Source organism: Serratia sp. 506_PEND (assembly GCF_001076875.1).
Classification (GTDB): domain Bacteria; phylum Pseudomonadota; class Gammaproteobacteria; order Enterobacterales; family Enterobacteriaceae; genus Serratia; species Serratia marcescens.
This window is the reverse complement of record NZ_JVEL01000457.1, coordinates 1-56,177: the sequence shown is the minus strand read 5'-3', so window position 1 is coordinate 56,177 and position 56,177 is coordinate 1. Positions and strand designations below refer to the sequence as shown.

The following is a 56,177-nucleotide window of genomic DNA, read 5'->3' as shown; positions in this document are numbered from 1 at the left end:
GGGTTTGATTTATGCGACCGGGTGCTGTGCAGCGACGGTGGGCAGATGCATCTTGCCGCTGCGTTGAATAAGGACATGGTGGTGTTCTTTGGCGATACCGATAAAACGTCCTGGCATCCATGGACCGGCCGTCATCATATTTTGCAGAGCGGGTCGGGGCACTGTGAAGATGTTTCTGTCGATGAGGTTTGGCAGAAAATGCAGGCGCTCAACTAACGAAGAAAATAAGGCAGGCATCCCCTGCCTTATTTATTTTTTTATTATTTTTCTTTCAGCTCAATATATTGATGGCAAATAGGCTCAAGCCCGTAGCTCAGCAATTGCTGTTGATTTATCTGTGGCGGGTTGGCGTAAATTTCCGCCATTTTTTCTGCCAGCGACGCTTCGTTTAATTCCGCCAACGCGTTAGCCATGCCGGCTTTTTCCAGAATTTCCGCAGGGCCGCCCGGACAGCGGGTGCTGACCACCGGCGTGTCGCACAACAGCGATTCTACCAGCACATTGCCAAACCCTTCGCTATCGGAGCTGAGCACCAACAGCGAGGCATGGCGGATAAACGGATAGGGATTGGTCTGGAAACCGAGGAACAGCACGCGCTCTGCGATGCCCAAGTCTGCCGCCAGACGCTTGACCTCGGCGAAGCGGGCGTCATCCCCGGTGCCGATCAAGGCCAGCGGCGCCTGAATGCCGGAGAGCGCATAGGCTTTCAGCAGGCGGTCATGCCGCTTGGTGGCGTGAAAGCGGCCGACGTGCACCAGATAGTCCTGGCCGGCCAGTTCGCAAGGCGCCGCCGCCTGTTGCCGGATGGCGTCGATGTCGAACGGATTGTTGATGACCGCCAGGCGGCGCGGGCGGATCGGCAAGTTCCGCTGCAGATCGTCGCCGACCGCCTGTGAAACGGCGACGATATTTCTCCCCTGGTAAACGTTGGCGATTTTGCGTTGCTTCAGCCAGCGATCCAGGCCTTTGCGGTGGCCGAGGTAGGAGGTGGAGAGAATGCCGTGAATGCAGAACCACAGGCGATCCGAAGCCAGCCGCTTGCTGCGGCTGACGATGCGATCGGTTTTGTGCAGGTTGGAGAACACCAGATCGAACGCGCCGCGTTGGCGCTCGTGTTCGGCTATCGCCCGATCCAGCGCGGCGGCGCGGCGCGGCAGCTCGGTCAGCTTGCGCCAGGGGGCACGGCTGCGATCGGCCACCACCTGATAATCAATGCCTGACGGGATAGGGTAATTGCAGACGTCACGCAGCGAGATCAGACTGACGTCATGCCCCTGTTGCTGCATGCCCTGACACAGGGTCAGCACCACTTTTTCCGCGCCGCCTCCCGGCAGGCCATCGATGATCATCAGAATACGCATAGCTAATCCAGTAACCGGTTATAGAGGGAAATGAGCTGTTCGGACAGATGCGCCGGCGTAGCCGTCATAATGCGCAATCTTGCCGCTTCGCCCATGGAGGATCCCAGCGCCTGGCGCGGCAGCGCCCGAATGGCTTCCGTGATGGCCGGCACGTCGAGCGCGTCGGTCACGAAGCCGTTCTGGCCCGGGGTGATAAACTCGGCGCCGCCGCAGGTGGTGCTGGTGATAACCGGCAGGCCGCAGGACATGGCTTCCAGAATCACATTCGGGAATGGATCGTACAGCGTCGGCAGCAGCAGCGCATCCGCGGCCTGATAGAACGGCAAGGTCTGTTTCTGCACGCCCATAAAGTGAATGCGATCGCCGCAGCCTAGTGACTGCGCCAGCGCCCGGTAGCGTTTTTCGGCCTTGTCTTTGCCGACCACCAGGAGGTGGCTGTCGGTCACCGCCACGGCGCGGATGGCGGCGGCCAGCCCTTTGCGCTCGAAACCGGAGCCGACGAAGACCAGGCAGTGCGCCTGTTGCGGGATCTGATATTGCTCGCGCAGACGTTGACGCTGGGCCTCGTCGGCGGGCGGGAATTTTTGATTGTCGATGGCGTTATAGATCACCGTGATCTTGTCGGCGGGCACGCCAAAGTCGGCGATGATTTCCTGCTTGATCATCTCGGCGTTGCAGATGACGGCTTTCAGCTCGGGCGCGGCGTACATGGCGCGTTCGGCGCACATCACATAGCGGTGATAGCGGTTGGAGAACAGCCACTTGCGGCGCCACTCCGGCAGCAGACGCGCGCGTTGCAGCAGCCAGCGGCGGTGTACGCCGTCGCCGGCGCGGTAGATGTCGCAGCCGGGAATGCGTTCGTGGCTTTGCACCAGATCGAAGCGCTCTTTCTGCCACAGCGCCCTGGCCGCCACGGCGAAGCCCCGTTCGCGGCTGATGCGGCCGAGCTTTAACGGATTGCACAGGTGAATGTGCCAGTTGGGATTGGCGTCACCTTGCCATTCGCGGGTGATGACGTTCAGATCGAGATCCTGTTGTTCCAGCGCTTCCAGGGCGCGGGAAACGAAACGTTCGGCTCCGCCGTCCGGGCGGTATTTTTGGCGAACGATCGCCAAACGAAATGCTTTCATGCCAGCGTGCTCCGCGCGGCTGCAATCACCGCGTCTGTAGGAATAAGGTCGAGATACCGTTCGTCGGTGCCGGTATCGATGGCGTCCGGATCGGGCAGTTCGCCGAAGTCGCCGGCCCAGATCACGGCGCCGGTAGCTTGCCACGGCCGCCAGAAAGTCAGCTTGGAAGGGCCGAACAGCGCCACGCACGGCGTTTGCAGCGCGGCGGCCATGTGCATAGGCACTGAATCCACGCCGATAAACAATTTGGCGTGGTCGATCAGGGCGGCCAGTTGGCGCAGCGTCAGCTGGCCGGCCAACGAGATTACGCCCTGCGGCGGGCAGAGCGCCAAAATGCGCTCGACCATGGCTTTTTCTCTGGCGTCGGGGCCGGAGGTGATCACCAACTGGTGTCCGTCGGCCTGCAAGGCGGTGAGGGTGGCGGCCATTTTCTCTTCGCTCCAGCATTTGAAGAACCAGCGCGAGGTGGGCTGCACCACAATATAACCGCCGGCGACGCCCTGTTTCTGCAACCGTTGCTCACAGGTTTGCCAATCCTGCGGATCGTAACTCATGGTCACATGTTCATTGAGCGCGGGCAGGTTCAGCGGCGCCAGCAGCGAAAGATTCTGTTCGACGGTATGCAGGTGGGCGTGATTGTCGACCGGCACCAGCTGCGTATGGCAATGGCGCCACAGGAAGCCGCGGCGTTTGGGGAAATCGAAGCCCAAACGGATGCGCGCGCCGGTCAGGCGCGTGATGATGGCGCTGCGCCACTGATCGGCCAGATTGACCACCAGATCGTAGCGCTGCGCCTTCAGGCGGCGTAGCAGCGCCAGTTCGTGCCCCAGATGCGCGCGGGCGCCCTGTTTTTTCCATTGGCGGTCGATGGCGAACAGCGTCGACAGTTCCGGATTACTGGCCAGCATCTCTTGTGTTTCCTGATACAGCAGCACATCAATCTGCGCCTGCGGGTAGTTTTGCCGCAGGCTGCTGATGACCGGCGTGACCAGCAGCATATCGCCGTGATGGCGCAGTTTTATGATCAAAATACGCTGTACGGATGGGGCGGAAGTTAGTGCTGGCGCGTCGTTCATCATGAGTCGCTTTCTGGGAAACCAATCTTTGATTCTAAATGACCCGATCGCATGTGGCTACTGTTGCACGGTTTTCTTGCCGGGCCGCAAAAAAATCGCCGAGCCGGGGACGAATGCGCTTCAACGTTGTCCAAACCAGGCAGCAAAGTCGTTTGCCCTGGCGAAACGGCCTGCGTAACATAGTGCATTCTGTTGATATCAGGCTCGATATTCATGACTAAACCGGCGTTTCTCATCACCATTGATACCGAAGGCGATAATCTGTGGCAAAACCACGATCGCATCGCGACCGAAAACACGCGTTTCTTGCCGCGCTTTCAGGCGCTGTGCGAGAAATACGCCTTCAAACCGGTTTATCTCACCAACTATGAAATGGCGATGGACCCGGCTTACGTCGAGTTCGCGCGCGACGTGATCGCCCGCGACGCCGGCGAGGTCGGCATGCACCTGCACGCCTGGAACAGCCCGCCGTTGACGCCGCTGACCGACGATGACTGGCGCCACAAGCCTTATTTGATCGAGTATCCCGCCGATCAGATCCGCGCCAAGGTCGATCACATGACCAAGCTGCTGGAAGATGCCTTCCAGACCAAAATGCTTAGCCATCGCGCCGGTCGTTGGGCGTTCAACGAATACTATGCCTCACTGCTGCTGGAATACGGCTATCAGGTGGACTGCTCGGTGACGCCGCGGGTCAACTGGCAGTTTTCGCCGGGTAACCCGCAGGGCAACGGCGGTACCGATTACAGCCGGTTCCCGTCGCAGGCCTATTTCATCGATCCGCAGAACATCGCCAAGCCGGGCGCTTCGGCGCTGCTGGAAGTGCCGATGAGCATCCAGTACAAGCATTCGGCGCTGATGAATGCGTTCAAGCAGGGCTATGATCGGCTGCGCGGCAAGCGGCGTTCGCCGTCCGTCAACTGGCTGCGGCCGAGTGGCGGCAACGTGGCTAAGATGCTCAGCGTGGCTGAGGCATCGCTGGCGCAGGGGCATGACTACGTTGAATTCATGCTGCACTCCTCCGAATTTATGCCGGGCGGCAGCCCGACGTTCAAAACCGAGCAGGATATCGAAGGGCTGTACCGCGATCTGGAGCAGCTGTTTGACTGGCTGCAGCAGCGCACGGTGGGCATGACGCTGGCCGAGTATTATCAACTTAAAGCGAACTAAGCACGCACATGTCGAAGAAATGGAAAATCAAGGTTGCCGACTGGTTCTTGCGGCGCTATACGGCGAAATACGGCCGTTTTCAGGACAAGGCGACGTTCGACGGCGCCCAGCAGTTTGACAATATCGTCATCTATTCCACCACGGCGTTGGGCGACTTCATGTTCAACACGCCGGCATTGAGGGCGATGCGGGAACGCTACCCCAACGCGCACATCACGCTGGTGGTGCACAAGAAAAACCGCGAGCTGGTGGAAAACGGCCGCTATTACGATCGCGTGGTGTATTGGGACAGCAAGATCAAGACGATACGCCCGTTGCTGAAATCGCTGCGCGAACATCAGCCGGATTTGGCGCTGATCCTGCACTCCCATCTGCCTTATGACATCATCAGCGCCGTACTGGCCGGGGCGAAGTACATTATCCGCGATAACTACAGCTCGGGCATTTGCGGGCTGGAGCCTTGGCTGACCAACTATGTCTTCCATTATTACGGCCACTTCGTGCGCCGCAAGCTGGAGCTGATTTCCATTTTAGGTTGCCGCAGCGACGATCCGACGATGGAAATTCCCGTGGATTATCAGCGCGGCGTCAAAAGCAGCGACCACCCCACCATCGGGTTTCAATTGGGGGCATCGACGGAGTCGCGTTGCTGGCCGGTTTCACACTATGCGCGGCTGGCCGATGAGCTGGTGGCGAAGCACCCCAATGTACGCATCGTGCTGATTGGCGCACCGTTTGATGACGGCAAGGCCAAACAGTTTATGAGCCTGATCGGCCCGCAAACGCAGGCCTGCGTGGATAACCAGATCGGCAAAACGGGGCTGCAAGGCTTGCTGACGTTGCTCGACAGTTTCCATGTTCTGGTCACCGGCGACACCGGGCCGCTGCATCTGGCGGTGGCGTTGAAGGTGAAAACCATCAGCCTGTTCGTGACCGCCGATTCACGCTCCACCGGGCCGATTCAGGATCCTGAACTGCACCGCATCATTCAGGTGTCGCGTACCGGCTATACGATGCCGCTGGAGGCAGAAAGCCCGATGGGGGTTATTCAACCGCAGCGGATTTATGACGAACTGGTCGCGCACGTGCCTTTAGCGCGCTAAAGGTGCGGCGACGCATCGGCCGCGAGGCCGATGCGGTTAGCGCGGCCTGCGCCCGCGCAGCTTAGAAAGCAAGGTATCCACTCGCGCATAGCGCATCTGACGGACTTTTTTGCCCGGCACGTCGCTGTTGCGGCAGACAGCGGCGGCGCGGCGCAGAATGTGCAGCGTTGCCGGCGCGTAATGATAATACCCGTACACCGCCTTCGACATGCTTTTCACCTCGGAAAAGCAGTTGGCCAGCATCAGGGCGGCCAACCGGCGCAGCGGCTCATCCCCAGGATGTTGCGCCACAAAGCGCAGCATTTTCTCCATAGCGAACAACAGATCGTCAATATCTTTGGGTTTGATATTGCGGGTGATGCCCTGGTTGTTATCCCGATAGAAGTAGAGTTCGCACTCAAGATGGGCGATACGGCGAGTTTTGAAATACTGAAAAGGCGTGAAAATCACGTCTTCATAGCGCCTGCCGTCTTCGAACGCTTCCCCTGCCAGCAGCGTGCGTTTATATACCCGGCTCCAGAGATGCCACATTGAGCGCGCGAACAGCGGTTGCAGGCAGCTCAGCCCCAACGATGAAAAGTCGTAGGCTACGGGCTGCGTCGCGCGGTTCTCGGATTTCGGCGGTTGTTCGGTGAACTTCTGATAATTAAAATCGATCAGGTCATACTCACCGGCGATCAGCAGGGGATGCAGGATCGCCAGATAGTCGTCGCTTAGCAGATCGTCGCCGTCGAGAAAGGTGACGTAGCGCCCGGTGGCTTGCTGCATGCCGACATTGCGGGCGTGCGCAATACCGCCGTTGGCCTGAGAAATAAAAGCCACCTGCGGATGCTGCCGCTGCGCCAGATACCGGCTGACCAGCGCCCCCGACGCATCGGTAGAGCCATCGTCGATGATCACCACCTCAATATCATCAGAAATCTGCGTAAATAACGAATCCAGCGCAGCGATGACGAACGCTTCGTTATTATAAAACGGCACGATAACGCTGAGCAGCGGTGGCTGAATGTTCACGCGGCCTGCTCCTGTGCGGAAGGCTGTCTCGCCACGGAGAGCACCCCAGCGATCAGCGCCAGACAGAACATGGCGGTGCCTTCCGTGCTGAAGAAGATGACGTCGCTCAGCCCGTAAACGAACAGGCTGGCGCTCACGCTCAGCAACAGCGCGTTGCGCTGCGGCCGGAACGAAGAGAAGAACAGGCAGACATAGAGCGCCAGCAGCAGCAGTACGCCCCAGACGCCCTTGAGCGAGTAGGTTTCCAGCAGCTCGTTGTGCAGGTGGACGTTGATATAGGGCATAACGCCAGACAGGCGAGGTTGCTGTGCGACCATCGCACGGATCTCTTCGCCGCGCTGTTCGGCGGATTGGCCCCAGGGGGCTTGTGAGCCGGTACGCCATGCCAGCGTTTGCATCGACAGCCGTGAAATGATCGAGTTTTCAGTCTGTGGCTGATCCATCAGACGCATATCGGTCTCAAAGGCCTGAATGCGTTCTTCTATCTGCGGTTTAAACACCAGGCCGCAGGCTACGAGCAGCAGCGGTACCGAGGCCATCAACGCGAGTTTGTGTTTTCTGGAAACCAGTTGCTTGGTGGCCAGCAGCGACAGACAAATCGCCACCGGGTAGACCAGCATCGCCGCGCGGGTGCCGGTGAGCACCAGCGCAGAGAAGGACAGCAGGAATGCCGCAATGTACAACAACAGACGGTAGCGGGTGCGCAGCATCAGGATGGCTTGCATCATGACCAGATCGATGGCGGTCATCAGGTAGGCGGCGACCGTGGCGCGATCGAAGTTGAGCTCTACGCGCGGGATATCCAGACGCAGCCCTTGATAGAGGGAATAACCGTTGATCGCCAGACCGGTGACGAGAGCCACAACGATCAACAGGCGCTGCACGCACAACCGCTCATTGAGCGCAATCAGCAAGATGAAAGCGGTCGCGAGCTGCAGTTTGCCGGTCGACATATAAGAGCGATAAATATTGATGTAGTCACCCGGCTGTTTGAAGTGATGCATCCAGAGGATGGTTCCCATGCCTACGCTGAACATCAACGCGGGCAGCAGCAGATTTCTAACGTTGCTGAAGTAGTAGCGCGGGTATAGGCAAACGGCGATAAAGGCGATGTAGCTGGAAACGTAAAACAGATTGCGTCCGGTCGCGGAACCGAAAGGGATGGTGCAAAAAGCGATGGCGCACCCCAGATAGATCAGATAGCTGAAGGCAGGGTGCGGCGTTCTGTATTTTAGCATCGGGCGTGTTTTCCGGCTCACGTTTCAATTAAGCGATAAAGGATCGCAGCGTGTCGTCGAATTCAACTTTGAACTGAGCATAGTTGAAATGTTCCGCAGGATAGCGCTGCGCATTTCGGCTCAGAGTCTGGTAGGCTTCGCGCTCCAGCAATTTCTCAACGGCATCCGCACAGTCGATATGCGACAGCAGCTTGGGCGCCACCAGGCTATCGGTCAACGGATCGTAGACCTCATGCGGGAAGTCGACCTCGATATCGGTGAGCTGCCGGTGCTGTTCGATGGTGACCGACGGCGTCAGGCCAATGCCGCAGACCTCGTCTTTCACCGCTTCCGGCTGGCCGTCGACCTGCGGGAAGATGACCGGCACGCCGAAATAGAGCGATTCCATGCAGGACAAGCCGAACGGCTCGGTGATCGGCGTGCTCATGTAGATGTGCGTGCGATTGAAGAAGCCGGCGACGTCATCCTGATAACCGCTGAAAGTGACGCGATCGCCGAGCTGAAGCCGATCCGCCAGCGCCTCGAACGCCGCGCGATCCGGCCCTTTGCCGGCCACTTCCAGCGTGACGTCATGCCCGCGCCGCAGCAGTTCCTGCATCATCAATAATGAAACGCTGATGCCTTTCAGGCTGACCAGGCGTGAGGCCGTGCCGATCCTGACCGGCTGCGACAGCGTTTTCGGCGCGGCGTCGATCCCCGCCGGCGTCTTGATGCGGTTGATCACCACGTGATTGGGGCAAGGCAGATTAAAGCGCAGCTCCATCACCCGCTTCGACGCGTGTGAGGCGGAAATGACGCCGTCCAGCATGGCGAAGAAACGCAGCGTCTTTTTATTCTTGGGGTAACGCCAAGAGCAGCCGTGATCGTAGTAAACCAGCTTGCCGCGCTTGGGTTTGGCCGCCAGCCCCGGCACCAGGTCCCAGACGATCACCACGTCGGCGTTGGCCCGCTCGATTTTCCACTTCAGCAAAAATTTGCGCAGGAACTGCGGGCAGCGCAGCGGCAGCGCATTGATCAGGCGGTTGGCGAAGGTGACGGGCTGATGCGCAGGCAACTGGCGGCGGATCTCTTCGCCAATGTCGCCGCTGATGCACAAGACCTGGTTGCTGCCGTCGGTGGTATCGTTGATGTACTGCAGAAACAGGCGCTCGACGCCGCCCATTTTACCCAGGTTGATAATATGCAGTTTTTTCATGCTATAACCTTTTGCAACGCCTGCCATGCCGTATCGGCGTCAATTGTCGCCATGCTTTTTTCCGGCGAAATCAGCGAGTGCTGATTTTGCCCGTAGCCGCCGATCAGACCGGGATCGGTCGGCCCGAACAGCGTGATGTTCGGTTTGTCGAGCGCGGCGGTCAAATGGCTGAGCCCGGTGTCGACCGAGACCACGCCCCTGGCGCCGGCCAGCACCTCGGCCACCTGCTGCAGGCTGAGCTTCGGCAGCACTTCGACATGTGAAAAACCTTCCGCCAAGCGCAGCGCGCGCTGATGTTCATGCTCTGCGCCCCACGGCAGTTTGATCTTCAGCCCGCTGTCCGCCGTCAGTGAGATCAGCTCACGCCAGTTTTGCTCCGGCCAATGCTTGTCGTCACGGGTTGTCGCGTGCAAAAACACCAAATACTGCCCGGCATCGGCCGGCGGGCGGCTGAGAAAGCGTGCGGCGATGGCGTAATCGCCGTAGCTGCCTGGCTTGTCGTAGCCAAGGCTTTTGGCGAACAGTTCGCGCGTGCGCTCCACCGCGTGCTGCTGCTTGTCTATCTCATGGCGCACATTGTAGAACCAGCTGGCGAACGGTTCGCGCGCGCTCTTGCAGTCCGGGCCATGTTTGTCGCCTTTGGCGATGCGCGTGATTAGCGCGGCGCTTTTGATCAGGCCCTGCGCGTCGATCACCACGTCGTAACGGCGTTCTTGCAGCGCGCGTTTGAAGTCGCAGCGCTGTTGCCGAGTGTCGTTGCCGAACCAATTTTTTCGCCAGCGGCGAATGGCCACCGAGATCACGCGATCTACCGCCGGGTGCCAGGTGGGGATTTGGCTGAAGCCTTCTTCCACCACCCAGTCGAAGCGAATATCGGGAATGGCCTGCAGCGCGTCGGTCAGGGCGGGCAGTGTATGCAGCACGTCCCCCATCGAGGAGGTTTTTACAATTAACACCTGCATGATTATTCCTCGCTGGCGACAAGTAACGGCGTCAGCGCGTCCAACACTTGCTGCGGCTGAATATCGATCAAACTTTGGTGGTATCCCTGCTCGGCATCGCCCTTACGCACCTTGTGGTAGCCGCTGATCAGACGAATGACCCGCGCCTTGTCGGAAAGCGGCGGCGTGAAGTCGGGGCTGCTTGGGCCGTACAAGGCTATCAGCGGTTTGTTCAACGCTGCGGCAACGTGCATTAAACCGGAGTCGTTGCTGACCACCGCCCGGCAGGCTGCGATCAGGATAACTGCTTGCTCCAGCTGGGTTTTTCCGGCCAGGTTAAGGCAGAAATCGCGGGCGTCTTCCTGCAGCGCGGCGCGGATCTGTTCGCCGGCCTCATGGTCTTTCGCCGAACCGAACAGCGCGATTTGATAGCCGCTCTCGATCAGCCGTTGTGCCAGCGCCGCGTAGTGATAGTGCGGCCAGCGCTTGGCGGGGCCGAATTCTGCGCCCGGGCAAAAGCCGACGATCGGGCGGCTGTCGGTCAGGTTGAAGGCCGCGGTGGTATCGGCGATCTCTTCGTCGCTCACCTGCAGCCGCGGCCACAGCAGCGGCTGCGGCAGATCGTCGGCGCGCTGAATGCGCCCTTTGTCATAGGCCAGCGCCACATAGCGTTGCACCATCAGCGGGAAGGCGGCCTTGTCGAGCACGCGGACATCGTTCAGCAGGCCGTAACGCATTTCGCCCCGCCAACCGGTGCGCTGCGGGATATCGGCGAAGAAGGGCACCAGCGCGGATTTGAACGAGTTGGGCAGAACGTAAGCGCGATCGTAACGGTTGGCGCGCAGAGCGCGCCCCAGGCGGCGGCGCTCGCCGAGCCCCAGCGCGCCGTGGCCCAGCGGCATCGCCAGCGCCTGATTGACTTCCGGCATGCGCGCCAGCAACGGGCGGCACCAGGCCGGCGCCATCACATCGATCTCCGCCGACGGGTATTCGGCCTTCAGGGTGCGATAGAGACTTTGCGACATCATCATGTCGCCAACCCAAGAAGGGCCGATAACCAGTATTTTCATACCCAGCGTTAATTCCTTCAGCTTATGCGGTGCGGTTCAACCAGGCCATGTACTCTTTCACGCCTTCGGCGACCGTTTTGAACGGTGCGTCGTAGCCGGCGGCGCGCAGCTTGGTCAGATCGGCCTGGGTGTACGCCTGATAGCGGCCTTTCAGCTTCTCCGGGAACTCGATGTATTCCACAGCGCCTTTCTGGTGGAAGTCCACCACCGCATCGGCTACCGCCTGGAAGGTTTCCGCTCGGCCGGTGCCGCAGTTGAAGATGCCGGATTTGCCGGTTTCCCAGAACCACAGGTTAACCGCCGCCACGTCGCCGACGTAGATGAAGTCACGCTTGAAGTTTTCGCTGCCGGCGAACAGTTTCGGGTTTTCGCCGCGGTTGATCTGGGTATTCAGGTGGAAGGCGACGCTGGCCATGCTGCCTTTGTGGCCTTCGCGCGGGCCATAAACGTTGAAGTAGCGGAAGCCGCAGATCTGCGAGTCCGCTTCCGGCAGGATCTCGCGCACGTACTGATCGAACAGGAATTTGGAGTAGCCGTACACGTTGAGCGGCGCTTCATACTCACGCTCTTCGATGAACTCTTCGCGGCCGCCGTAAGTGGCGGCGGAGGAGGCATACAAGAACGGGATTTCGCGATCCAGGCAGTAGTGCAGCAGATCTTTGGAGTACTGATAGTTATTGTCCATCATGTACTTGCCGTCCCACTCGGTGGTCGCGGAGCAGGCGCCTTCGTGGAACACCGCTTCGATATCGCCCAGATCGTCGCCGGCCACGATGCTGGCGATAAAGTCTTCTTTATCGATATAGTCGGCGATGTCCAGATCGACCAGGTTGACGAACTTGGTGCCGTCTTTCAGGTTATCCACCACCAGGATATCGCGATATCCCTTGTCGTTCAGTGCCTTAATGATGTTGCTGCCGATCATGCCGGCGCCGCCTGTGACGATAATCATTGGGTTACCCCTGCTAAGCTGCCTGGCGGGGCACAATGCCCCACGCTCAATGGCGGTTATAATAGCATTTCATGCCGCGGCAAACAGCGGAAGGGCTCCGAATATCCCGCATTGCCATTGAAGTCCGCCGTTTGCCGTGATATCTGCTGCAATTTTAATATTCTCTCCCGCGCATTCTCGTCAGTTTGGTTACAAATCAGTAAAATATGCCGCAAATAGCCCAATCCTGGAGATAACCGAATGTCAGCGTCTTTTTATCAGCAGTTGGAACAACAGCTTGCCGCCACGCGCAGTGAAGGGCTGTTCAAGGAAGAACGCATCATCACCTCCGCGCAACAGGCGGATATCGCCGTCGCCGACGGCAGCCATGTGATCAACTTCTGCGCCAATAACTACCTGGGCCTGGCCAACCACCCGGCGCTGATCGCCGCCGCCAAGTCTGGCATGGACAGCCACGGTTTCGGCATGGCGTCGGTGCGTTTCATCTGCGGCACCCAGGACAGCCACAAGCAGCTGGAACAGAAACTGGCGGCCTTTTTGGGCATGGAAGACGCGATCCTGTACTCCTCTTGCTTCGACGCCAACGGCGGGCTGTTCGAAACCCTGCTCGGCCCGGAAGACGCCATTATCTCCGATGCGCTGAACCACGCGTCGATCATCGACGGCGTGCGCCTGTGCAAGGCCAAGCGCTATCGCTATGCCAATAACGACATGACCGAGCTGGCCGCGCAGCTGAAGCAGGCCAAAGCCGACGGCGCGCGTCACATTCTGATCGCCACCGACGGCGTCTTCTCGATGGACGGCGTGATCGCCAACCTGAAAGGGGTTTGCGATCTGGCGGACGAATACCAGGCGCTGGTGATGGTGGATGACTCTCACGCGGTGGGCTTTGTCGGCGCCAACGGGCGCGGCACCCATGAATACTGCGAAGTGATGGGCCGCGTCGATATCATCACCGGTACGTTAGGCAAAGCGCTGGGCGGCGCGTCCGGCGGCTACACCGCCGCCAAGAAAGAAGTGGTGGAGTGGCTGCGCCAGCGTTCGCGCCCGTACCTGTTCTCCAACTCGCTGGCGCCGGCGATCGTCGCCGCGTCGATCAAAGTGCTGGAACTGCTGGAAGAGGGCGATGCCCTGCGCGATCGCCTGTGGGCCAACGCGCGTCTGTTCCGCGAAAAAATGACCGCCGCCGGCTTCACGTTGGCCGGCGCCGATCACGCCATCATCCCGGTGATGCTGGGTGAGGCGAAGCTGGCGCAGGAATTCGCCAATGCGTTGCTCAAGGAAGGCATCTATGTGACCGGTTTCTTCTATCCGGTGGTGCCGAAAGGCCAGGCGCGCATCCGTACCCAGATGTCCGCCGACCACACCCCGGAGCAAATCGAACGCGCAGTGGCGGCGTTTACACGTATCGGTAAGGATCTTGGCGTTATTGCATAAGGTAAAACCATGAAAGCACTGTCAAAACTGAAAGCGGAAGAAGGGATTTGGATGACCGACGTGCCTCAGCCGGAGCTGGGCCACAACGACATCATGATCAAAATCCGCAAAACCGCGATCTGCGGCACCGATGTGCATATCTACAACTGGGACGAGTGGTCGCAAAAAACCATTCCGGTTCCGATGGTGGTCGGCCATGAATATGTGGGCGAAGTGGTGGCGATCGGTCAGGAAGTCAAAGGCTTCAGCATCGGCGATCGCGTGTCCGGCGAAGGCCACATCACCTGCGGGCACTGCCGCAACTGCCGCGGCGGCCGCACGCACCTGTGCCGCAACACCGTCGGCGTGGGCGTGAACCGTCCGGGCAGCTTCGCGGAATACCTGGTGATCCCGGCGTTCAACGCCTTCAAGATCCCGGATAACATCTCCGACGAGCTGGCTTCGATCTTCGATCCGTTCGGTAACGCGGTGCACACCGCACTGTCGTTCGATCTGGTCGGGGAAGACGTGCTGGTGTCCGGCGCCGGCCCGATCGGCATCATGGCGGCGGCGGTGTGCAAACACGTCGGCGCTCGCCATGTGGTGATCACCGATGTTAACGAATACCGCCTGGAACTGGCGCGCAAGATGGGCGTGACCCGTGCGGTGAACGTCAGCAAGGAAAACCTCAGCGACGTGATGGCCGAGCTGGGCATGACCGAAGGGTTCGACGTCGGTTTGGAAATGTCCGGCGCGCCGCCGGCGTTCCGCACGCTGCTTAATGCGATGAACCACGGCGGGCGTATCGCCATGCTGGGCATTCCGCCTTCGGATATGTCGATCGACTGGAATCAGGTGATTTTCAAAGGGCTGTTTATCAAAGGGATTTACGGCCGTGAAATGTTCGAAACCTGGTACAAGATGGCGGCGCTGATCCAGTCCGGTCTGGATTTGACTCCGATCATCACCCACCGTTTCTCGATCGACGAGTTCCAGCAGGGCTTCGACGCCATGCGCTCCGGCAAGTCGGGCAAAGTGGTGCTGAGCTGGGATTAATCTCGGCAAATGTGAAAAGGGCCGGAATTCCGGCCCTTTTTTATGCTTGCGGTTTGGCTTGCGTCCAGTGTTGCCAATGACGCTTGATGAAGTTCACCGGCGGCGAGGTGGCAATGCTGTCGGCGATAACGCCCAGCGCGGTGCCGGCGTTGGTTTTTTCCTTCGGCGGTTTGACCTTGCACTGCTTGATGCCGCCGCTGAACGGATTCTTCGGCTGCGGTTTTTGCGGTTTGACCGGCGGCGGGACGTAGCTGCCACCGCCGTTGCCCTGCGGTTCGTTCAGCAGCGCGCTCGGTTTGACCAGCACGATATCGGCGGGCAGCGACGGCAGCATCTGCTGCAGCACCTTCACCGTCGCCGGGCGCGGGTGGCCGATGGCGATGGCGGATCCGTTGCGCCGCGCCAATTCGACCGCGCGGTTGAACTGGCGGCGGATGTCGGCTTCGTTCGCGGTATCGTCGAGGAACACCCTGCGTTTGATCACCTTCACGCCGGTGCCGGCCGCGGCGCGGGTCGCCTGGCTGCTGCCGATGGTCATGCTGTCGAGGAAGTACAGGCGGTAGCTTTCGAGCGCCTGCATCACTTTCTGCATGCCCGGCAGGCTGGAGGTCATGGCGCTGCCCATGTGGTTGTTCATGCCGACCGCGTAAGGCACGTTGTTCACCGCGTTGCGGATGATGCGCTGGATCTCGTCGCTGCTCATGGCGGGCTGTAGGGTATCGCGCTCCAGCGGCTGCTTGCTGAGCGGCGCCATCGGCATGTGGATCAAGACTTCGCGGCCCTGGCTGTGGGCGCGGGTGGCCATCAGGCGAGCATGCGGCGCGTTGGGCAAGACTGCGACCGAGATCGCCGTCGGCATTTGCAGCACCGCGTTTTCTTCGTGAGGGCGGTAGCCCACGTCATCGATGACGATGGAGAGTTTTCCTGCCTGCGCAGCGTAAGCCTGCAGCAGACAGCCGATTAACAAAGCTGTACGGGTTTTGACATAACGCAAATCTATCTTCCCAACCACGGCAGTGGGTTAACCGCCTGTCCCTGACGACGGATTTCGAAATAGAGCGACGGCGTTCCCTGGCCGCCGCTGGTGCCGACCAGTGCGATCGGCTGGCCGGCGCGCACCTGCGCCCCGACGTTGACCAACGCGCTTTGGTTGTAGCCGTACACGCTCATGTCGCCTTTACCGTGTTCGACCACCACCATCAGGCCATAGCCTTGCAGCCAGTCGGCCAGCAGCACGCGGCCATCGGCGACGGCTTTCACTTCGCTGCCTTCGCGGGCTTCGATCACCATGCCTTTCCAGCGTAGCTCGCCCTGCTGCTGCTCGCCAAAGCCGTGCAGCGTGCGGCCGCGCACCGGCCACATCAGCTGGCCGGCCGGACGGCCGAGGCCGCCGGTTCGCGCCATCAGCGAGCGATCGGCTTCGCTAGGTTTGTAGGTGGTGCCGGTTTTCTTCGCCTGCTGTTCCTTGATGCGCACCTGTTCGCGCACTTTGGCCGCTTCACGCGCTTCGCGTTCGGCGCGCGCACGGGCTTCGCGCTCCGCCCGAGCGATCTTGTCGCGCATGCGGGCTTCGTTTTGGCGCAGTTCCACCAGGCGTTGTTGGTCTTTTTCCAGCGAAGCTTCCAGCGCGGTCAGCGTTTTCTTGCGGGCGCCGCGCGCCTGCTCCAGCTTCTGCTGCTGTGTCTGTTGTTCGCTCAGTAAGGATTTTTGCTGGCCCTGTTTAGCCACCAGCGTGGTTTTTTGCTTCGCCAGCTCGGCGCGGGTCTGTTTCAACTCTTCGATGGTTTTCTGGCGCGCTTCATTCAGATAGCCGAAATAGGCCAGAATACGTTCGCTGCGCTGGCTTTCTTCACCGCTGAGGATCAGCTGCACGGCGCTGTGCTGCCCTTGTCGGAAGGCGGCGTCGAGCTGTTTGGCGAGGAGGTTTTGCTGGGTCGATTGCTGCTTTTGCAGTTTGGCTATCGAGGCGTTCAGGCCGGAAATGTCCTTGCCCAACTGGGTGAGCGTGCCCTGGGTGTCGCGCAACTGGCGGCTGGCTTGGGCGATGGTTTTTTCCTGTTGACGCAGCTGATCCTGCAGCGAGCTGCGTTGCTGTTGCTGCTGCTTCACCGCTTTTTCTTTCTCGGCGATGCTCTGCTGGATGTCTTTCAACTGGGATTTATTGTCTTCCGCCGCCTGGCCGGCGAGCGGCAACAGCAAGACGCCAGCGCAAAATACGCTGGCGCACATGGCGGTGAACGTCCTTGGCGCGGTGCGTTCAGGCAGCGGCCGGCTGCCTGCGTTTGCGCTTCGGGTTACCCTTGATAGTGCAAAAAACGCCTTCTCCCTCATGGAGAAGGATTATTCCACGATGAACAGCGGCTTACCAGTCATCTCTTGCGGGATTTCCATTCCCATCAGCGTTAACAGGGTTGGCGCGATGTCCGAAAGCTTGCCGCCTTCGACCGCGCGCGCCGGTTTGCCGACGTAAATCAGCGGCACCGGCAGGCTGGTGTGGGCGGTGTGCGCCTGGCCGGTGGCCGGATCGCGCATCTGCTCGGCGTTGCCGTGATCGGCGGTGATCAGCAGCTGACCGTCGACGTCGCGCACCGCGTCAACCACCTGAGCGATGCAGGCGTCCAGCGTTTCCACCGCTTTGACCGCCGCGTCATACACGCCGGTATGCCCCACCATGTCGCCGTTCGGGTAGTTGCAGATGATGGCGTCGTATTTGCCGCTGCGGATGGCGGTCAACAGTTTGTCGGTCAGTTCGGCGGCGCTCATCTCAGGCTGCAGATCGTAGGTGGCGACCTTCGGCGAATTGACCAGCACGCGGTCTTCCCCTTTGAACGGCGCTTCCACGCCGCCGTTATAGAAGAAGGTGACGTGGGCGTATTTTTCGGTTTCCGAGATGCGCAGCTGGGTTTTGTCGTGCTTCATCAGCCATTCGCCGAAGGTGTTGGCCAGCGACGCCGGCGGATAGGCGCAGGCGGTCGCGATGTCGGCGGCGTACTCGGTCAGCATCACGAAATCGCCGAACTGCACCTGTTTGGCGCGCGGGAAGCCGTCGAAATCCGCGTTCACGAAGGCGCGGGTGAGCTGGCGCGCGCGGTCAGCGCGGAAGTTCATGAAGATCAACGCATCGCCGTCCTGCATTGCGGCATCGGTCTCACCGGCGGCGCGGATCACGGTCGGTCTGACGAACTCGTCGTTTTCACCGCGCTGATAAGCGGCCTGCAGGCCGGCGACCGCATCGTCGGCCACGGAGTCGCCTTTGGCCGCGGTCAGCAGGTCATAGGCCAGCTGCACGCGATCCCAGCGGTTGTCGCGGTCCATCGCGTAGTAGCGGCCGATCAGCGAGGCGATGCGCCCGACGCCCAACGCGGCGAAGGCGTCGCGGCAGCGTTGCAGCGGGGCTTCGGCGCTGCGCGGCGGCGTGTCGCGCCCGTCGAGGAAGGCATGCAGATAAATAGCTTTGGCGCCGCGCTGAGCGGCCAGTTTAATCATGGCCAGGATGTGCTCGTCATGGCTGTGCACGCCGCCCGGCGACAGCAGGCCCATGATATGCACCGCCTTGCCGGCCGCCACGGCCTTATCCACGGCGGCGGTCAGCACCGGGTTGGTGAAGAAGTCGCCGTCGGCGATCGCTTTGTCCAACCGGGTCAGATCCTGGTACACGATGCGCCCGGCGCCCAGATTGACGTGGCCGACTTCGGAGTTGCCCATTTGCCCATCGGGCAGGCCGACATCCAGCCCGGAGGCGGCGATCAGCGTATGCGGCTGCTCCCGCCACAGACGATCCATCACCGGGGTGCCGGCGTTCAGGATCGCGTTGTCCTGCCGCTCTTCACGGTGGCCGTAACCGTCCAGGATCACCAGGACCATCGGTTTTTTGTTGTTCGACATTGCATTGACCTCTTATGAACTTTTTAAGCTGCGAATAGCCATGCGCCCGCCGCAAGCATGGCTATTCGCCCTCGAAAAACCGGCTGATTTTACATCGCCGCCGGCGAGAAATAGCCCAAAGAGATCAAGGTTGCGGCGAATCGCGCGGGCTTTTATGCTCTGACCTCGGGAATTTCTCAGCGCAGCCCGCAGTTTCTACAATCGCGCTTGCTTATTGGCTGTATTTGCCGCACTCGGCAGGTATACTCTGGAACCTTGACTTATTTATCCCTTAACTGACGGGAGTTGTTACACCCCATGCTGCAAGAAATTATGCCATTCGTAAGCAGACACCCGATTCTGAGCCTGGCTTGGATCGCTCTGCTGGTCGCCGTGATCGTCATGACTTTCAAAAGCCGTTTCTCCAAGGTCAAAGAGATCGCCCGCGGTGAAGCTATCCGCCTGATCAACAAAGAAGAAGCCGTGGTGGTCGACACCCGCAGCCGCGACGATTTCCGCCGTGGTCACCTGGCCAGCGCCATTAACCTGACCGCCAGCGAAATCAAAAGCGGCAGCCTGGGCGAGCTGGAAAAACACAAAGCGCAGCCGATCATCGTCGTATGCGCCAACGGCACCGCCTCCCGCGAGCCGGCGGAGAACCTGAGCAAGGCCGGTTTTGAAAAGGTGACGATGCTGAAAGACGGCATCGCCGGCTGGAGCGGAGAAAACCTGCCGCTGGTGCGCGGTAAGTAACCGTTTAACCTATTTGAGGTGGCAATCCATGGCTAACATTGATATCTACACCAAAGCGACCTGTCCGTTCTGCCATCGCGCCAAGGCGCTGTTGAACAGCAAGGGCGCGGCGTTTAACGAGATCGCCATCGACGGCGATAACGCCAAGCGCGAAGTGATGATCGAGCGCAGCGGGCGCACCACCGTGCCGCAGATTTTCATCGACGGCCGGCATATCGGCGGTTGTGATGATTTATATGAACTCGATGCTCGCGGCGGCCTGGATCCGCTGCTTTAAGCAGCTTGCCGGTTCACCGAGTGTCAATAAGGACGTTTAACCAAGGGTATTACTCACATGTCAGAACAAAACAGCACCGAAATGGCTTTCCAGATCCAACGTATCTATACCAAGGATATCTCCTTCGAAGCGCCGAACGCGCCGCAGGTTTTCCAGCAGGAATGGCAGCCGGAAGTTAAACTTGATCTGGATACCGCGTCCAGCCAGCTGGCTGACGAAGTGTATGAAGTGGTACTGCGCGTAACCGTGACGGCGACCCTGGGCGAAGAGACGGCGTTCCTGTGCGAAGTGCAACAGGCGGGCATCTTCTCGGTAGCAGGCATCGAAGGCACGCAGCTGGCGCATTGCCTGGGCGCATACTGCCCGAACATCCTGTTCCCGTATGCGCGCGAGTGCATCACCAGCCTGGTTTCCCGCGGCACCTTCCCGCAGCTGAACCTGGCACCGGTCAACTTTGACGCGCTGTTCATGAACTATCTGCAGCAGCAGGCGGAAGGCGAAGGTGCCGCACCACATCAGGATGCCTGATGAACACCGTCAATGCTTCAATGACTGTTATCGGTGCCGGCTCGTACGGCACCGCATTGGCCATTACGCTGGCGCGTAACGGCCATTCCGTGGTGCTGTGGGGGCATAACCCCGCGCAAATTCAAACGTTGCAGCACGATCGCTGCAATCAGGCGTTTCTGCCCGACGTTCCCTTCCCCGATACCCTGCTGCTTGAAGCCAATTTGGCGCGTGCGCTGGCCGCCAGCCGCGACGTGCTGGTGGTGGTGCCGAGCCACGTGTTCGGCGACGTGCTGCGCCAGCTGAAGCCGCATCTGCGCCCGGACGCCCGCATCGTGTGGGCCACCAAGGGATTGGAAGCGGAAACCGGTCGGTTGCTGCAGGACGTGGCGCGTGAGGCGCTGGGCGAGACGATCCCGCTGGCGGTGCTCTCCGGGCCGACGTTCGCCAAAGAGCTGGCCGCCGGCCTGCCGACGGCGATCGCGCTGGCGGCGACCGATGCGCAGTTCGCCGACGATCTGCAACAGCTGCTGCACTGCGGCAAGAGCTTCCGCGTCTACAGCAATCCCGACTTCATCGGCGTGCAGCTTGGCGGCGCGGTGAAGAACGTGATCGCCATCGGCGCCGGCATGTCCGACGGCATCGGTTTCGGCGCTAACGCCCGTACCGCGTTGATTACACGCGGGCTGGCGGAAATGAGCCGTCTGGGTTCTGCGCTGGGCGCCGATCCTTCGACGTTCATGGGCATGGCGGGGCTGGGGGATCTGGTGCTAACCTGCACGGACAACCAGTCGCGCAACCGTCGCTTCGGCATTATGCTGGGGCAGGGTAAAGGCGTGCAGGAAGCGCAGGACAGTATCGGTCAGGTGGTCGAGGGCTATCGCAATACCAAAGAGGTGTTGGCGTTGGCGCAGCGGCACGGTGTGGAAATGCCGATCACCGAACAGATTTATCAGGTGCTTTACTGCCACAAGGACGCCCGCGAAGCGGCGCTGAGCCTGCTGGGGCGAGCCCGAAAGGACGAAAAACCCAGCGCGTGACATAAAACGATATGTCGGGGCAGCTGAATGCTGACCCCGCAAATGACCTGGGCCGCTTCGCGCTACCGTGTGAAGCGGCCCGTTTGGCAAGGTAAAGGGGTATGTGATGTCGTCAGAAGAGTTGGAACAGGTCTGGAACAGCATTAAATCAGAAGCGCGAGCACTGGCTGATTGTGAACCGATGCTGGCCAGCTTTTTCCATGCGACGTTGCTCAAGCACGAGAATCTGGGCAGCGCGCTCAGCTATATGCTGGCCAACAAGCTGGCCACGCCGATCATGCCCGCCATCGCGGTGCGCGAGGTGGTGGAAGAGGCCTACAAGTCTGACAACCAGATGATCGTTTCGGCGGCGCGCGATATCCTCGCGGTGCGCCTGCGCGACCCGGCGGTCGATAAATACTCCACGCCGCTGCTTTACCTGAAGGGGTTCCATGCGCTGCAGGCTTACCGCATCGGTCACTGGCTGTGGCAGCAAGGGCGGCAGGCGCTGGCGATCTACCTGCAAAATCAAATTTCCGTCGCCTTCGGCGTGGACATCCACCCGGCGGCGACCATCGGTTGCGGCATCATGCTCGACCACGCCACCGGCATCGTGATCGGTGAAACGGCGGTGGTGGAGAACAACGTCTCTATCCTGCAGTCGGTCACCCTGGGCGGTACCGGTAAAACCAGCGGCGACCGTCATCCGAAAATCCGTGAAGGGGTGATGATTGGCGCAGGCGCCAAAATTCTCGGCAATATCGAAGTGGGCAAGGGCGCGAAGATCGGCGCGGGCTCGGTGGTCTTGCAGGCGATACCGCCGCACACCACCGCCGCCGGCGTGCCGGCGCGCATCGTCGGGCGGCCGGAGAGCGATACGCCGTCGATGGATATGGACCAATACTTCAACGGCACCAATCACGGCTTCGAGTACGGCGACGGCATTTGAACGCCGTTTGCGTATCCATTCAGGGGGAGCTTCGGCTCCCCCTGTGTTTTTCAGGCGGCGGTCAGCCCTGCTTAGGGAAGTTGGTGATATCGGTAACGATGTCGTCGATCGCCGCCTTGACGTCATCCGCCGTGACCGGCGTGCTGTCGTTGTTGACGGTTTTACCGTAGGCCTTGCGTACCACTTCCAGCACCGTTTTACCGGTATCCTGGTCGATCAACTCGCCTTCGATATACAGCGCGGTATTTTGCGTCCGGTGCCCGGTAGCCGCCATAGTGCTGGCAACCACCGCCGCGACAGGCACCACCTCATAGAACTTCATGTCTTCGTTTTCGGCCGAAACGGCGGTGATGGCGAGTTTGGCCACCAGAACGCGCGAGCCCGTCGGGCTTGGCAGAATGGTAAAGCGGTTCTGCAGCGCGGTTTTGATTCGCTGGGTCGCGTAGGCCTTAATCTTGTTCAGCGTGTCCTGGCTGACGCGCGCCGTGGGTTTCTCCGACGGGAAATAGACCACCGGTTGGAAATAGATGCCGCGATAGTTGGATTCCTTGTAGCTTGGATCTACCCAGCGCAGCGTTTTATGACCGCTTGGTGAGGTGGTTTCCTGCAGTTTGCTGTAATCGGACAAGAAGCCCGAATATTGCGACGTTTGGGTGACTTTGGACGAACAGCCCGCCAGCAACAGGCCCGCTGCCAGAACGGCCATGGCAACGCTCAAGCGTTGTTTTTTCATGTGGTTTCCTATGATGAGTGGTGATTACCCTTACAAAACATAGCGCATTATCTGCGCCTCATCGGGCATTTTCGGGGCCGGGCGTGCCCTGCTGCGGCCTTTTTTCAGGATCGTGATGCGCCGCCGGTTTTCGCCGCCAGTGCCGGTGATAAGGCGGCGAGCAAGGCGTCCGCTCTGACCAGCGCCTGGCGTTGCTCAGCTTGCCACCGGGGCAACAAGGGCCAGAGAGCCGCCTGATGTTCTGCCTGCAGGCACCAGATCTCCCGATCGTGCCAGTCACCGAGGGCGTTTTGCGCCGCTTTCAGGCTCGCCATCGCGGCGGGAGAGAGGGGAAGGCGCTGCGGATAGGCTTCAGCCGCGTAACGCAGGCGTTTTATCAGCAGCCGCAGGCGATGGCGATCGTAGCCGGTATCGGCCAATGCCCGGCGCAATTGCCGCTGCTGGCGCTGCAGGCGTCTATTCAGGCGGTGTTTGGCGCCGCGCCGCGCGGTGCGGCGAAAGCGGCGCGGCCAGGCGTGCAAAAGCGAGGGAAAGCCGATGAGCTGCGGATGAGCGAGCAGTTGACGGCAGCGGGCCTGAAGTTCGCTCTGGCGCGCGTTGGCCTGCCAATTGAGGCGATGACGCGCCAGCTCGGCGATCAGCACCTCGAGATCGCGCAGCGGCGTCGTGAGCTTGCCTAATTCGGCGGCGGCCCGATCGAGCCGGGTTGCGCCGGGGCAGCCGCGCAACGGACGCAGCAGGCTGCGAATGCGGCGCAGGCAGACGCGCAAGTCGTGCAGCGCTTCGCTGTCTTGCGCCTGTTGCAGCCGCAACAGCGCCTCGTTCAGCGCCGGTTCGAGCCGGCGAAACTGGGTGACAATCTCTGCGACGAAAGCCATGTGCCGTGCCTGGAAGGGGTTAACCTTTCCAGTATGGCGCGACGTTGCGAATTACGCCTTGATCAGCGCACCGGCATAGTCCAGCTGCCGCCAGGCTTCATACACCACTACCGATACGGCATTCGACAGGTTCATGCTGCGGCTTTGCGCCTGCATCGGGATGCGGATTTTTTGCTGCGCAGGCAGCGCATCGAGGATGTCGGCAGGCAACCCGCGCGTTTCCGGGCCGAACAGCAGGTAGTCGCCGGCCTGGTAGCTGACGGCGCTGTGCGCCGGCGTGCCCTTGGTGGTGAGGGCAAACAGCCGCTGCGGGTTTTCGGCGGCGAGAAAGGCGGCGTAATCGGCATGACGGCTAACGCGGGTGAACTCATGATAGTCCAGCCCGGCGCGGCGCAGGCGCTTGTCGTCCCACGGGAAACCCAGCGGTTCGATCAGGTGCAGATTAAAGCCGGTATTGGCGCACAGGCGGATGATATTGCCGGTATTGGGTGGAATTTCGGGTTCAAATAAAACGATGTTCAGCATGTTGCAGGCCCCTCGTGAACGAGGGGCGCAGGATAGCAAACTCTTACTGTTCTGTCTTAGACGATAGGCGTTGATGATGCAGCGGCAGCCACAGCACCAGCCGCAGACCGCCAAGCGGGCTGTCTTCGGCCTTCACCCAGCCGCGATGCTGATTGACCGCCGCCTCGACGATAGCCAGGCCAAGGCCGGTGCCGCCGGACTCACGGTCGCGCGCCTCATCGGTGCGGTAGAACGGACGGAAGATCTGCTCGCGGTCTTCGGCGCTGACGCCGGGGCCGTCGTCGTCAACCTGGATGGTCACGCCCTGATTGTCGGCGCTGAACGCCACGGCGATGCGGGTGTGTGAATACCGCAGGGCGTTGCGCACGATGTTTTCCAACGCGCTGTCCAGCGCGCTCGCGTTGCCGAACAGCGTCCACGGGCCGGGCGGCGCAGCGATCTCCAACTGCTTGCCCATCTGTTCGGCTTCGAAACGGGCGTTATCCAGCACGTCGGCCCACAGTTCGTTGGCCTTCAACTGCTCGCGCGCCAGCTCGCCCTTTTGCTGCCCGCGCGACAGCGCCAGCAGATCGTTGATCATCGAATCCAGCCGTTGCGCTTCGGTTTCGATGCGCGCCAGCTCGTGGCCTTCGCCGTGGCGGCGGCGCATCAGCGCGGTGGCCAACTGCAGGCGAGTCAGCGGCGTGCGCAGCTCGTGCGAGATGTCCGAGATCAACCGTTGCTGGGCGTTCATCATGCGTTCCAGCGCGCTGACCATCTGGTTGAAGCTGGCGCCGGTGGCCAGAAACTCCTGCGGGCCGGCCTCCAGTTCCGGATGCTGCTTCAGGTTGCCGCGCGCCACGTCATCGGCGGCGTTCTTCAGCTTGCGGGCCGGTTTCGCCAGGCTCCAGGCCAGCCACAGCAGCAGCGGGGCGCTGATCAGCATGGTGACGATCAGCAGCAGCAGCGGCCGGTCGAACATCAGGTTGATGAAATCGGATTGCGGGCTGTTGGCGGGACGGATCAGGTACAGCTGGTAGTTGTCTTCGCCGTCGCGCACCGCGAACGGCCCGACCAGCTCGACGCGGCCGTACTTTTTCTTCTTGGGATGATCCGAGTTGTCGGATTGGCCGATGAAGTTGCGGACGATCTGCATTTCGTTGCGCTGCGCGCCGATCACCCGGCCTTCGCTGGTGACCAGCAGCAGGCGCTGGCCCGGCGGCGCCCATTTGTCGATGGCGCGGAACAGGCGGCGCCACCACATCAGATCGTTGGCCGGATCGTTTTGCAACTCGGCCTCGACGTGCTGTTCCAGCATCAACCCCTGCCGCTGCTCGCTGTCGAGCAATGAGGTCATCTGGCGGGAGTCGAGCTTGGGCACCATCAGCACCAGCATTAGCACCAAGGCTAACGTGAACCAGAAAATGGCGAAGATGCGTGCCGTCAAACTGTTGATCATGTTGCAGATACCATCAAATAACCACGCCCGCGCAGGGTTTTGAACCACGGATGCCCGTCTTTGCGATCCGGCAGCTTACGCCGCAGGTTGGAGATATGCATGTCGATGGCGCGATCGAACGGGGTCAGGCGTTTGCCCAGCACTTCCTGGCTCAGCAGTTCGCGTGACACCACCTGGCCGAGATGCTGCGCCAGCAGATACAGCAGGGTGAACTCGGTGCCGGTCAGATCCAGCACCTGGCCGTCGAAGCTGGCCTCCTGGCGGCCGGGGTTCAGCTGCAGGCCATCGACATCCAGCGTCGGGGCGCCGCTGTCGACCTGCTGCTGCTGTTCGCTCCAGTTGGAACGGCGCAGAATGGCGCGAATGCGCGCGACCAGTTCGCGATCGTTGAAGGGTTTCGGCAGGTAATCATCGGCGCCCAGCTCCAGGCCCAACACGCGGTCCAGTTCGCTGCCGCGCGCGGTCAGCATGATGACCGGCGTCTGGTGATGTTGGCGCAGTTCTTTCAACGTATCGATGCCGTTTTTCTTCGGCATCATGATGTCGAGCAGCAGCAGATCGACGGAGCTGTCCAGCAGCGACAACGCCTGCTCGCCATCGTGCGCGACGACGATATTAAAACCTTCCATTTCAAGCAGTTCTTTTAACAGCGAGGTCAACTCGCGGTCGTCGTCAACTAACAGAATCTTGTTCATTATGATTTACCTCCAGACGCAAAATACGTCATCAACTGTTGCCATTCCATGACTTTACGTAGTTTTACATGCACTGACGCAGGTTTTCAGGTGTGGCGGTACACTGCTCCTCGTTGATTCGCAAAGTGAGAAAGCTTGAGGAGTTGAAATGCGTAAGGTGACCGCATTAGTTATGGCATCACTGCTGGCAATTGGTTCGACCGCTGCCTTCGCTGCCGACACTATACCGGACACAGCTCAACCTCCCGGCAACGACGCGATGACCCGAATACCCGGCCAGCACCATATGTTCGACGGTGTCAGCCTCAGCGAACAGCAGCGCCAGCAAATGCGCGATTTGATGCGCCAGGCCCGGCACGATCTGCCTGGTGTCAATGTAGCTGAAATGGAAGCCATGCATAAACTGGTGACCGCAGAGAAATTTGACGAAGCCGCCGTGTACGCCCAGGCGGAAAAGATGGCCCAACAGCAGGTCAAGCGCCAGGTCGAAATGGCCCGGGTGCGCAACCAAATGTATAACCTGCTGACGCCAGAGCAAAAAAGTGTTTTAGACCAGAAACATCAGCAGCGCATGCAGCAGATGGAGCAGCAAATTTCTGGTTTGCAGCAAGCTTCTGCCCAGAAGTGAAGTACGACTGAGTAGTCCCCTGTTTTTCCTTGCCATAGACACCATCCCTGTCTTCCCCGCCATGATGGCGGGGTTTTTTTTATCCGACATTTCGCTATATTGAGCGCCATACCTTTTGACCGGGATCCCTCAATGGAACAGCGCTATGCACGCCTGGTAAAGTCCGCTGCGTTGGCCGCTACCGCGCTGGCGTCGTCGCTGTTGTTGATCAAAATCGTCGCCTGGTACCACACCGGTTCTGTCAGTCTGCTGGCGGCGCTGGTGGATTCGCTGGTCGATATCGCGGCATCGCTGACCAACCTTCTGGTGGTGCGCTATTCGCTGCAGCCGGCCGATGCCGAGCACACCTTCGGCCACGGCAAAGCGGAGTCGCTGGCGGCGCTGGCGCAAAGCATGTTTATTTCCGGTTCCGCCCTGTTTCTGTTTCTCACCGGCTTCCAGCATCTGTATGCGCCGCAAACGCTGCGCGATCCCGGCGTTGGGGTCGTCGTGACGGTGATCGCGTTGGTCAGCACCCTGATGCTGGTCACCTATCAACGCTGGGTGGTCAGAAAAACGCGCAGCCAGGCCGTGCGCGCAGATATGCTGCATTATCAGTCAGATGTCATGATGAATGGTGCTATTCTTATCGCTCTTGGGCTAAGCTGGTACGGCTTCCAGCGCGCGGATGCGCTGTTTGCGCTGGGCATCGGCGTTTACATCCTGTATAGCGCGCTGCGCATGGGCTACGAAGCGGTGCAGTCGCTGTTGGATCGGGCGTTGCCGGATGACGAGCGCCAGGCGATTATCGCCGTGGTTTCCTCCTGGCCCGGGGTGAAAGGCGCGCACGATCTGCGCACGCGGCAGTCAGGGCCGACGCGTTTTATCCAACTGCATCTTGAGATGGACGACACGCTGCCGCTGCGCGAGGCGCATCGGTTGGCCGATCAGGTGGAACAGGCGTTGCGGCACCGTTTTGCGGGGGCGGACGTCATCATTCACCTGGATCCATGCTCCGTGGTGCCGCCGGGTAGGCAGGGGCATTGGGAGCTATAATCAGATAGAGGCACAGATCGAAGTATTATCATGAATATCTGAGTTAGCTCAGCGTGCCATGCGGTGTTTTAACCGTTATATTGCGTGACTTGAATCAATTCAGCTGGGTGTTTTTGATATAATATCCAGCAATAAGCCATAAAGCTGGTTTTCTGCAGCCGGAGAGGTTTCAAGACGATCGGCGGAGACAGAATTCTTAAGAAATTGCATCTACACAGTTCAGAGGTAGTCATGATCAAGAAAATCGGTGTACTGACGAGCGGCGGTGATTCGCCGGGTATGAACGCTGCAATCCGCGGCGTTGTGCGTTCTGCGCTTTCAGAAGGTCTGGAAGTTTTTGGTATTTACGATGGCTACCTTGGCTTGTACGAAGATCGCATGGAGCAGCTGGACCGTTATAGCGTGTCCGACATGATCAACCGCGGCGGCACCTTCCTCGGCTCGGCCCGCTTCCCGGAATTCAGGGATGAAAACGTGCGCGCCAAGGCGATTGAAAACCTGAAGAATCGCGGCATCGACGCGCTGGTGGTGATCGGCGGCGACGGTTCCTACATGGGCGCCAAACGCCTGACGGAAGAAGGCTTCCCGTGCATCGGTCTGCCGGGCACCATCGATAACGATGTCGCCGGTACCGACTACACCATCGGTTACTTCACCGCGCTGGAAACCGTGGTGGAAGCGATCGACCGCCTGCGCGATACCTCCTCGTCGCACCAGCGTATCTCCATCGTGGAAGTGATGGGCCGTTACTGCGGCGATCTGACGCTGGCGGCGGCGATTGCCGGCGGCTGCGAGTTCATCGTGCTGCCTGAAATCGAATTCAACCGCGAAGATCTGGTGTGCGAAATCAAGGCCGGTATCGCCAAAGGCAAAAAACACGCCATCGTGGCGATCACCGAGCACATCTGCGACATCGATGAGCTGGCGCGCCACATTGAGCAGGAAACCAAGCGTGAAACCCGCGCCACCGTGCTGGGCCACATTCAGCGCGGCGGTTCGCCGGTCGCCTATGACCGCATCCTGGCCTCGCGCATGGGCGCCTACGCCATCGAACTGCTGCTGCAGGGGTACGGCGGCCGCTGCGTCGGTATCCAGAACGAAAAGATGGTGCATCACGACATCATCGACGCGATCGAAAACATGAAGCGTCCGTTCAAGGGCGACTGGCTGGAAACGGCGAAAAAGCTGTACTGATTCGCCGCTCACCGCGCGCTGAAAGCCTCCGCTTGCGGGGGCTTTTTTATGCTCACCGGCGACATATTCCAGAATCATCTAGCCCAAAATTTTTTATTCTTTAATTGCCGGGAAAGTTTCTGGCAGGCTCTGATGCTAAATCAACCGATTGAGGTTGCGTTAATTTTCTGGGAGAGCCTGTCGATGCGTAAATGGGGTGTAGGTCTGACATTGGTGCTGTTGGCGTCCGGCGCCATGGCGAAGGATATTCAGTTGCTGAACGTGTCATACGATCCGACGCGTGAGTTCTATCAGGCTTACAACACGGCGTTCAGCAAGCACTACCAGGCGGAAACCGGCGACAAGGTGACGGTGCGCCAGTCGCACGGCGGTTCCGGCAAACAGGCGACCTCGGTGATCAACGGCATCGAGGCTGACGTGGTGACGCTGGCGCTGGCCTATGACGTCGACGCCATCGCCGAACGCGGGCGCATCGAGAAAGACTGGATCAAACGCCTGCCGGACAACTCGGCGCCTTACACCTCGACCATCGTCTTCCTGGTGCGCAAAGGCAACCCGAAACAGATTCATGACTGGCCTGATTTGATCAAGCCGGGCGTGTCGGTGATCACTCCGAATCCGAAAACTTCCGGCGGCGCCCGCTGGAACTACCTGGCCGCCTGGGGCTACGCGTTGCATCACAATAACAACGATAAGGCCAAGGCGCAGGACTTCGTCAAAAACCTGTACAAGAACGTTGAGGTGCTGGATTCCGGCGCACGCGGCTCGACCAACACCTTCGTTGAGCGCGGCATCGGCGACGTGTTGATCGCCTGGGAAAACGAAGCGCTGCTGGCGGAGAAAGAGCTGGGCAAAGACAAGTTCGAGATTATTACGCCGAGCGAATCGATCCTGGCCGAACCGACGGTGTCGGTGGTGGATAAGGTGGTCGATAAACGCGGTACCCGCGAGGTGGCGACCGCCTACCTGAAGTATCTGTATTCACCGGAAGGGCAGACTATTGCGGCGCAGAACTATTATCGCCCGCGCGATGCGGCGGTGGCGGCCAAGTTCGCCGGGCAGTTCCCGCAGCTGAAGTTGTTCACCGTGGATGACACTTTCGGCGGCTGGACCGAAGCGCAGAAGGTGCACTTCGCCACCGGCGGCGTATTCGACGAAATCAGCAAACGTTGATGCCGTTTAAGCGGCAATAAAAAACCCCGGCAAGCCGGGGTTTTTTTATGGCAAGCCTAGGGCAGTCAGGCTTTTTTCGCTGCGGCGGCGGCTTTGACGATCACGGCGAAAGCGTCGGCTTTCAGCGAGGCGCCGCCAACCAGCGCGCCATCGATGTCCGGCTGGGAGAACAGCTCTGCGGCGTTCTTGTCGTTCACCGAACCGCCGTACTGGATGATGATTTCAGCGGCAACCGCGGCATCGTGCTTGGCGATGTGATCGCGGATAAATTTGTGCACGGCCTGCGCCTGCGCAGGGGTGGCGGATTTGCCGGTACCGATGGCCCAGACCGGCTCATAGGCGATCACGGTGCCTTTCATCGCCGGTGCGCCCAGCGTTTTCAGCACGGCGTCGATCTGGCGCGCGCACACTTCTTCAGTTTTGCCCGCGGCGTTTTCCGCTTCGGTTTCACCGATGCACAGCACCGGGATCAGGCCGGCTTCTTTCAGCACGGCGAATTTCTCGGCGATGACTTCGTCGCTTTCTTTGTGGTAGGTGCGACGCTCGGAGTGGCCGATGATGATGTACTGAGCGCCGACGTCTTTCAGCATGTTGGCGGAAACTTCACCGGTGAAGGCGCCGGACAGGTTAACGTCCACGTTCTGCGCGCCCAGCGCGATGCGGCTGCCGGCCAGCGCGTGCTTGGCCTGATCCAGATACATCACCGGCGGGGCGATGGCGACGCCACAGCCGTCAACGCTGCTCAGCTCATTGCGCAGACCGGCGATCAGTTCGTTGACCATGTGAGTGCTGCCGTTAAGCTTCCAGTTACCCATAACTAATGGATGACGCATGTTTTTTCCTCCAACTAGGGAACGCGAGAGTCGAAATGACAACTGCCGGACCGGCAGTTTACCTGCCCAACAGTATAGAGATCATTAAGCGCGAAGGCTTTGCTTTTCGTCATTAAATGCCGCGCCGTTACGGCTCGGAAAGCGCCAGCTTAATCGGTTCAACCGCGAAGGTTACGCCTTTATCGCCGTTGTCCGAGACGACATAGCGAATGGCGCCGACCTGCTGTTGGTAAAAGCGCGATCCTTTGCCTTTTTCCAGCAGGCTGTTCACCTTGTTCTGGCTCTGCTCCACCGTCAACGCCGGTTCGAACTGGCGCATCAGCGCCGCCATGTAGTTGATGGCGATGGCGCGCGCGGCTTTTTCTTCATTGGCCTGTTGCAGCGGCAGGTGAGTGATCTGCAACGTTTTGATTTTGCCGGTGCCTTTCTCCAGCGCGGTGGAGGCATACAGGTTTTCGTTGAGTTTGCTGGCGGCGCGCGTCAGCAGCGGCGAATCGTCTTCGGTGGCCGGAATGGCGCGGAATTCGCCAATCGGCAGCTTCGGGTTGTCGCGATTGTATTTTTCGCGGAATTTGACCACCGTCAGATCGAACGTCGGCGCGCCGGCCAGCAGGTAAGGTGCGGCGGGCGTTGCATCGGCGGGCGGCGGATTGGCCCAGGCGCTGGCGGCGGCCTGCAACAGACAGGCAATGACGAGGGTTTTTCTCAGCATGGCGTATGGCATCAAGGACAAAGATGGCTCCGATTAAAGCGATAACTCGCGGGCCTTGTCAAAGATCCCGCGCCATTATCGGTTCGCTGACGAGAAAGCTGTGCGGCGCACCGCGTTATGCAAGGCGGAAAACTCGGCCCGGCAGCGCCTATGTTACACTGCGGCGCAGAATATGGGCAGGCTTAGAGCGCAGGAATCGATGACGTTACAACAGTGGTGTTTTTCTTTTAAGGGCCGCATCGGGCGGCGCGACTTCTGGATCTGGATGGGGCTGTGGTTGGCGCTGATGGCGGCGGCGTTTACGCTGGCCAATTATCAATTGATCGCCATCCAATCCATCGCCTTCTTTATCGTGGCGCTGCTGTGGCCGACGGCGGCGGTGCTGGTCAAACGTCTGCACGATCGCAACAAGGCCGGCTGGTGGGCGCTGCTGCTGATCCTGGCGTGGATGCTGGCGGCGGGCAACTGGCAAATGCTGGCGCCGATCTGGCAATGGGGCGTCGGGCGTTTCATCCCGACGCTGATTATCGTGATGATGATGATCGATCTGGGCGCCTTCGTCGGCACGCCGGGAGACAATCGGTTCGGCCCGGAAGCCGAACCGGTGAAGTTCCGCTGATCCCCTTTGGGTTACCAGTAGTGTTCGCTGGTGATGTGGCCCGGTTTGCGGCGCAGGTGTTTGCGCATCTGGCGATGGTCTTTCAGCGTTTGCTGGGTGTCCCGCACCATCTGCGGGTTGCCGCACAGCATCACGTGGCTGGTTTCGGCGTCGATGGTCAAGCCGATCGCCGCTTCCAGCCGGCCGTCCTCGATCAGCGCCGGCACGCGGCCGGTCAGTGAACCGGGCGTTTCTTCGCGGCTGACGACGGTCTGGATGCGCAGCTTGCCGTTGTAGCGTTGCTGCAATTGCTGCATCAGCGGCAGGTAGCTCAGATCGCGCGCAAAACGCGCGGCGTGCACCAGCACCAGGTTGTTAAAGCGTTCCAGGCCGACGCCTTGCTGCAGAATCGATAAATAGGGGCCGATGGCGGTGCCGGTCGCCAGCATCCACAGCGTGTCGCAGTCGGGCACCTCATCCAGCACGAAGAAGCCGGCCGCTTCTTTGGTCACCATGACATCCGACCCTGGCCGCAGCTGATTGAGGCGCGGGCTCAGTTTGCCTTCCGGCACCGTCACCAGATAGAACTCCAGGTTGGCGTCATCGGGGGCATTGACGTAGGAGTAAGCGCGTTGCACTCGTTCGCCGTCGATCTCCAGCGCCAGTTTGGCGAATTGCCCGGCAGTGAAAGGATCGATGGGGGCATTGACCACCAGGCTGAACAGCCCGTCGGTCCATTGTTTTACCTGCGTAACCTTGCCGTTTACCCATTCAGCCATACTCTAAAGCTCCCGTGGTCGAATCAAATAAGCACAATGTCGTGAGCCGGAAATGGCGTGCGTGGTGCGCTCTATCCGGTAGTCGTTGCCGAACAGGCGGTGAAACAGCTGCAGCTCGGAATTGCACAGGCTGCTGCAGTTGGAACCGGCCACGCCGATCGGACAGTGGTTTTCCACCAACAGCGCACCGTGCGGATGATCGAGCAATTCGGCCATGTAACCGTCATGTTGCCGCAGACGCACCAATCGGGCTAACCGCTCTTGGTGGCTGCGCTCGGCGGACAGCTCTTCGGCATAGCGCAGATAAAGCTGTTCTTCGCGCGCGCTCAGCAACGGTTCTACGCCGGCGCCGCCAAACAGCCGCAGCGCGGATGCCCGCAGCCGCTCCTGATCGGCGGCCGCAAAAGCGTGCCCTCGCGCTGTCAGCGACCAGTAGCGCGTCGGGCGGCCGACCTTGCTGCGCGCTTCTTCGTAACAAACCAACTCACGTTTTTCCAGGGATTGCAGATGTTGTCGGATGCCCATCGGCGTGATGTCCAGACGCTCCGCCAGCATTTTGGCCGAGTGCGGGCCGAGAGCCTTTAACTGCAATAAAATCAGCTCAGGTGTTTTCATGAACCAAATCCCTATGGTGTTATTTTATTTCAAGTTGATGAAAATAATTATCGATTAAATGCTAAAGCGCGGCTACTGCAAGGGCGCTATTTTTAACTCCAAAGCGTTAGACGTACAGTTTAATTTACGAGCCTGGTCGGGTTTGCTGCCAGTGTGACCTGGATCAATATCTGCCTGAAACTCGCTAAAAAAATCAGATTTGATTAGCTTATGCCGCCATAGAGGGCTGCTCGCCGTTCTGGCTGCTGCAACGGCCATACCGGGACGCTGTGACGAGTTGAAACGTTAACGAAGATAATGAGAAAACTAGAGAATTTTCACCTGCTGGTGATGCTTATCCTGTTGGTCGCCGTCGGCCAGATGGCGCAAACCATTTATGTTCCCGTGATTGCTGATATCGCCCACGATCTGTCGGTTCGCACCGGCGCTGTGCAACGGGTGATGGCGGCGTATCTGCTGACCTACGGTTTCTCCCAGCTGATTTACGGGCCGATATCGGATCGTATCGGGCGTCGCCCGGTGATCCTGGCCGGCATGATGATCTTCCTGGTCGGTGCGCTGGGCGCACTGCTGTCCACCAACCTGACGATGCTGGTTGCCGCCAGCGCGATTCAGGGCATGGGCACCGGCGTGGCGGGCGTGATGGCGCGCACCATGCCGCGCGATCTGTATGCCGGCACCGCACTGCGCTACGCCAACAGCCTGTTGAACATGGGGATTTTGGTCAGCCCGCTGCTGGCGCCGGTGATCGGCGGCGCATTGGCGATGGTGTTCGGCTGGCGCGCCTGCTACGCCTTCCTGCTGGGGCTGTGCGCCTGCGTCGCCTTCGCCATGTTCCGCTGGCTGCCGGAAACCCGTCCGGTGCAAACGGAAAAACGTCGCATGCTGGCCAGTTTCCGCCAGCTGCTGGGTGACAGCACCTTCAGTTGCTATCTGGTGATGCTGATCGGCGCGCTGGCGGGGATTGCGGTATTCGAGGCCAGCTGCGGCGTGTTGATGGGCGGCGTGTTGGGACTGAGTGGGCTGACCGTCAGCATCCTGTTCATTCTGCCGATCCCGGCGGCGTTTTTCGGCGCCTGGTACGCCGGGCGCGACGGCAAGACCTTCCACACGCTGATGTGGCATTCGGTGATTAGCTGCCTGCTGGCGGGGGCGATGATGTGGATCCCGGGCTGGTTCGGCGTGATGAACATCTGGACGCTGATCGTGCCGGCCGCATTGTTCTTCTTCGGCGCCGGCATGCTGTTCCCGCTGGCGACCACCGGGGCGATGGAGCCGTTCCCTTACCTGGCCGGCGCGGCGGGCGCATTGGTGGGCGGCATGCAGAACATGGGGTCCGGTCTGGCGACCTGGCTTTCCGCCATGCTGCCGCAAACCGGGCAGTTCAGCCTCGGCTTGCTGATGTTCGCGATGGCGCTGCTGATCCTGCTGTGCTGGTGGCCGCTGTCCAATCGCATGCAGCATCAAGGACATACCGCATAACGACAGGGCGCCATTCGGCGCCCTCATACCGTTGACAAAGGGAAGAAAAAGCGTGGTTTTTCTCCCCTTTGTGGTTATTAGCCGAAAATCAATAAATTGATTTTCCTTGTTTTTTATTCACTGTTCTCTGCCGACCCGGCAAGGGCATGAGGTTTGCCATCAATCATCAGGGCGCCATTCGGCGCCCTGTTTCGTTACAGCAGAAACTCGTGCAGCGCCGGGTCTTTGCGATCCAGATAGTGGGTCGAACGGATACGGCGGATGGTGCGCGACTTGCCGCGGATCAGCAACGTTTCGGTGGTGGCCATGTTGCCCTGGCGGCTGATGCCCTCCAGCAAATCGCCCTTGGTGATGCCGGTGGCGGAGAAGATCACGTTGTCGTTGCGCGCCATCTGATCCAGACGCAGCGCCTGGCCGGCTTCGATACCCATCTCCCGGCAGCGGGCCAACTCTTGTTCGCCGATGCGGCGGTTTTCGGCGCTGTCGCCTTTCACCTCATGACGCGGCAGCAAACGCGCCTGCATGTCGCCGTCCAGCGCGCGGATCACCGCGGCTGAGATCACACCTTCCGGCGCGCCGCCGATGCCGTACATCACATCGACCTCGCTTTCGGGCATGCAGGTGAGAATGGAGGCCGCCACGTCGCCGTCAGGAATGGCGAATACTCGCACGCCCAACTGTTGCATCTGCGCGATGACGCCGTCGTGGCGCGGTTTGGCCAATACGATCACCGTCAACTGCGACAGCGGTTTGCCCAGTCGTTCGGCGACGTTCTGCAGGTTCTCCGCCAGCGGCCGGTTGAGATCGATGGCGCCGCGCGCCGCCGGGCCGACCACCAGCTTCTCCATGTACATGTCCGGCGCGTGCAGGAAAGTGCCGCGATCGCCCACCGCCAATACCGCCAGCGCGTTGGACTGGCCCATGGCGGTCATGCGGGTGCCTTCGATCGGATCGACCGCGATGTCGACCGCGTCGCCTTGGCCGGTACCGACCTGCTCGCCGATATACAACATCGGCGCTTCGTCGATCTCGCCTTCGCCGATCACAATGCGCCCATCGATATCCACTTTGTTGAGCATGATGCGCATGGCGTGGACCGCCGCGCCGTCGGCGGCGTTCTTGTCGCCGCGCCCCAGCCATTTGTAGCCCGCCAGTGCGGCGGCTTCGGTAACGCGGGAGAATTCGATGGCTAATTCACGTTTCATGGCAAACCTGTCTGTGAGAAAGGGAAGAAAATATCGACAAAGTCTATCACAGCGCGGTGGCGGCAGGGCGGGGCAAAAAAAAAGCGCCGCCCGCAGGCAGCGCTTGTTGGCGAAACGGCAACTTCGGGATTACTCGTGATCTTCCCATGCCTGAGCGCGAGCCACCGCTTTTTTCCAGCCGCTGTAGCGGTAGTTGCGTTCGGTGGTTTCGATGCTTGGGCGGAATTCACGCTCAACCACCGCTTTGCTCTTCACTTCATCCAGATCGTTCCAGTAGCCGATGGCCAGGCCCGCCAGGAACGCCGCGCCCAGCGCCGTCGATTCACGCACTTCAGGGCGCTCTACGCGGGTGCCGAGAATATCGGACTGGAACTGCATCAGGAAGTTGTTGGCGACTGCGCCGCCGTCCACGCGCAGCGATTGCAGGCGGGTGTTGGCGTCGGCCTGCATGGCGTCCAGCACGTCACGGGTCTGGAAGGCGATGGATTCCAGCGTGGCGCGGATGATGTGGTTGCTGTTGGCGCCGCGGGTCAGGCCGAAAATGGCGCCGCGAGCATACGGATCCCAGTAAGGCGCACCCAGGCCGGTGAAGGCCGGCACCACATAGACCCCGTTGCTGTCTTTCACCTTGGTGGCGAAGTATTCGGAGTCGGCGGCGTCGCTGATCAGTTTCAGCTCGTCGCGCAGCCACTGGATAGACGCGCCGCCGATGAACACCGCGCCTTCCAGCGCATAGTTCACTTCACCGCGCGGGCCGCAGGCGATGGTGGTCAGCAGACCGTTTTTCGACCGTACCGCTTCTTTGCCGGTGTTCATCAGCAGGAAGCAGCCGGTGCCGTAGGTGTTCTTCGCCATGCCCGGTTGAACGCACAGCTGGCCGTACAGCGCCGCCTGCTGGTCACCGGCGATACCGGCGATAGGAATACGCGTGCCGCCCTTACCGCCGATGTTGGTCTGGCCGTATACCTCGGAGGACGGACGGACTTTCGGCAGCATGGCGCGCGGAATGTCCAGCACTTCCAGCATGCGTTCGTCCCAGTCCAGTTCGTGGATGTTGAACATCATGGTGCGTGAGGCGTTGGTGTAATCGGTGACGTGTACGCGCCCCTGGGTCATTTTCCACACCAGCCAGGTATCCACGGTGCCGAACAGCAGTTCGCCGCGCTTGGCGCGCTCGCGGGCGCCTTCGACGTTGTCCAGGATCCACTTCACCTTGGTGCCGGAGAAGTACGGGTCAACCACCAGGCCGGTGTTGTGACGGATGTACTCTTCCAGGCCGTCGCGCTTGAGCTTCTCGCAGATGTCGGCGGTGCGGCGGCACTGCCAAACGATGGCGTTGTAAATCGGCTTGCCGGTCTCTTTTTCCCAGACGATGGTGGTTTCGCGCTGGTTGGTGATGCCGATGCCGGCGATCTGATCGGAATTGATGTCGGCTTTCGCCAGCACTTCTACCAGCGTCGAACTTTGCGACGCCCAGATCTCCATCGGGTCGTGCTCAACCCAGCCGGCCTTTGGATAGATCTGCGGGAATTCGCGCTGCGATACCGCAACGATGTTGGCGTCGTGATCGAGCACGACGGCGCGTGAGCTGGTGGTCCCTTGGTCGAGTGCGACAATGTATTTTTTTTCTACAGTCATGGTAATTATCCTGCTGTTGTTAACCGTTTAAAACTGCACCCATCATGCTTTACGCTGCTGGGTCTTGGCGTCGGGCTCTTCTTCCGTCACGCAGACGTCGCACGGCAGGTGGCGGCCAATCAGCGCGCGGTAACCGAAAGCGCCCAGGCCACAGCCGACGATAGGAGCGAAGATCGGCACCAGGAAGTATGGGATGTCGCGTGCGCCGGTGAAGGCGACTTTGCCCCAGCCGGCCAGGTAGGCGAACAGTTTCGGCCCGAAGTCACGCGCCGGGTTCAACGCAAAGCCGGTCAATGGTCCCATGGAGGCGCCGATCACGGCAATCAGAATACCGATCAGCAGCGGCGCCAGCGGGCCGCGCGGAATGCCGTTGCCGTCGTCGGTCAGCGCCAGGATCAGGCACATCAGGATTGCCGCGATCACCATTTCTACCAGGAAGGCCTGGCCGACGGAGATATGCGCGTTAGGGTAAGTCGAGAAGATGCCGGCCAGTTCGAGGCTTTCGTTGCTGCCGCGCACCATGTGGTGGGCCGCTTCGAAGTCGAAGAACAGGTTGTAGTACAGCCCGTAGACCAAGGCCGCTGCGCAGAAGGCGCCGGCGACCTGCGCAATGATGTAAGGCACCACTTTGCGCCCGTCGAAGCAGGCGAACAGCCACAGGGCGAGGGTGACCGCCGGGTTGAGATGCGCGCCGGAAATGGCGGCGGTCAGATAGATGGCCATGGCGACGCCGAGGCCCCAAATGATGCTGATTTCCCACTGGCCGAAGCTGGCGCCCGCCAGTTTCAGTGCGGCAACGCAGCCTACGCCAAAGAAGATCAGCAGCGCCGTGCCGAGGAACTCGGCGATGCACTGGCCTTTTAATGTCGGACTGGTGGTTTGGCTCATAATGTTGTTGTCCTGCAAAACGGCGGTTGTTGGTTTATAGGCTCAGTTGGGTAGAGATCCGGCCTATGGGCACAGTTTTTTTCATCTCGTCCAATTATTGAATGAGGACGTGATGTAAATTTATCGTTAACGAACATAAACGAGAAATAGCGAAATCAAAATGTGTGTGGCGCGTCATAAAATTGAGCGATTTCGCGTCGTTTAGTGTTCTTTCTGAGCCATAAAAGTGTGATCTGACCAGTGGTTTGCTGAGGGTTGTTAACAACTCGCGGCGGCGGCGATGGGGATTTTCAGTTTTTGCTGATGGCGGGGGCAGGAAAATTGCAACAGACTGCGCGATGATCCGGTATGTTGCTAGACAGGCGGAGACTGGCTACTTACAATCGTTTTTAACGAATCGAGACCGGCGCGCCTTTCGTAACGGCGCGCGTCACTGAGCGCGATGCAATATTCGCAGTAGCTGCAGCCGATGTTGCGGCCGCTACTTATAGATGTACGCCTTGCTATCATGAGGGGACTGAAGCATGTCATTTGAAGTATTTGAGAAACTGGAAGCAAAAGTACAGCAGGCGATTGATACCATCACCTTGTTGCAGATGGAAATTGAAGAGCTGAAAGACAAAAACAACTCTCTGTCGCAGGAAGTTCAGGCTGCCTCCGGCAACCACGAAGCGTTGGTGCGCGAAAACCAACAGCTGAAAGAAGAACAGCACGTATGGCAAGATCGCCTGCGCGCGCTGCTGGGCAAAATGGAAGAGGTCTGATCCTCACGCCATGCAGCAACGAAAAGGGCGCCTCAGGCGCCCTTTTTCATGACCGGAAATCACTCGATGTCGAGCGGGTCCTCGGAGAGGATGATGCCGGTGTTGTCGGCATACAGGTGGTCGCCGGAGAAGAAGGTGACGCCACCGAAGTTGACGCGGATATCGCTTTCGCCCACGCCTTCGCTCACGGCACCCGCCGGGATCGCCGCCATCGCCTGAATGCCGATGTCGAGTTCTTCCAGATCGTCCACCTGGCGCACCGCGCCGTACACCACGATGCCTTCCCATTCGTTCTGGGCGGCCAAGCGCGCCAGTTCGGCGTTGATCAGCGCCCGGCGTACCGAACCGCCGCCGTCGACCAACAGCACGCGGCCGCGGCCGTTTTCTTCAAGCAGATCGAACAACAGGCCGTTATCCTCAAAGCATTTCACCGTGGTGATCTGCCCGCCAAATGAAGTACGCCCGCCAAAATTGGAGAACAGAGGTTCAACAACGTTTACCTCTTCATGATAGATGTCGCAAAGTTCGGAAGTATCGTATTTCATAGGATTTTACGTCTGTTTGCCGCTGGAATGTTCAGTATATCCCTTTATTCGCCCTGTTGGCAAAATCATCAGTTTTTAACTGAGCGCCACGCCGATGGCGAACAGCAGGTTGGCCAGCAACGCCGCTTTGACCATGTGTTCCAGCATCGGCCGCATGCCGACCGGCGTCGGATCGCGCAGCACGCGCAGGCCGTGGCGCATCAGCAGCGGGATCGCCAACACGAACAGCCAACCCCACGGGCTGTGCAGGTTGAACAGCGTAAACAGCGCGAAACACAGCACTGCGCCGCCGAGCAGCAGGGCATGGTAAATGCGCGCCTTGTGCGGGCCGAGACGCACCGCCAGCGTGTTCTTGCCGTTTTCGCGATCGCTCTCGATATCGCGCAGATTGTTGATGTTGAGCACCGCCGTCGCCAGCAGGCCGCAGGCGGTGGCAGGCAGCATCACCACGCTGTCGAAGGTGTGCGTTTGCAGATAGTAGGTGCCGGCCACGCTCAGCCAGCCGAAGAACACCAGTACCGAGATGTCGCCCAACCCCAAATATCCGTAGGGCTTGTTGCCGACGGTATAGGTGATGGCTGCCACGATAGACAACCCGCCCAGCACCAGAAAGCCCACCACGTCGCTGGGTTGCTCGCAGGCGACGGCGATCAGCGAACAGCCGGCGAGGGCGATCAGCACCACCGTCACCACCAGTGCCCGTTTCATCTGCGCCTGGGTGATCATGCCTTTCTGCATGCCGCGCAATGGCCCGATGCGATCTTCTTTGTCGCTGCCTTTGACCGCATCGCCGTAGTCGTTCGCCAGGTTGGAGAGGATCTGCAGCAGGCCGGCGGTCAACAGCGCCAGCAGCGCCACTTCAGGTTTCAGGCTGCCGTGCCAGGCGGCGATTGCCGAGCCGACCACGATGGAGGCAAAGGCCAGCGGCAGGGTGCGGGGGCGTAGACTTTCCAGCCAGGCGGAGATCGGGGTGGTGGGGGTTGATGAGCTCATGTTTCGCTTCTGTGTCCGTTAGAAATAATTGTGGGAGGCAATGCCTCCCACACAGATGACTGACAAGACAATGATTGAGCGATTATAGGATAAAACGACTCAAATCTTCATCCGCCACCAGTTCATCCAGATGACTGCGCACGTAATCCGCATCAATTGTAATGGATTGGCCATTAATTTCACTCGCATCGTAGGAAATATCTTCCATCAGACGCTCCAGCACGGTGTGCAGACGACGCGCGCCGATGTTCTCGGTGCTTTCGTTGACCTGCCACGCGGCTTCGGCGATGCGGCGGATGCCGTCGGCGGTGAACTCGATATTGACGCCTTCGGTGCCCATCAGCGCTTTGTACTGTTCGGTCAGCGACGCGCTCGGCTCGGTCAGGATGCGCTCGAAATCTTCGGTGGTCAGCGCCTGCAGCTCAACGCGGATCGGCAGACGGCCCTGCAGTTCCGGGATCAGATCCGACGGATTGGCGGTCTGGAACGCGCCGGAGGCGATGAACAGGATGTGGTCGGTCTTCACCATACCGTGCTTGGTGGACACGGTGCAGCCTTCCACCAGCGGCAGCAGATCGCGCTGCACGCCTTCGCGGGAAACGTCCGGGCCGGAGCTTTGGCCGCCGCGCTTACAGATTTTGTCGATCTCATCGATAAACACGATGCCGTGCTGCTCAACCGCTTCGATCGCCTGCTCTTTCAGTTCTTCCGGGTTTACCAGCTTGGCGGCTTCTTCTTCCACCAGCAGCTTGAAGGCTTCTTTGATCTTCAGCTTGCGCGGTTTTTGCTTTTGGCCGCCGAGGTTCTGGAACATCGACTGCAGCTGGTTGGTCATCTCTTCCATGCCCGGAGGCGCCATGATTTCCACGCCCATCGGCGCGGCGGCCAGATCGATTTCGATCTCTTTGTCATCCAGTTGGCCTTCGCGCAGTTTCTTGCGGAATGCCTGGCGGGCGGCGGACGGTTCCTGATTTTCTTCCGGTTGGCCCCAGTTGTTCTTGGCCGGCGGGATCAGCACGTCGAGAATGCGCTCTTCGGCCAACTCTTCGGCGCGGGTGCGGTTTTTCTCGATCGACTGCATGCGCACCATTTTGATGGCGGCATCGGTCAGATCGCGGATGATGGAGTCCACTTCTTTGCCCACATAGCCCACTTCGGTGAACTTGGTGGCTTCAACCTTGATGAACGGCGCGTTGGCCAGCTTCGCCAGACGACGGGCGATTTCGGTTTTACCGACGCCGGTCGGGCCGATCATCAGAATGTTTTTCGGGGTCACTTCGTGACGCAGCATCTCGTTGAGCTGCATCCGGCGCCAGCGGTTGCGCAGGGCAATGGCGACAGCGCGTTTGGCCTTGTTTTGGCCAATGATATAGCTGTCCAGTTCGCTGACGATCTCGCGCGGGGTCATTTCAGACATGGTATTCGATCCTTACGCTTTGGAAGACAATTCTTCAATGGTGTGGAAATGGTTGGTGTAAATACAGATGTCGCCGGCGATGTTGAGGGATTTCTCAACGATGTCGCGGGCGCTCAGCTCGGTATTTTCCAACATGGCGCGGGCGGCGGCCTGGGCGTACGGGCCGCCGGAGCCGATGGCGATCAGATCGTTTTCCGGCTGCACCACATCGCCGTTGCCGGTGATGATCAGCGAGGCGGTTTCATCGGCGACCGCCAGCAGCGCTTCGAGCTTGCGTAGCATGCGGTCGGTGCGCCAGTCTTTCGCCAGTTCGACGGCGGCTTTCACCAGGTGGCCCTGATGCATTTCCAGTTTGCGTTCAAACAGTTCAAACAGCGTGAAGGCGTCAGCGGTGCCACCGGCGAAACCGGCGATCACTTTGTCGTTATACAGGCGACGCACTTTCTTGACGTTACCCTTCATCACCGTATTACCCAGGGTTGCCTGGCCATCACCACCGATGACGACCTGGCCGTTGCGGCGTACGCTTACAATTGTTGTCACGAGCAGACCCTCGTTAAAGACGGAAAGAAGTCCCCGCAGCGCCTGCTTTCGCAGACGCTACGAGGCATATTGAGAGTATAGATGGGGGGGGATTGACGCTTTTCAACCCCCAACGGAGAGGGGAATGCAACTCGACATGCCGACGCCCTTCAGGCGTGAAAGGGTTTTATCCGCTGCGGCGCGGCTGCTGTAGGGGCCGAGCACGACGCGATTCCAGCCGCCGCCGGCGGTGATGCGGCTCTCGATGCCTTCGAACGCCAGGCGTGCACGCACGGATTCAGCCTGATCGGTGGCGCGGAACGAACCGCATTGCACCATCCACTTCTGTTTCGATTCCGGCTTGGTGTCCTGCTTGGCCGTTTCCTGTTTCACTTCCGGTTTCGGCTCCGGCTTCGGTTGCGGCTTCGGCTCAGGCTGTTTCGCCTGCACCGGCGGTGGGGTGACCGGCTTCGGCTGCTGGTGCTGCTGCACCGGCGCGGTGGCGGCCCCGTTGTTGAATGGGTTGCGCGGTGCCTGGGTAACCTGCTGCTGTTGCTGTACCGGCTGCTGCTGCATTTGCTGTTGTTGCATCTGCTGCTGCTGGCGGTTACTGCGCGCGTTGACCTGGCCCGGATCGTTATACGGCACTTCGTTCAGCTGCGTCGGGCGCTGCTGCATGTCGGCCTGCATCTGCTCCAGCAACTGCCGCTGTTCGGCGGTCAGCTGAGTTTTGGAATTGAGCTCGCCGCCGGCCGTCGGTTCGGTCGGTGTTTGCACGCCGATCTGCCGGTTTTCCAGCTCTTTGATGTAGCGCCAGCGCTCTTCCGGCTTCGGCGGCAGGCCGTTGCCGGGGTGCGTGGTGTGCGCAGGCAACAACGGCGCGTCTTCCGGCTTGTTGTGGGTAATGAAATAGAGGCCACCGACAAAGATAACCAGCAACGCGGCGGCTAACGCCAGCACGGTTTTGGAAACCTTCGGAGAACTGCGTTTTTTACGGCTGGGGGTTTTACGCTTAGCTCCTGCTGCGCGCCCACGGCTTACATAGTCTTTTTGTGCCACTATTATTCCGCTGTGTCCTGATGAGAGGATAAGTCCGTCATGTTACTGAACCCTAAAATATTTGACTAGCGTTTCGGGGCAGCGGTGCTGCCTCTGATAATCAATTCACTGTCCAATAGCCGGGAGCCGCTGGCCACCGTCTGGCCGTTCAACTGCTCCAACAGCAATAACATCGCCTGTTGGCCTATCTGGAAACGCGGCTGCGCCACCGTGGTCAGCGGCGGATCGCAATACTGCGCCAGCTTGAGGTCGTCAAAGCCGACGATCGACAGATCCTGCGGTACCCGCAGCCCCATTTTCTTCGCCTGGGACAGCACGCCGATCGCCATAACGTCGCTGTGGCAGAACACCGCCGTCGGCGGTTTCGGCTGAGCCATCAGCGCCGTCAGCGCTTGCGCGCCGGCTTCGTAGGTAAAATCACCCCGGGTAATATAGCTGCTTTCGACGGTAATGCCATTACGACGTAGCGCTTGAACGTAACCCTGCAGCCGATAATGGCTCAGCGGCATCTGTTCCGGCCCGGCGACGCAGGCGATCTGCCGGTGGCCCAATTGGTGCAAATAATGCACGGCTTCAAAGGCGGCGGTCAGGTTATCGATGTGCACCGTCGGCAGTTCCAGCTCGGGGGCAAACTCGTTGGCCATCACCATCGGCGGCAGGTTGCGCTGCTCTTCCTTGCTGGCGTCGAACGGCAGGTTAGAGCCCAGCAGCAGCATGCCGTCGATCTGTTTGGTGATGATCAGATTGACGAAGGTGCGTTCTTGCTGGTTTTGTTGCGCGCAGTCGCCGATCAGCACCAGATAGCCTTGTTGGGCGGCGGTCTGTTCGATCCCCTGGATCACATCGGCGAAAAACGGATCGCAGATGTCGGGCACGATCACCAGGATGGTGCGGGATTCGTTGCGTTTGATATTGCGTGACAGAGCATGAGGAGAATAACCCACGGCCAGCACGGCCTGTTCCACTTTCTGGCGCGTTGGCGTTGACACCTTTTCCGGGTTCATCAGCGCACGCGATACGGTAGCCGTTGAAACGCCCGCCATTTCGGCGACGTCTTTCATGGTCGCCATGGATAACTCTTTCTTGTGTTCCAACGCCTTTCTCCTTGCGTCAGCCCCATGCCGACGCCACTACTGCTGTTTGCTCACAATGTTCGGCATGCGGTGGCGGGATTGTTGTCATTGAGCGCCACTCGCGTTCGGGCACTCCGTCGCGCTGCGATGTGGCGACAAAATTTGCCCTCGCAGACATTCTAAACAGAATACGCCCCGCCTTTGTTACCTAATTTGCATAAAAAATGTGACCTGAGAAGGTTTTTTAGCGTTCGCTCGCAATTTCAAGGGTAAACGTTTGCACTGCGGCAGCTAAATCGGACTTTTCCGGGATCAGCTGTCGATCGGATCGACATCCAGCGTCCATTTCACCTTGCGCGTTTGCGGCAGGGTGCCGATCAGCGGCAGCGAGCTTTTCATCAGCTGTTGCAGGACGCGCCGCGTCGGGTGCTGCAGCAGCAGCTGCCAGCGGAAACGGCCGCCGCGTTTTGATTGCAGCGCCGGCACCGGGCCCATCACCCACAGCGAATCGTCCTTAAGCGGACTGGCTTCCAGCAGGTTGCGCAACTGCTGCAGGAACAGCGGGGCCTGTTGGTTATCGTGATCTTCGGCGCGCACGATGATGTGGCTGGTGTAGGGCGGCAGAAACACGCTGTTGCGCTCCGCCAGCGTCTGTTTGGCGAAGGCGTCGTAACCCTGTTGCAGCAGCACCTGCAGCAGCGGGTGCTCCGGATGGTGGGTTTGCAGCAACACTTCACCCTGTTTGCCCGCTCGGCCCGCCCGGCCGGAGACCTGGGTATACAGCTGAGCGAAACGCTCGGCGGAGCGGAAGTCGGCGGAGAACAACGCGCCGTCCACGTCCAGCAACGCCACCAGCGTGACGTCGGGAAAATGGTGGCCTTTGGCGAGCATCTGCGTGCCGATCAGAATGCGCGCTTCGCCGCGATGAATATCCGCCAGGTGTTGCTCCAGCGCCCCTTTGCGGCTGGTGGTGTCGCGATCGATGCGGGTGATCGGCGTGTCGGGGAACAGCGGCGCCAGCTCCTGTTCCAGCTGTTCGGTGCCGACGCCGACCGATACCAGGTGGGTGGATCCGCACTGCGGGCACTGGTGCGGCACCGGTCGCTGGCTGTCGCAGTGGTGGCAGCGCAGCTGGCGCTGATGCTGGTGGAAGGTGTAGTAGTGATCGCAGCGCTGGCACTCGGCGATCCAACCGCACTCGTGGCACAGCAGCGCCGGGGCGTAACCGCGGCGGTTGAGGAACAGCATCACCTGGTTGCCGGCTTTTAAATGGTGCTGCATGCTTTTCAAAAGCGGTTGCGACAGGCCGACCTTCAGCGGCAGCCCTTTCAGATCGATCAGGTGCTGCGCTGCCGGTTTGGCGTTGCCCGCGCGCTGGGTGAGCTTCAACTGGCGATATTTGCCCAGTTGCACGTTGTGCAGCGTTTCCAGTGCCGGCGTGGCGGAGCCCATCACCATCGGGATGTCTTCTTCCCGGGCGCGGAACACCGCCAGATCGCGGGCATGGTAGCGCCAGCCTTCCTGCTGTTTATAAGAACTATCGTGCTCTTCGTCGATGATGATTACGCCCAGCTGCCGGAACGGCGTGAACAGCGCCGAGCGGGTGCCGATGACGATGGCGGCTTCGCCGCTGCGCGCGCGCAGCCAAACCGCCAGCCGTTCGCTGTCGTTCAGCCCGGAGTGCAGCACGTCCACCGGCGCGTTGAAGCGCTCGCGAAAGCGGGCGATGGTTTGCGGCGTCAGGCCGATTTCCGGCACCAGCACCAGCGCCTGCCGGCCTTTGGCCAACACGTTCTCCAGCACGCTGAGATACACCTCGGTCTTGCCGGAGCCGGTGACCCCGGCCAGCAGCCAGGCGGCAAACTGCTCATCCTCGCTTCTGATTGCCCCGACGGCGGTGGCCTGTTCGGTATTCAGCCGCAGCCGCTCGCCCAGCACCGCGAAGTTGGGGCGCCAGTCCTGCGTGGCCGCTACCTGAGCGCGCAGGTCAATCAGCCCTTTGGCGCGCAGCGCCTGCAGAGCACTTTCCGTCAGCTCAAGCTGGCTGACCTGATGGCGATAGACCGGGCGTTGCAGCAGCGCCGCCAGCGCCTGCTGCTGTTTCGGCGCGCGTTTCAGGCTTTCGGGCGGGGTGGCGCGCCCCTCTTCGGTGGCGAACCACTGCCACAGCGGCGCGGCCTCGGCCGGTTTGCCTTGGCGCAGCAGGATCGGCAGCGCATGGAACAGCACTTCACCGATGGGATAGTGATAGTAATCGCTGGCCCAGCGCAGGATGCGCCACAGGCTGGGAGAGAACAGCGACTCGGTGTCGATCACGCTGTCGATCGGCTTGAGCTTGTCCAGCGGCAGTTCGCTGGTGTCGCTGCAGCCGGTGACGATGCCGATTGCATGCTGCCTGCCCCAGGGCACGCCCACGCGCGCGCCGGCCACCGGCTGCATGCCGGGCGGCAGCAGATAGTCGAAGGTGCGGGCGAGGGGGACCGGCAAAGCAACGTGTACGACGGGCATGATCTCATCCAAATTGAAAAAAAGTGGGCATCAGTTTACACGGCGCATCGGCAAATGTACGGTTCCGATTGCGCGCCCCGACTAATGCTGTATAATTTGCCGCCTTTGGTATAATTCGATACCAAAATTCTATTATCAACCACGTGTGGTGTCTGGCGAAACAGGGCTGGATAGCGACACGGCCTTAACTGAGGTTTCCCATGAAACAAGGTATCCACCCAAAATACGAAGAAGTTACTGCTAACTGCTCTTGCGGTAACGTGATGAAGATCCGCTCCACCGTGGGCCACGATCTGAACCTGGACGTTTGTGGCGCATGCCACCCGTTCTACACTGGCAAGCAGCGTGACGTTGCTACCGGTGGCCGCGTTGACCGCTTCAACAAGCGTTTCAGCGTACCAGGCGCTAAGAAATAAGATTTCTTATCGACCGATGAAAAAGGCGCCCTGGGCGCCTTTTTTCTTTTCTGCCGCCGGCGTTCGCCGGGCGGTTCTCAATATTCCCAGGTATCGGGATCGACACCCAGTTCGCGCATCAACGCTTTTGCGGCTTCCGGGATTTCATCGCTGCGCTCTTTGCGCAGGTCTTCATCGTTCGGCAGCGGCTGGCCGGTAAAGGCATGCAGAAACGCTTCGCACAGCAGTTCGCTGTTGGTGGCGTGGCGCAGGTTGTTCACCTGGCGACGGGTCCGTTCGTCGGTGAGGATTTTCAGGACCTTCAGCGGAATGGATACCGTGATCTTTTTGACTTGCTCGCTTTTTTTACCGTGTTCAGCGTAAGGGCTGACATACTCGCCGTTCCACTCAGCCATGGGACACCTTAACTTTGTCAGAAAAATTACAAAATTCTAAAAACCGGCCAATTATGCCCGATCTTCACTGTTCTCACTAAATAAATGTCAATTTTACGCGACCAGGGTCACTGAATGCCCCGCTTCGGCCAGGCATTGCCGCTTAACATCTTATCGTCATGTCATATCGGCATAATTTTAGCGGGTATTGTGTCATTGCTCAATCTATACGCAAAGAAGTTTAGATGTCCAGATGTATTGACGTCTATCAATCCTGCGATTACTCTTTAGGCCTCATCCACCGAACCGAGAGCCGAGCGAGCCCATGACGCGTAAACCAGCCACGATTGCCGTACGCAGCGGCCTGAACGACGACGAACAGTACGGCTGCGTTGTCCCGCCGATTCATCTTTCCAGCACCTATAACTTTACCGACTTCAACCAACCCCGAGCCCATGACTACTCGCGACGCGGCAACCCGACGCGCGACGTAGTGCAGCGCGCGTTGGCGGAGCTGGAAGGCGGCGCCGGCGCGGTGATGACCGGCAGCGGGATGTCGGCGATCCATCTGGTGACCACCGTGTTGTTGAAGCCCGGCGATCTGCTGGTGGCGCCGCACGACTGTTACGGCGGCAGCTATCGGCTGTTCGACAGCCTGAGCAAGCGCGGCGCCTATCGCGTGCTGTTCGTCGATCAGGGTAATGAAGAAGCCCTGCAGCAGGCGCTGGCGCAAAAGCCGAAGCTGGTGCTGATAGAAAGCCCCAGCAATCCGCTGCTGCGAGTGGTAGACATCGCGGCGATCTGCGCTGCCGCGCATGCGGCGGGCGCGTTGACGGTGGTGGACAACACCTTCCTCAGCCCGGCCCTGCAACAGCCGATCGAACTCGGTGCCGATCTGGTGGTCCATTCTTGCACCAAATACCTGAACGGGCATTCGGACGTGGTGGCCGGGGCGGTGATTGCCAAAGATCCCGAGCTGGCGGTCGAGCTGGCCTGGTGGGCGAACAACATTGGCGTGACCGGCGGCGCGTTCGACAGTTATCTGTTGCTGCGCGGCATGCGCACGCTGTCGCCGCGCATCAAGGCGGCGCAACAAAATGCTGAAGCGATTGTTGACTATTTACAGCAGCAACCGCTGGTGAAAAAGCTGTATCATCCCTCCCTGCCGGAGAATCCGGGGCATGAGATCGCCCGCCGTCAGCAGCGCGGTTTCGGCGCGATGCTGAGTTTTGAACTGGACGGCGATGAAGCGGTGCTGCGCCATTTTCTCTCTGCCCTTGAGCTGTTTACTCTGGCAGAATCGTTGGGCGGCGTAGAAAGCCTGATCTCGCATGCAGCGACCATGACTCACGCCGGCATGGCGGCGGAGGCGCGGGCAGCGGCCGGCATCTCCGAGAGCCTGCTGCGCATTTCCGTGGGTATTGAAGACAGTGAAGATTTGATTGCCGATCTGGAACGCGCTTTCCAGGCGGCGGCAACGAGGTAAGCATGAATGCAATTGCTGTAGCAGGGCCGGTGAGCGGGCGTCAACTGCACAAGTTTGGCGGCAGCAGTCTGGCGGATGTGAAGTGTTATCTGCGTGTGGCCGGGATTATGGCGGAATACAGCCAGCCGGGCGACATGATGGTGGTATCGGCCGCCGGCAGTACCACCAACCAGTTGATCAACTGGCTGAAGCTCAGCCAGAGCGATCGCCTGTCTGCGCACCAGGTGCAGCAGACGTTGCGTCGCTATCACAGCGATCTTATCAGCGGCCTGTTGCCGCCGGAAAGCGCCGAGCCGCTGATCGCCGAGTTCATTCAGGATCTGGAACGTCTGGCGGCGCTGCTGGACGGCAACGTCGACGACGTGTGCTATGCCGAAGTGGTCGGGCACGGCGAGATCTGGTCGGCGCGCCTGATGGCGGCGGTGCTCAACCACCTGGATATGCAGGCGGCCTGGCTGGACGCGCGTGATTTCCTGCGCGCCGAGCGCGCCGCGCAGCCGCAGGTGGATGAAGGCCGTTCTTACCCATTGCTGCAGCAATTGTTGGCCCAACATCCGGGCAAACGCCTGGTGGTGACCGGGTTCATTTCGCGCAATGACGCCGGGGAAACCGTGCTGTTGGGGCGTAACGGCAGCGACTACTCCGCCACTCAGGTCGGCGCGTTGGCCGGCGCTGCTCGCGTCACCATCTGGAGCGACGTGGCCGGGGTATACAGCGCCGATCCGCGCAAGGTGAAAGACGCCTGCCTGCTGCCGCTGCTGCGTCTGGACGAAGCCAGCGAGCTGGCGCGTCTGGCGGCGCCGGTGTTGCACACCCGTACTCTGCAGCCGGTCTCCGGCAGCGATATCGATCTTCAGCTGCGCTGCAGCTATCAGCCGGAGCAGGGCTCGACGCGCATCGAGCGCGTATTGGCGTCCGGCACCGGCGCCAAGATTGTCACCAGCCACGATGACGTGTGCCTGATTGAACTGCACGTCGCCGCTCAGCATGACTTCAAACTGGCGCAGAAAGAGTTGGATCTGGTGCTCAAGCGCGCGCAGATCAAACCGCTGGCGGTGGGCATCCACCCTGACCGCAATCGGGTGCAGCTGTGCTACACCTCCGAGGTGGTCAACAGCGCGCTGGCGACGCTGCAGGCCGCGGCGCTGCCAGGCGAGCTGCGCCTGCGCGAAGGGTTGGCGCTGGTGGCGATGGTCGGCGCCGGGGTATGCAAGAATCCGCTGCACAGCCACCGTTTCTATCAGCAGCTGAAAGATCAGCCGGTCGAGTTTATCTGGCAGGCGGAAGATGGCATCAGCCTGGTGGCGGTATTGCGCCAGGGGCCGACCGCGCTGCTGATCCAGGGGCTGCACCAAAGCCTGTTCCGCGCCGAGAAGCGCATCGGCCTGGTGTTGTTCGGCAAGGGTAACATCGGCTCCCGCTGGCTGGAGCTGTTCGCCCGCGAGCAGACCCATATTTCCGCGCGCAGCGGCTTCGAATTCATCCTGGCGGGGGTGGTGGACAGCCGCCGCAGCCTGCTGAACTACGACGGGCTGGATGCCAGCCGCGCGCTGGCGTTCTTTGAGGATGAGGCGCAGGAACTGGACGAAGAATCGCTGTTCCTGTGGATGCGCGCGCACCCGTTCGACGATCTGGTGGTGCTTGACGTGACCGCCAGCGAAGAGCTGGCCGGGCAGTATCTGGATTTCGCCAGCCACGGTTTCCACGTGATCAGCGCCAACAAGTTGGCGGGGGCCTCGTGCAGCGACAGCTATCGCCAAATTCGCGACGCCTTCGCCAAAACCGGCCGCCACTGGCTGTACAACGCCACCGTCGGCGCCGGCCTGCCGGTCAACCACACGGTGCGCGATCTGCGCGACAGCGGCGACAGCATTCTGGCGATCAGCGGCATCTTCTCCGGCACGCTCTCCTGGCTGTTCTTGCAGTATGACGGCACGGTGCCGTTTACCGAGCTGGTGGATCAGGCTTGGCAGCAGGGGCTCACCGAACCGGATCCGCGGGTCGATCTCTCCGGCCAGGACGTGATGCGCAAGCTGGTGATCCTGGCGCGTGAGGCGGGCTATGACATCGAACCGAACCAGGTGCGGGTCGAGTCACTGGTGCCGGCGGGCTGCGAACTGGGCTCCGTCGATCAGTTCTTCGAGAACGGCGAGGCGCTGAATCAGCAGATGCAACAGCGCTTTGAGGCCGCCAGCGAAATGGGCCTGGTGCTGCGTCACGTGGCGCGTTTCGACGCCAACGGCAAGGCGCGGGTCGGCGTGGAGGCGGTGCGCCCTGAGCATCCTCTGGCCTCGCTGCTGCCGTGCGACAACGTGTTCGCCATCGAGAGCCGCTGGTATCGCGATAATCCGCTGGTGATCCGCGGGCCGGGCGCCGGCCGCGATGTGACCGCCGGCGCGATCCAGTCAGACCTTAACCGATTGGCGCAGCTGCTTTAATCCTCTGCGGGCGCGGGTTCACCGCGCCCCTTTGCTTTTCCTGCCATACTTATCCCTGCCGCTGTCATGAAATTTCCTCTTTGAGCGGGTGAGGATTAATCATCTTATTCCCCTCATTTTCCTGTTGACTCTTTAGCCAACATGCGGCATTTTCTATCTAGACGTCTAAACGTATAGACGCTCATCAAGATGAAATAAAAACAGTGATCGAGAAGAGGTGAGCAGGGTATGAGTTTTTTCCACGCAAACCAGCGGGAAGCGCTGAATCAGAGTCTGGCGGAGTTGAACGGCCAGATTAACGTATCATTCGAGTTCTTCCCGCCACGCACCAGCGAGATGGAAGAGACCCTGTGGCAGTCGATCGATCGTCTGAGCATCCTCAAACCTAAATTCGTTTCCGTCACCTACGGCGCCAACTCCGGCGAGCGCGATCGCACCCACAGCATCATCAAGGGGATCAAGGAGCGCACCGGCCTGGAGGCTGCGCCGCACCTGACCTGCATCGACGCCAGCCCGGCGCAGTTGCGCGACATCGCGACCGACTACTGGAACAGCGGCATCCGCCATATCGTGGCGCTGCGCGGCGATCTGCCGCCGGGCGGCGGCAAGCCGGACATGTACGCGACCGATCTGGTGGCGCTGTTGAAAGACGTGGGCGACTTCGACATTTCCGTCGCCGCCTATCCGGAAGTGCACCCGGAGGCGAAGAGCGCCCAGGCCGATTTGATTAACCTGAAACGCAAGATCGACGCCGGGGCCAGTCGCGCCATCACCCAGTTCTTCTTCGACGTTGAGAGCTACCTGCGCTTCCGCGACCGCTGCGTTGCCGCCGGCATCGACGTGGAAATCGTGCCGGGCATTCTGCCGGTGTCCAACTTCAAGCAGCTGCAGCGCTTCGCCACCATGACCAACGTGCGGGTGCCAAGCTGGATGACCAGCATGTTTGAAGGGCTGGACGACGATGCGGAGACCCGCAAAATGGTCGGCGCCAATATCGCCATGGACATGGTGAAGATCCTCAGCCGCGAAGGGGTGAAAGATTTCCACTTCTATACGCTGAACCGTGCAGAGATGAGCTACGCGATCTGCCACACGCTGGGCGTGCGCCCGGTGGCCGCCGCCTGACAGGCTTGCTCCATTGAAAAGGGCGCCGCTTTACCGCGGCGCCCTTTTTTTGTGGGGAAAGGCATAAAAAAACGGCCCCGATAAACGGGGCCGCGATGAGGCTCACTAGCCAGTGTTGCGCATCCCGGCGGCGACGCCGGCGATGGTGACCATCAACGCCTGCTCGACGCGGGCGTCCGGCTGCTCCTGCTGGCGCGAACGGTGCAGCAATTCGGCCTGCAAGACGTTCAACGGGTCGGTATAAACGTTGCGCAGCGCGATGGATTCGGCGATCCACGGCAGGTCTTCCATCAGGTGCGCATCGTTGGCGATGGTCAGCACCACCTTGATGTCGCTTTCCAGCTGATCGCGCAGCTGTTGGCCCAGCGGCCACAGCGATTTATCCACCAGGCGCTGATCGTAGTATTCCGCCAGCCACAGGTCGGCCTTGGCGAACACCATTTCCAGCATGGCGATACGGGTGGAGAAGAATGGCCAGTCGCGGCACATCGCCTCCAGCTCCGCCTGTTTGCCGGCTTTCACCGCTTCCTGCAATCCGGCGCCGGCGCCGAGCCAGGCCGGCAGCATCAGGCGGTTCTGCGTCCAGGCGAAAATCCACGGAATGGCGCGCAGGCTCTCCACGCCGCCGTTCGGCTTGCGCTTGGCCGGGCGTGAGCCCAGCGGCAGTTTGCCCAGCTCCAGCTCCGGCGTGGCCGCGCGGAAGTAAGGCACGAAGTCCGGGTTTTCACGCACGTAGCCGCGATACATCCGGCAGGAGGTCTCGGACAGGTCGTCCATCAGCGCCCGCCATTCTTTCTTCGGTTCCGGCGGCGGCAGCAGGTTGGCCTCGAGGATCGCACCGGCATACAGCGCCAGGCTGCTGATGGTGACTTCCGGCAGGCCGAACTTGAAGCGGATCATCTCGCCCTGTTCGGTGACGCGCAGGCCGCCCTTCAGGCTGCCCGGCGGCTGCGACAGCAGCGCCGCATGCGCCGGAGCGCCGCCGCGGCCGATGGAACCGCCGCGGCCGTGGAACAGCGTCAGCGCCACGCCGGCCTTTTCACAGGTTTTGATCAGCGCGTCCTGCGCGCGGTACTGCGCCCAGGAAGCGGCCATCACGCCGGCGTCTTTCGCCGAGTCGGAATAGCCGATCATCACCATCTGTTTGCCCTGGATGAAGCCGCGATACCAGTCGATGTTCAGCAACTGGGTCATCACGTCGTCGGCGTTGTTCAGGTCGTCGAGGGTTTCGAACAGCGGGGCGACCGGCAGCGCGAACGGGCAGCCGGCCTCTTTCAGCAGCAGGTGCACCGCCAGCACGTCGGAAGGCGTGCGCGCCATCGAAATCACATAGGCGGCGATCGAACCCTGCGGCGCTTCGGCGATCACCCGGCAGGTTTCCAGCACTTCCTGCGTGTCGGCGCTCGGTTGCCATTTCAGCGGCACCAGCGGGCGTTTGGAGTTCAGCTCGCGGATCAGGAACGCCTGTTTATCGGCTTCCGACCAGCTTTCATAGTCGCCCAGCCCCAGGTAGCGGGTCAGCTCGGCGATGGCTTCGGTATGGCGGGTGCTCTCCTGACGCACGTCGATGCGCACCAGCGGCACGCCGAAGCAGCGCACGCGGCGCAGGGTATCCAGCAGTTGACCGTTGGCGATGATGCCCATGCCGCAGGCCTGCAGCGACTGGTAGCAGGCATACAGCGGCTCCCACAGCTGCTCGTTGTTCACCAGCAGGTCGTGCGGTTTCAGCACGCGCTCGCCCTTCAGGCGGCCTTCAAGATAAGCCTGGGAACTCATCAGCTGGCTGCGCAGCTGCTTCATGATTTCGCGGTACGGCTCCTGCACCTCATCGCCGCCGGCGCGGGCGCGCAGCTCCGGGGTGCATTCGGTCATCGACAGCTCAGAGACCAGCACCTGGATATCGCGGGTGAACAGGTCGCAGGCTTTCCAGCGGCTGAGCAGCAGCACATGGCGGGTAATTTCGGCGGTCACGTTCGGGTTGCCGTCGCGATCGCCGCCCATCCAGGAGGTAAAGCGCACTGGCACCGCTTCCACCGGCAGGCTGTAATCGATGGAGTTTTCCAGCTGTTCGTTGAATTCGCGCAGGAACGCCGGCACGCCTTCCCACAGGCTGTTTTCCACCACCGCAAAGCCCCATTTGGCTTCGTCGATCGGGGAAGGGCGGTGTTTGCGAATTTCATCGGTGTGCCACGACTGGGCCACCAGCTGACGCAGGCGGCGCATGATCTTGTTGCGCTCGTAGTCGGCCAGATCGTTGTGATCGAGCTGGCTGAGGCAGGTGTTGACCTCCACCAGCTTGTGGATCAGGGTGCGGCGG

General features: G+C 60.3%; 54 protein-coding genes (1 of these 54 running past the window's edge). 21 read left to right on the top strand and 33 right to left on the bottom strand.

The features are described from left to right. Nucleotides 1–216: the 3' portion of a glycosyltransferase family 9 protein gene (locus tag ADK28_RS18215; protein ID WP_033639127.1), read on the top strand. Its footprint begins 798 nt before the window's first position; only the last 216 of its 1,014 coding nucleotides appear in the window; its start codon lies off the left edge, out of view; its stop codon occupies nt 214–216. Nucleotides 217–260: 44 nt separating this feature from the next. Here ADK28_RS18215 and ADK28_RS18210 read toward each other — a convergent pair whose 3' ends face one another. The 3 genes from ADK28_RS18210 to rfaQ are packed head-to-tail and all read right to left on the bottom strand — an operon-like array spanning nt 261 to nt 3,570. Further along, nucleotides 261–1,361 (bottom strand): glycosyltransferase, encoded by a 1,101-nt coding sequence (locus ADK28_RS18210; protein ID WP_048796319.1) that lies wholly within the window; start codon nt 1,359–1,361, stop codon nt 261–263. Between the two features lie 2 nt (nt 1,362–1,363). Next, nucleotides 1,364–2,491, bottom strand: coding sequence for a glycosyltransferase family 4 protein (locus tag ADK28_RS18205; RefSeq protein WP_048796318.1), 1,128 nt, complete (start codon nt 2,489–2,491; stop codon nt 1,364–1,366). After that, nucleotides 2,488–3,570, bottom strand: a complete 1,083-nt coding sequence (gene rfaQ / locus ADK28_RS18200) for a putative lipopolysaccharide heptosyltransferase III (RefSeq protein ID WP_033639129.1) — start codon at nt 3,568–3,570, stop codon at nt 2,488–2,490. The genes ADK28_RS18205 and rfaQ overlap by 4 nt, the downstream gene beginning before the upstream one ends. 210 nt (nt 3,571–3,780) lie before the next feature. Here rfaQ and ADK28_RS18195 point away from each other — a divergent pair, with 210 nt between their 5' ends. Next, the gene (locus tag ADK28_RS18195; RefSeq protein ID WP_048796317.1) at nt 3,781–4,737 is read left to right on the top strand and encodes a polysaccharide deacetylase family protein; all 957 of its coding nucleotides are present in this window, start codon (nt 3,781–3,783) and stop codon (nt 4,735–4,737) included. Nucleotides 4,738–4,745: 8 nt separating this feature from the next. Further along, nucleotides 4,746–5,840 carry a glycosyltransferase family 9 protein gene (locus ADK28_RS18190; RefSeq protein ID WP_025304689.1) on the top strand — a complete coding sequence of 365 codons (1,095 nt, stop codon included), beginning with the start codon at nt 4,746–4,748 and terminating at the stop codon, nt 5,838–5,840. A 36-nt stretch (nt 5,841–5,876) separates the two neighbouring features. Here ADK28_RS18190 and ADK28_RS18185 read toward each other — a convergent pair whose 3' ends face one another. From ADK28_RS18185 to rfaD, 6 genes are read right to left on the bottom strand one after another with little or no spacing between them, the layout of a single operon-like run. Next, nucleotides 5,877–6,854, bottom strand: a complete 978-nt coding sequence (locus tag ADK28_RS18185; RefSeq protein WP_048796316.1) for a glycosyltransferase — start codon at nt 6,852–6,854, stop codon at nt 5,877–5,879. Continuing rightward, nucleotides 6,851–8,092 carry an O-antigen ligase family protein gene (locus ADK28_RS18180; protein WP_048796315.1) on the bottom strand — a complete coding sequence of 414 codons (1,242 nt, stop codon included), beginning with the start codon at nt 8,090–8,092 and terminating at the stop codon, nt 6,851–6,853. The genes ADK28_RS18185 and ADK28_RS18180 overlap by 4 nt, the downstream gene beginning before the upstream one ends. A 28-nt stretch (nt 8,093–8,120) precedes the next feature. Then, a complete protein-coding gene (locus tag ADK28_RS18175) occupies nt 8,121–9,287 on the bottom strand; it encodes a glycosyltransferase (RefSeq protein ID WP_048796314.1) in 1,167 nt (388 codons plus the stop codon). Continuing rightward, nucleotides 9,284–10,249, bottom strand: a complete 966-nt coding sequence (rfaC, locus tag ADK28_RS18170; protein WP_048796313.1) for a lipopolysaccharide heptosyltransferase RfaC — start codon at nt 10,247–10,249, stop codon at nt 9,284–9,286. Before rfaC ends, ADK28_RS18175 begins: the two co-directional genes overlap by 4 nt. Nucleotides 10,250–10,251: 2 nt before the next feature. Continuing rightward, a complete protein-coding gene (gene rfaF / locus ADK28_RS18165; RefSeq protein WP_016929695.1) occupies nt 10,252–11,298 on the bottom strand; it encodes an ADP-heptose--LPS heptosyltransferase RfaF in 1,047 nt (348 codons plus the stop codon). Between the two features lie 22 nt (nt 11,299–11,320). After that, the gene (gene rfaD / locus ADK28_RS18160; protein ID WP_016929696.1) at nt 11,321–12,250 is read right to left on the bottom strand and encodes an ADP-glyceromanno-heptose 6-epimerase; all 930 of its coding nucleotides are present in this window, start codon (nt 12,248–12,250) and stop codon (nt 11,321–11,323) included. A 240-nt stretch (nt 12,251–12,490) separates the two neighbouring features. Here rfaD and kbl point away from each other — a divergent pair, with 240 nt between their 5' ends. Together kbl and tdh are read left to right on the top strand one after the other, a co-directional pair. After that, nucleotides 12,491–13,687 carry a glycine C-acetyltransferase gene (gene kbl, locus ADK28_RS18155; RefSeq protein WP_004931154.1) on the top strand — a complete coding sequence of 399 codons (1,197 nt, stop codon included), beginning with the start codon at nt 12,491–12,493 and terminating at the stop codon, nt 13,685–13,687. 9 nt (nt 13,688–13,696) lie between these two features. Then, complete coding sequence (gene tdh / locus ADK28_RS18150; protein WP_016929697.1) at nt 13,697–14,722, top strand: L-threonine 3-dehydrogenase; 1,026 nt, start codon at nt 13,697–13,699, stop codon at nt 14,720–14,722. 40 nt (nt 14,723–14,762) lie between these two features. Here the strand turns inward: tdh and ADK28_RS18145 are convergent, their stop codons facing one another. The 3 genes from ADK28_RS18145 to gpmM are packed head-to-tail and all read right to left on the bottom strand — an operon-like array spanning nt 14,763 to nt 18,607. Further along, nucleotides 14,763–15,716 (bottom strand): divergent polysaccharide deacetylase family protein, encoded by a 954-nt coding sequence (locus tag ADK28_RS18145; protein WP_048796312.1) that lies wholly within the window; start codon nt 15,714–15,716, stop codon nt 14,763–14,765. A gap of 2 nt (nt 15,717–15,718) precedes the next feature. Continuing rightward, nucleotides 15,719–17,053, bottom strand: coding sequence for a murein hydrolase activator EnvC (gene envC / locus ADK28_RS18140; RefSeq protein WP_028128084.1), 1,335 nt, complete (start codon nt 17,051–17,053; stop codon nt 15,719–15,721). 9 nt (nt 17,054–17,062) lie between these two features. Beyond that, a complete protein-coding gene (gene gpmM, locus ADK28_RS18135; protein WP_048796311.1) occupies nt 17,063–18,607 on the bottom strand; it encodes a 2,3-bisphosphoglycerate-independent phosphoglycerate mutase in 1,545 nt (514 codons plus the stop codon). Between the two features lie 297 nt (nt 18,608–18,904). Between gpmM and ADK28_RS18130 the strand changes: the two genes are divergently transcribed. The 5 genes from ADK28_RS18130 (at nt 18,905) to cysE (ending at nt 22,091) form a co-directional block, all read left to right on the top strand. Then, complete coding sequence (locus tag ADK28_RS18130) at nt 18,905–19,339, top strand: rhodanese-like domain-containing protein (protein ID WP_016929700.1); 435 nt, start codon at nt 18,905–18,907, stop codon at nt 19,337–19,339. Between the two features lie 28 nt (nt 19,340–19,367). Then, nucleotides 19,368–19,616 carry a glutaredoxin 3 gene (gene grxC, locus ADK28_RS18125; protein WP_004931142.1) on the top strand — a complete coding sequence of 83 codons (249 nt, stop codon included), beginning with the start codon at nt 19,368–19,370 and terminating at the stop codon, nt 19,614–19,616. Between the two features lie 57 nt (nt 19,617–19,673). Then, on the top strand, nt 19,674–20,144 hold the full coding sequence (gene secB, locus ADK28_RS18120; protein WP_004931139.1) for a protein-export chaperone SecB: 471 nt from the start codon (nt 19,674–19,676) through the stop codon (nt 20,142–20,144). Then, nucleotides 20,144–21,163 carry an NAD(P)H-dependent glycerol-3-phosphate dehydrogenase gene (gene gpsA / locus ADK28_RS18115; protein WP_048796310.1) on the top strand — a complete coding sequence of 340 codons (1,020 nt, stop codon included), beginning with the start codon at nt 20,144–20,146 and terminating at the stop codon, nt 21,161–21,163. The genes secB and gpsA overlap by 1 nt, the downstream gene beginning before the upstream one ends. 106 nt (nt 21,164–21,269) lie before the next feature. Then, entirely contained in the window at nt 21,270–22,091 is an 822-nt protein-coding gene (cysE, locus tag ADK28_RS18110; protein WP_004931135.1) for a serine O-acetyltransferase, read from the top strand. 61 nt (nt 22,092–22,152) lie between these two features. On the opposite strand, the gene ADK28_RS18105 is transcribed toward cysE, so the two are convergent. From ADK28_RS18105 to cpxR, 5 genes are all read right to left on the bottom strand, one after another. Then, nucleotides 22,153–22,824, bottom strand: a complete 672-nt coding sequence (locus ADK28_RS18105; RefSeq protein ID WP_033639138.1) for a DUF3313 domain-containing protein — start codon at nt 22,822–22,824, stop codon at nt 22,153–22,155. Nucleotides 22,825–22,928: 104 nt separating this feature from the next. Next, the gene (locus ADK28_RS18100) at nt 22,929–23,702 is read right to left on the bottom strand and encodes a CHAD domain-containing protein (RefSeq protein WP_048796309.1); all 774 of its coding nucleotides are present in this window, start codon (nt 23,700–23,702) and stop codon (nt 22,929–22,931) included. Between the two features lie 51 nt (nt 23,703–23,753). Beyond that, the gene (gene trmL / locus ADK28_RS18095; RefSeq protein WP_004931130.1) at nt 23,754–24,227 is read right to left on the bottom strand and encodes a tRNA (uridine(34)/cytosine(34)/5-carboxymethylaminomethyluridine(34)-2'-O)-methyltransferase TrmL; all 474 of its coding nucleotides are present in this window, start codon (nt 24,225–24,227) and stop codon (nt 23,754–23,756) included. A gap of 43 nt (nt 24,228–24,270) precedes the next feature. Continuing rightward, nucleotides 24,271–25,665, bottom strand: coding sequence for an envelope stress sensor histidine kinase CpxA (gene cpxA, locus ADK28_RS18090; protein WP_015379421.1), 1,395 nt, complete (start codon nt 25,663–25,665; stop codon nt 24,271–24,273). After that, entirely contained in the window at nt 25,662–26,360 is a 699-nt protein-coding gene (cpxR, locus tag ADK28_RS18085) for an envelope stress response regulator transcription factor CpxR (protein ID WP_004931124.1), read from the bottom strand. Before cpxR ends, cpxA begins: the two co-directional genes overlap by 4 nt. Nucleotides 26,361–26,508: 148 nt before the next feature. Here cpxR and cpxP point away from each other — a divergent pair, with 148 nt between their 5' ends. The 4 genes from cpxP to ADK28_RS18065 all read left to right on the top strand — a co-directional run bounded on the left by cpxP (nt 26,509) and on the right by ADK28_RS18065 (nt 30,390). After that, nucleotides 26,509–26,988, top strand: coding sequence for a cell-envelope stress modulator CpxP (gene cpxP, locus ADK28_RS18080; RefSeq protein WP_004931122.1), 480 nt, complete (start codon nt 26,509–26,511; stop codon nt 26,986–26,988). Nucleotides 26,989–27,120: 132 nt separating this feature from the next. After that, a complete protein-coding gene (gene fieF, locus ADK28_RS18075; RefSeq protein WP_033639141.1) occupies nt 27,121–28,023 on the top strand; it encodes a CDF family cation-efflux transporter FieF in 903 nt (300 codons plus the stop codon). A gap of 231 nt (nt 28,024–28,254) precedes the next feature. Next, the gene (gene pfkA, locus ADK28_RS18070) at nt 28,255–29,217 is read left to right on the top strand and encodes a 6-phosphofructokinase (RefSeq protein ID WP_004931116.1); all 963 of its coding nucleotides are present in this window, start codon (nt 28,255–28,257) and stop codon (nt 29,215–29,217) included. Nucleotides 29,218–29,400: 183 nt separating this feature from the next. Then, complete coding sequence (locus tag ADK28_RS18065; RefSeq protein ID WP_028128085.1) at nt 29,401–30,390, top strand: sulfate ABC transporter substrate-binding protein; 990 nt, start codon at nt 29,401–29,403, stop codon at nt 30,388–30,390. A gap of 65 nt (nt 30,391–30,455) precedes the next feature. Here the strand turns inward: ADK28_RS18065 and tpiA are convergent, their stop codons facing one another. Both tpiA and ADK28_RS18055 read right to left on the bottom strand, forming a co-directional pair. Further along, nucleotides 30,456–31,223, bottom strand: a complete 768-nt coding sequence (gene tpiA / locus ADK28_RS18060) for a triose-phosphate isomerase (protein WP_004931113.1) — start codon at nt 31,221–31,223, stop codon at nt 30,456–30,458. 127 nt (nt 31,224–31,350) lie between these two features. Continuing rightward, the gene (locus ADK28_RS18055) at nt 31,351–31,935 is read right to left on the bottom strand and encodes a DUF1454 family protein (protein WP_016929709.1); all 585 of its coding nucleotides are present in this window, start codon (nt 31,933–31,935) and stop codon (nt 31,351–31,353) included. A gap of 199 nt (nt 31,936–32,134) precedes the next feature. Between ADK28_RS18055 and ADK28_RS18050 the strand changes: the two genes are divergently transcribed. Next, entirely contained in the window at nt 32,135–32,554 is a 420-nt protein-coding gene (locus tag ADK28_RS18050; RefSeq protein ID WP_033639143.1) for a DUF805 domain-containing protein, read from the top strand. 11 nt (nt 32,555–32,565) lie between these two features. On the opposite strand, the gene fpr is transcribed toward ADK28_RS18050, so the two are convergent. Together fpr and ADK28_RS18040 are read right to left on the bottom strand one after the other, a co-directional pair. Then, the gene (gene fpr, locus ADK28_RS18045; RefSeq protein ID WP_004931107.1) at nt 32,566–33,312 is read right to left on the bottom strand and encodes a ferredoxin--NADP(+) reductase; all 747 of its coding nucleotides are present in this window, start codon (nt 33,310–33,312) and stop codon (nt 32,566–32,568) included. A 3-nt stretch (nt 33,313–33,315) separates the two neighbouring features. Then, complete coding sequence (locus ADK28_RS18040) at nt 33,316–33,927, bottom strand: helix-turn-helix transcriptional regulator (RefSeq protein ID WP_016929711.1); 612 nt, start codon at nt 33,925–33,927, stop codon at nt 33,316–33,318. 297 nt (nt 33,928–34,224) lie between these two features. Between ADK28_RS18040 and emrD the strand changes: the two genes are divergently transcribed. Beyond that, complete coding sequence (gene emrD, locus ADK28_RS18035; RefSeq protein ID WP_048796308.1) at nt 34,225–35,409, top strand: multidrug efflux MFS transporter EmrD; 1,185 nt, start codon at nt 34,225–34,227, stop codon at nt 35,407–35,409. A gap of 194 nt (nt 35,410–35,603) precedes the next feature. Here emrD and glpX read toward each other — a convergent pair whose 3' ends face one another. From glpX to ADK28_RS18020, 3 genes are all read right to left on the bottom strand, one after another. Beyond that, nucleotides 35,604–36,614, bottom strand: coding sequence for a class II fructose-bisphosphatase (gene glpX / locus ADK28_RS18030; RefSeq protein WP_016929713.1), 1,011 nt, complete (start codon nt 36,612–36,614; stop codon nt 35,604–35,606). Nucleotides 36,615–36,743: 129 nt separating this feature from the next. Further along, a complete protein-coding gene (glpK, locus tag ADK28_RS18025) occupies nt 36,744–38,252 on the bottom strand; it encodes a glycerol kinase GlpK (protein WP_004931097.1) in 1,509 nt (502 codons plus the stop codon). A 42-nt stretch (nt 38,253–38,294) separates the two neighbouring features. After that, a complete protein-coding gene (locus ADK28_RS18020; protein WP_015379417.1) occupies nt 38,295–39,140 on the bottom strand; it encodes an MIP/aquaporin family protein in 846 nt (281 codons plus the stop codon). Between the two features lie 524 nt (nt 39,141–39,664). Between ADK28_RS18020 and zapB the strand changes: the two genes are divergently transcribed. Then, the gene (zapB, locus tag ADK28_RS18015; RefSeq protein WP_004931092.1) at nt 39,665–39,904 is read left to right on the top strand and encodes a septal ring assembly protein ZapB; all 240 of its coding nucleotides are present in this window, start codon (nt 39,665–39,667) and stop codon (nt 39,902–39,904) included. 59 nt (nt 39,905–39,963) lie between these two features. Here zapB and rraA read toward each other — a convergent pair whose 3' ends face one another. The 7 genes from rraA to priA form a co-directional block, all read right to left on the bottom strand. Beyond that, entirely contained in the window at nt 39,964–40,449 is a 486-nt protein-coding gene (gene rraA / locus ADK28_RS18010; RefSeq protein WP_004931090.1) for a ribonuclease E activity regulator RraA, read from the bottom strand. Between the two features lie 75 nt (nt 40,450–40,524). Beyond that, nucleotides 40,525–41,442, bottom strand: a complete 918-nt coding sequence (locus ADK28_RS18005; RefSeq protein WP_033639146.1) for a 1,4-dihydroxy-2-naphthoate polyprenyltransferase — start codon at nt 41,440–41,442, stop codon at nt 40,525–40,527. Between the two features lie 82 nt (nt 41,443–41,524). After that, the gene (gene hslU, locus ADK28_RS18000; RefSeq protein ID WP_004931086.1) at nt 41,525–42,859 is read right to left on the bottom strand and encodes an HslU--HslV peptidase ATPase subunit; all 1,335 of its coding nucleotides are present in this window, start codon (nt 42,857–42,859) and stop codon (nt 41,525–41,527) included. 12 nt (nt 42,860–42,871) lie between these two features. Continuing rightward, nucleotides 42,872–43,402 (bottom strand): ATP-dependent protease subunit HslV, encoded by a 531-nt coding sequence (hslV, locus tag ADK28_RS17995; RefSeq protein WP_048796307.1) that lies wholly within the window; start codon nt 43,400–43,402, stop codon nt 42,872–42,874. A gap of 102 nt (nt 43,403–43,504) precedes the next feature. Then, nucleotides 43,505–44,440 (bottom strand): cell division protein FtsN, encoded by a 936-nt coding sequence (gene ftsN, locus ADK28_RS17990; RefSeq protein WP_048796306.1) that lies wholly within the window; start codon nt 44,438–44,440, stop codon nt 43,505–43,507. 65 nt (nt 44,441–44,505) lie between these two features. Next, nucleotides 44,506–45,534, bottom strand: a complete 1,029-nt coding sequence (gene cytR / locus ADK28_RS17985) for a DNA-binding transcriptional regulator CytR (RefSeq protein WP_004931082.1) — start codon at nt 45,532–45,534, stop codon at nt 44,506–44,508. Nucleotides 45,535–45,825: 291 nt separating this feature from the next. Further along, on the bottom strand, nt 45,826–48,021 hold the full coding sequence (gene priA, locus ADK28_RS17980) for a primosomal protein N' (protein WP_004931080.1): 2,196 nt from the start codon (nt 48,019–48,021) through the stop codon (nt 45,826–45,828). Nucleotides 48,022–48,221: 200 nt separating this feature from the next. Between priA and rpmE the strand changes: the two genes are divergently transcribed. After that, nucleotides 48,222–48,437 (top strand): 50S ribosomal protein L31, encoded by a 216-nt coding sequence (rpmE, locus tag ADK28_RS30285; protein ID WP_004931078.1) that lies wholly within the window; start codon nt 48,222–48,224, stop codon nt 48,435–48,437. A 77-nt stretch (nt 48,438–48,514) separates the two neighbouring features. On the opposite strand, the gene metJ is transcribed toward rpmE, so the two are convergent. Continuing rightward, a complete protein-coding gene (metJ, locus tag ADK28_RS17975) occupies nt 48,515–48,832 on the bottom strand; it encodes a met regulon transcriptional regulator MetJ (RefSeq protein WP_004931076.1) in 318 nt (105 codons plus the stop codon). Nucleotides 48,833–49,136: 304 nt separating this feature from the next. Here metJ and metB point away from each other — a divergent pair, with 304 nt between their 5' ends. The 3 genes from metB (at nt 49,137) to metF (ending at nt 53,860) form a co-directional block, all read left to right on the top strand. After that, entirely contained in the window at nt 49,137–50,297 is a 1,161-nt protein-coding gene (gene metB / locus ADK28_RS17970) for a cystathionine gamma-synthase (RefSeq protein ID WP_048796305.1), read from the top strand. 2 nt (nt 50,298–50,299) lie between these two features. After that, entirely contained in the window at nt 50,300–52,735 is a 2,436-nt protein-coding gene (locus ADK28_RS17965) for a bifunctional aspartate kinase/homoserine dehydrogenase II (protein WP_048796304.1), read from the top strand. Nucleotides 52,736–52,963: 228 nt separating this feature from the next. Further along, on the top strand, nt 52,964–53,860 hold the full coding sequence (gene metF / locus ADK28_RS17960; protein WP_004931071.1) for a methylenetetrahydrofolate reductase: 897 nt from the start codon (nt 52,964–52,966) through the stop codon (nt 53,858–53,860). Between the two features lie 105 nt (nt 53,861–53,965). Here metF and ppc read toward each other — a convergent pair. Then, the coding region (ppc, locus tag ADK28_RS17955; protein WP_048796303.1) for a phosphoenolpyruvate carboxylase at nt 53,966–56,177 on the bottom strand (2,212 nt) is incomplete at its 5' end.

What these genes read in the sequence shown, in the direction of transcription:
- ADK28_RS18210 (WP_048796319.1), bottom strand. Translation starts at nt 1,361, where the DNA reads ATGCGTATTCTGATGATCATCGATGGCCTGCCGGGAGGCGGCGCGGAA.
- ADK28_RS18205 (WP_048796318.1), bottom strand. Translation starts at nt 2,491, where the DNA reads ATGAAAGCATTTCGTTTGGCGATCGTTCGCCAAAAATACCGCCCGGAC.
- rfaQ (WP_033639129.1), bottom strand. Translation starts at nt 3,570, where the DNA reads ATGATGAACGACGCGCCAGCACTAACTTCCGCCCCATCCGTACAGCGT.
- ADK28_RS18195 (WP_048796317.1), top strand. Translation starts at nt 3,781, where the DNA reads ATGACTAAACCGGCGTTTCTCATCACCATTGATACCGAAGGCGATAAT.
- ADK28_RS18190 (WP_025304689.1), top strand. Translation starts at nt 4,746, where the DNA reads ATGTCGAAGAAATGGAAAATCAAGGTTGCCGACTGGTTCTTGCGGCGC.
- ADK28_RS18180 (WP_048796315.1), bottom strand. Translation starts at nt 8,092, where the DNA reads ATGCTAAAATACAGAACGCCGCACCCTGCCTTCAGCTATCTGATCTAT.
- ADK28_RS18175 (WP_048796314.1), bottom strand. Translation starts at nt 9,287, where the DNA reads ATGAAAAAACTGCATATTATCAACCTGGGTAAAATGGGCGGCGTCGAG.
- rfaC (WP_048796313.1), bottom strand. Translation starts at nt 10,249, where the DNA reads ATGCAGGTGTTAATTGTAAAAACCTCCTCGATGGGGGACGTGCTGCAT.
- rfaF (WP_016929695.1), bottom strand. Translation starts at nt 11,298, where the DNA reads ATGAAAATACTGGTTATCGGCCCTTCTTGGGTTGGCGACATGATGATG.
- rfaD (WP_016929696.1), bottom strand. Translation starts at nt 12,250, where the DNA reads ATGATTATCGTCACAGGCGGCGCCGGCATGATCGGCAGCAACATCATT.
- kbl (WP_004931154.1), top strand. Translation starts at nt 12,491, where the DNA reads ATGTCAGCGTCTTTTTATCAGCAGTTGGAACAACAGCTTGCCGCCACG.
- tdh (WP_016929697.1), top strand. Translation starts at nt 13,697, where the DNA reads ATGAAAGCACTGTCAAAACTGAAAGCGGAAGAAGGGATTTGGATGACC.
- envC (WP_028128084.1), bottom strand. Translation starts at nt 17,053, where the DNA reads ATGAGGGAGAAGGCGTTTTTTGCACTATCAAGGGTAACCCGAAGCGCA.
- gpmM (WP_048796311.1), bottom strand. Translation starts at nt 18,607, where the DNA reads ATGTCGAACAACAAAAAACCGATGGTCCTGGTGATCCTGGACGGTTAC.
- ADK28_RS18130 (WP_016929700.1), top strand. Translation starts at nt 18,905, where the DNA reads ATGCTGCAAGAAATTATGCCATTCGTAAGCAGACACCCGATTCTGAGC.
- grxC (WP_004931142.1), top strand. Translation starts at nt 19,368, where the DNA reads ATGGCTAACATTGATATCTACACCAAAGCGACCTGTCCGTTCTGCCAT.
- secB (WP_004931139.1), top strand. Translation starts at nt 19,674, where the DNA reads ATGTCAGAACAAAACAGCACCGAAATGGCTTTCCAGATCCAACGTATC.
- gpsA (WP_048796310.1), top strand. Translation starts at nt 20,144, where the DNA reads ATGAACACCGTCAATGCTTCAATGACTGTTATCGGTGCCGGCTCGTAC.
- cysE (WP_004931135.1), top strand. Translation starts at nt 21,270, where the DNA reads ATGTCGTCAGAAGAGTTGGAACAGGTCTGGAACAGCATTAAATCAGAA.
- ADK28_RS18105 (WP_033639138.1), bottom strand. Translation starts at nt 22,824, where the DNA reads ATGAAAAAACAACGCTTGAGCGTTGCCATGGCCGTTCTGGCAGCGGGC.
- ADK28_RS18100 (WP_048796309.1), bottom strand. Translation starts at nt 23,702, where the DNA reads ATGGCTTTCGTCGCAGAGATTGTCACCCAGTTTCGCCGGCTCGAACCG.
- trmL (WP_004931130.1), bottom strand. Translation starts at nt 24,227, where the DNA reads ATGCTGAACATCGTTTTATTTGAACCCGAAATTCCACCCAATACCGGC.
- cpxA (WP_015379421.1), bottom strand. Translation starts at nt 25,665, where the DNA reads ATGATCAACAGTTTGACGGCACGCATCTTCGCCATTTTCTGGTTCACG.
- cpxR (WP_004931124.1), bottom strand. Translation starts at nt 26,360, where the DNA reads ATGAACAAGATTCTGTTAGTTGACGACGACCGCGAGTTGACCTCGCTG.
- cpxP (WP_004931122.1), top strand. Translation starts at nt 26,509, where the DNA reads ATGCGTAAGGTGACCGCATTAGTTATGGCATCACTGCTGGCAATTGGT.
- fieF (WP_033639141.1), top strand. Translation starts at nt 27,121, where the DNA reads ATGGAACAGCGCTATGCACGCCTGGTAAAGTCCGCTGCGTTGGCCGCT.
- pfkA (WP_004931116.1), top strand. Translation starts at nt 28,255, where the DNA reads ATGATCAAGAAAATCGGTGTACTGACGAGCGGCGGTGATTCGCCGGGT.
- ADK28_RS18065 (WP_028128085.1), top strand. Translation starts at nt 29,401, where the DNA reads ATGCGTAAATGGGGTGTAGGTCTGACATTGGTGCTGTTGGCGTCCGGC.
- tpiA (WP_004931113.1), bottom strand. Translation starts at nt 31,223, where the DNA reads ATGCGTCATCCATTAGTTATGGGTAACTGGAAGCTTAACGGCAGCACT.
- ADK28_RS18055 (WP_016929709.1), bottom strand. Translation starts at nt 31,935, where the DNA reads ATGCTGAGAAAAACCCTCGTCATTGCCTGTCTGTTGCAGGCCGCCGCC.
- ADK28_RS18050 (WP_033639143.1), top strand. Translation starts at nt 32,135, where the DNA reads ATGACGTTACAACAGTGGTGTTTTTCTTTTAAGGGCCGCATCGGGCGG.
- fpr (WP_004931107.1), bottom strand. Translation starts at nt 33,312, where the DNA reads ATGGCTGAATGGGTAAACGGCAAGGTTACGCAGGTAAAACAATGGACC.
- ADK28_RS18040 (WP_016929711.1), bottom strand. Translation starts at nt 33,927, where the DNA reads ATGAAAACACCTGAGCTGATTTTATTGCAGTTAAAGGCTCTCGGCCCG.
- emrD (WP_048796308.1), top strand. Translation starts at nt 34,225, where the DNA reads ATGAGAAAACTAGAGAATTTTCACCTGCTGGTGATGCTTATCCTGTTG.
- glpX (WP_016929713.1), bottom strand. Translation starts at nt 36,614, where the DNA reads ATGAAACGTGAATTAGCCATCGAATTCTCCCGCGTTACCGAAGCCGCC.
- glpK (WP_004931097.1), bottom strand. Translation starts at nt 38,252, where the DNA reads ATGACTGTAGAAAAAAAATACATTGTCGCACTCGACCAAGGGACCACC.
- ADK28_RS18020 (WP_015379417.1), bottom strand. Translation starts at nt 39,140, where the DNA reads ATGAGCCAAACCACCAGTCCGACATTAAAAGGCCAGTGCATCGCCGAG.
- zapB (WP_004931092.1), top strand. Translation starts at nt 39,665, where the DNA reads ATGTCATTTGAAGTATTTGAGAAACTGGAAGCAAAAGTACAGCAGGCG.
- rraA (WP_004931090.1), bottom strand. Translation starts at nt 40,449, where the DNA reads ATGAAATACGATACTTCCGAACTTTGCGACATCTATCATGAAGAGGTA.
- ADK28_RS18005 (WP_033639146.1), bottom strand. Translation starts at nt 41,442, where the DNA reads ATGAGCTCATCAACCCCCACCACCCCGATCTCCGCCTGGCTGGAAAGT.
- hslU (WP_004931086.1), bottom strand. Translation starts at nt 42,859, where the DNA reads ATGTCTGAAATGACCCCGCGCGAGATCGTCAGCGAACTGGACAGCTAT.
- priA (WP_004931080.1), bottom strand. Translation starts at nt 48,021, where the DNA reads ATGCCCGTCGTACACGTTGCTTTGCCGGTCCCCCTCGCCCGCACCTTC.
- rpmE (WP_004931078.1), top strand. Translation starts at nt 48,222, where the DNA reads ATGAAACAAGGTATCCACCCAAAATACGAAGAAGTTACTGCTAACTGC.
- metJ (WP_004931076.1), bottom strand. Translation starts at nt 48,832, where the DNA reads ATGGCTGAGTGGAACGGCGAGTATGTCAGCCCTTACGCTGAACACGGT.
- metB (WP_048796305.1), top strand. Translation starts at nt 49,137, where the DNA reads ATGACGCGTAAACCAGCCACGATTGCCGTACGCAGCGGCCTGAACGAC.
- ADK28_RS17965 (WP_048796304.1), top strand. Translation starts at nt 50,300, where the DNA reads ATGAATGCAATTGCTGTAGCAGGGCCGGTGAGCGGGCGTCAACTGCAC.
- metF (WP_004931071.1), top strand. Translation starts at nt 52,964, where the DNA reads ATGAGTTTTTTCCACGCAAACCAGCGGGAAGCGCTGAATCAGAGTCTG.